29 protein-coding genes (1 of these 29 only partly in view) are annotated in these 57,671 nt (G+C 71.4%); 17 read left to right on the forward strand and 12 right to left on the reverse strand.

Features of this window, described 5'->3' with window-relative positions:
- The first annotated feature begins 33 nt into the window (after nt 1–33).
- Both G4D86_RS19345 and G4D86_RS19350 read left to right on the forward strand, forming a co-directional pair.
- A complete protein-coding gene (locus tag G4D86_RS19345) occupies nt 34–834 on the forward strand; it encodes a M14 family metallopeptidase (RefSeq protein WP_163995450.1) in 801 nt (266 codons plus the stop codon).
- Between the two features lie 62 nt (nt 835–896).
- Nucleotides 897–1,778 (forward strand): aldo/keto reductase, encoded by an 882-nt coding sequence (locus G4D86_RS19350; protein ID WP_163995451.1) that lies wholly within the window; start codon nt 897–899, stop codon nt 1,776–1,778.
- Between the two features lie 58 nt (nt 1,779–1,836).
- Here G4D86_RS19350 and G4D86_RS19355 read toward each other — a convergent pair whose 3' ends face one another.
- The 7 genes from G4D86_RS19355 to G4D86_RS19385 form a co-directional block, all read right to left on the reverse strand.
- Nucleotides 1,837–3,813 carry a glycoside hydrolase family 88 protein gene (locus G4D86_RS19355; protein WP_240360342.1) on the reverse strand — a complete coding sequence of 659 codons (1,977 nt, stop codon included), beginning with the start codon at nt 3,811–3,813 and terminating at the stop codon, nt 1,837–1,839.
- 249 nt (nt 3,814–4,062) lie between these two features.
- Complete coding sequence (locus G4D86_RS19360; RefSeq protein ID WP_163995452.1) at nt 4,063–5,256, reverse strand: substrate-binding domain-containing protein; 1,194 nt, start codon at nt 5,254–5,256, stop codon at nt 4,063–4,065.
- A complete protein-coding gene (locus G4D86_RS19365) occupies nt 5,253–6,062 on the reverse strand; it encodes a hypothetical protein (RefSeq protein ID WP_163995453.1) in 810 nt (269 codons plus the stop codon). The genes G4D86_RS19360 and G4D86_RS19365 overlap by 4 nt, the downstream gene beginning before the upstream one ends.
- Before the next feature lie 55 nt (nt 6,063–6,117).
- On the reverse strand, nt 6,118–7,818 hold the full coding sequence (locus G4D86_RS19370) for a VWA domain-containing protein (protein ID WP_163995454.1): 1,701 nt from the start codon (nt 7,816–7,818) through the stop codon (nt 6,118–6,120).
- Between the two features lie 133 nt (nt 7,819–7,951).
- Complete coding sequence (locus tag G4D86_RS19375; protein WP_163995455.1) at nt 7,952–8,668, reverse strand: hypothetical protein; 717 nt, start codon at nt 8,666–8,668, stop codon at nt 7,952–7,954.
- Nucleotides 8,665–9,075: a hypothetical protein gene (locus tag G4D86_RS19380; RefSeq protein WP_163995456.1), complete on the reverse strand. Its 411-nt coding sequence runs from the start codon at nt 9,073–9,075 to the stop codon at nt 8,665–8,667. Before G4D86_RS19380 ends, G4D86_RS19375 begins: the two co-directional genes overlap by 4 nt.
- Nucleotides 9,076–9,099: 24 nt before the next feature.
- A complete protein-coding gene (locus G4D86_RS19385) occupies nt 9,100–9,966 on the reverse strand; it encodes a WGR domain-containing protein (protein WP_163995457.1) in 867 nt (288 codons plus the stop codon).
- A gap of 281 nt (nt 9,967–10,247) precedes the next feature.
- Between G4D86_RS19385 and G4D86_RS19390 the strand changes: the two genes are divergently transcribed.
- The 5 genes from G4D86_RS19390 to G4D86_RS19410 all read left to right on the forward strand — a co-directional run bounded on the left by G4D86_RS19390 (nt 10,248) and on the right by G4D86_RS19410 (nt 16,051).
- Complete coding sequence (locus G4D86_RS19390) at nt 10,248–10,730, forward strand: RNA polymerase sigma factor (RefSeq protein ID WP_163995458.1); 483 nt, start codon at nt 10,248–10,250, stop codon at nt 10,728–10,730.
- On the forward strand, nt 10,727–11,503 hold the full coding sequence (locus tag G4D86_RS19395) for a DUF4384 domain-containing protein (protein WP_163995459.1): 777 nt from the start codon (nt 10,727–10,729) through the stop codon (nt 11,501–11,503). Before G4D86_RS19390 ends, G4D86_RS19395 begins: the two co-directional genes overlap by 4 nt.
- Nucleotides 11,500–13,041: a caspase family protein gene (locus G4D86_RS19400; protein ID WP_163995460.1), complete on the forward strand. Its 1,542-nt coding sequence runs from the start codon at nt 11,500–11,502 to the stop codon at nt 13,039–13,041. The genes G4D86_RS19395 and G4D86_RS19400 overlap by 4 nt, the downstream gene beginning before the upstream one ends.
- Before the next feature lie 99 nt (nt 13,042–13,140).
- Nucleotides 13,141–15,255, forward strand: a complete 2,115-nt coding sequence (locus tag G4D86_RS52150; protein ID WP_205519636.1) for a Kelch repeat-containing protein — start codon at nt 13,141–13,143, stop codon at nt 15,253–15,255.
- Nucleotides 15,256–15,541: 286 nt separating this feature from the next.
- Nucleotides 15,542–16,051, forward strand: a complete 510-nt coding sequence (locus G4D86_RS19410; RefSeq protein WP_163995461.1) for a DUF2378 family protein — start codon at nt 15,542–15,544, stop codon at nt 16,049–16,051.
- Nucleotides 16,052–16,205: 154 nt separating this feature from the next.
- On the opposite strand, the gene G4D86_RS19415 is transcribed toward G4D86_RS19410, so the two are convergent.
- Nucleotides 16,206–17,363 carry an FAD-dependent oxidoreductase gene (locus G4D86_RS19415; protein WP_163995462.1) on the reverse strand — a complete coding sequence of 386 codons (1,158 nt, stop codon included), beginning with the start codon at nt 17,361–17,363 and terminating at the stop codon, nt 16,206–16,208.
- A 153-nt stretch (nt 17,364–17,516) separates the two neighbouring features.
- Here G4D86_RS19415 and G4D86_RS19420 point away from each other — a divergent pair, with 153 nt between their 5' ends.
- The 4 genes from G4D86_RS19420 (at nt 17,517) to G4D86_RS19435 (ending at nt 19,366) form a co-directional block, all read left to right on the forward strand.
- Nucleotides 17,517–17,849: a MarR family winged helix-turn-helix transcriptional regulator gene (locus G4D86_RS19420; protein WP_240360343.1), complete on the forward strand. Its 333-nt coding sequence runs from the start codon at nt 17,517–17,519 to the stop codon at nt 17,847–17,849.
- 61 nt (nt 17,850–17,910) lie between these two features.
- On the forward strand, nt 17,911–18,033 hold the full coding sequence (locus G4D86_RS52955) for a DUF481 domain-containing protein (RefSeq protein ID WP_240360344.1): 123 nt from the start codon (nt 17,911–17,913) through the stop codon (nt 18,031–18,033).
- A 17-nt stretch (nt 18,034–18,050) separates the two neighbouring features.
- Entirely contained in the window at nt 18,051–18,914 is an 864-nt protein-coding gene (gene proC / locus G4D86_RS19430; protein WP_163995464.1) for a pyrroline-5-carboxylate reductase, read from the forward strand.
- Nucleotides 18,915–19,165: 251 nt separating this feature from the next.
- Entirely contained in the window at nt 19,166–19,366 is a 201-nt protein-coding gene (locus tag G4D86_RS19435; RefSeq protein WP_163995465.1) for a hypothetical protein, read from the forward strand.
- 90 nt (nt 19,367–19,456) lie between these two features.
- On the opposite strand, the gene G4D86_RS19440 is transcribed toward G4D86_RS19435, so the two are convergent.
- From G4D86_RS19440 to G4D86_RS19455, 4 genes are all read right to left on the reverse strand, one after another.
- Nucleotides 19,457–20,365, reverse strand: a complete 909-nt coding sequence (locus tag G4D86_RS19440; protein WP_163995466.1) for a hypothetical protein — start codon at nt 20,363–20,365, stop codon at nt 19,457–19,459.
- 14 nt (nt 20,366–20,379) lie between these two features.
- The gene (locus tag G4D86_RS19445; protein ID WP_163995467.1) at nt 20,380–21,162 is read right to left on the reverse strand and encodes a hypothetical protein; all 783 of its coding nucleotides are present in this window, start codon (nt 21,160–21,162) and stop codon (nt 20,380–20,382) included.
- A 269-nt stretch (nt 21,163–21,431) separates the two neighbouring features.
- The gene (locus G4D86_RS19450) at nt 21,432–22,427 is read right to left on the reverse strand and encodes an NAD-dependent epimerase/dehydratase family protein (protein WP_163995468.1); all 996 of its coding nucleotides are present in this window, start codon (nt 22,425–22,427) and stop codon (nt 21,432–21,434) included.
- An 86-nt stretch (nt 22,428–22,513) separates the two neighbouring features.
- Complete coding sequence (locus tag G4D86_RS19455; protein ID WP_163995469.1) at nt 22,514–23,293, reverse strand: Gabija anti-defense Gad2 family protein; 780 nt, start codon at nt 23,291–23,293, stop codon at nt 22,514–22,516.
- Nucleotides 23,294–23,523: 230 nt separating this feature from the next.
- Here G4D86_RS19455 and G4D86_RS19460 point away from each other — a divergent pair, with 230 nt between their 5' ends.
- The 6 genes from G4D86_RS19460 to G4D86_RS19485 all read left to right on the forward strand — a co-directional run.
- The gene (locus G4D86_RS19460; protein ID WP_163995470.1) at nt 23,524–24,561 is read left to right on the forward strand and encodes a nucleotidyltransferase domain-containing protein; all 1,038 of its coding nucleotides are present in this window, start codon (nt 23,524–23,526) and stop codon (nt 24,559–24,561) included.
- A 68-nt stretch (nt 24,562–24,629) separates the two neighbouring features.
- Nucleotides 24,630–26,222 (forward strand): MBL fold metallo-hydrolase, encoded by a 1,593-nt coding sequence (locus G4D86_RS19465; protein ID WP_163995471.1) that lies wholly within the window; start codon nt 24,630–24,632, stop codon nt 26,220–26,222.
- A 324-nt stretch (nt 26,223–26,546) separates the two neighbouring features.
- A complete protein-coding gene (locus G4D86_RS19470) occupies nt 26,547–47,342 on the forward strand; it encodes a non-ribosomal peptide synthase/polyketide synthase (RefSeq protein ID WP_163995472.1) in 20,796 nt (6,931 codons plus the stop codon).
- Entirely contained in the window at nt 47,339–48,754 is a 1,416-nt protein-coding gene (locus tag G4D86_RS19475) for a cytochrome P450 (protein WP_163995473.1), read from the forward strand. The genes G4D86_RS19470 and G4D86_RS19475 overlap by 4 nt, the downstream gene beginning before the upstream one ends.
- Nucleotides 48,751–56,046, forward strand: coding sequence for an amino acid adenylation domain-containing protein (locus G4D86_RS19480; RefSeq protein WP_163995474.1), 7,296 nt, complete (start codon nt 48,751–48,753; stop codon nt 56,044–56,046). The genes G4D86_RS19475 and G4D86_RS19480 overlap by 4 nt, the downstream gene beginning before the upstream one ends.
- A gap of 13 nt (nt 56,047–56,059) precedes the next feature.
- On the forward strand, nt 56,060–57,671 hold the 5' portion of the coding sequence (locus G4D86_RS19485) for a cyclic peptide export ABC transporter (protein ID WP_163995475.1). The gene runs 44 nt beyond the window's last position; the window shows 1,612 of its 1,656 coding nt (coding positions 1–1,612); its start codon is at nt 56,060–56,062; its stop codon lies beyond the right edge, outside the window.

Here is a 57,671-nt window from a genome sequence, read left to right on the forward strand (position 1 = left end):
GCGGCAAGATGCGCCACGGCTAGTTTCAAGTCCGTGAACTACACCGACTACGCCCAGCGCATCCGCTCCTTCGTGACGCTCGCGGAGGTCGCCGAGTACGGCCGCGTCACGGAAGGCGGCCTCGAGTACCCGCTCTTCCGGCTCACCGTGCCGGGCGAACGTTGGCTGGTCATCACCTCCGGCTTCCATGGGGAGGAGCCCGCCGGCCCGCTGACGCTGGCCGAGCACTTCCCGGAGGTGGTGGCCTACGCGCGCGAGCGCGGCGTGGGGCTGCGCGTCTACCCGTGCATCAACCCCTCCGGCTTCGAGGACGGCACCCGCTACAACCGCAGCGGTGAGAAACCCAACAACGACTTCATGCGCTACGAGGTGACACCCGGCGAGTGGAAGGGCGAGCTGAACCGCCCGCAGCCCATCCTCCGTTGGGTGCTGTTCGACGGCGGCCCGAAGGAGACGCGCGCGGTGCGCTCGGACCTGGCGCGCTTCCCGCCGCCGCACGCCGCGCTCGACATCCACCAGGACAACTACCTGGGGGGTGAAGCGACGTACGCGTACACCTTCGGGAACAAGGCCGCCTATCGGCCCATCGTGGACGCGGCGGCGCGCCACGTCACCGTGGTGCGCAACCAGAAGGTGGACGAGGTCAACGTCACCGACGCGGACGGCCTCATCGAGTACCACGATGGCAGCGTCACCGACTGGTACATGCGCCAGGGCGTCCCCTACGCGGCGACGTTGGAGACCACGACGCCCGCGCCGCTGGCGAAGTGCCACGCCGTGAATCTCATCTGGATTCGCGGCTTCATCGACCTGGCGGCGCGCGGAGGCCGGTGACGCCGTGACATGCTGGGGACCTCATCTGGAGCGCGGCCCCGTGGGCCCCGCGAGGAGGTTCCATGGAGCGTCGCCCCCTGGGAAGGACGGGACTGCATGTGTCCGTGCTCGGCTTTGGCGCGGGGCACGTGGGCAGTCCAGACCTCGCGGAGACGGACGCCGCCGCGCTGCTGCACGGTGTGCTGGACTCGGGCATCAACCTCGTCGACACGGCGCCCGGCTATGGACTGTCGGAGGAGCGCATCGGCCGGCACCTGCACGGCCGCCGCTCCGAGTTCGTCCTCTCCACCAAGTGCGGTTACGGCGTGCCCGGCGTGGAGGACTGGACGCCCGAGTGCATCACCCGCGGCGTGGACCTGGCCCTCCAGCGGCTGCGCACCGACGTGCTCGACGTGGTGCACTTCCACTCGTGCCCCGTGGAGGTGCTCCAGCGGCCCGGGTTGATTGAGGCCCTGGTGCGCGCCGTGGAGGCGGGCAAGGTGCGCGCCGCCGCGTACTCCGGGGACAACGCCGCGCTGGAGTATGCGCTGGGCACGGGCGCCTTCACCGTGGTGCAGACCTCCGTCAATCTCTTCGACCAGCGCGCCATCGACCGGGGCGTGGCATGGGCCCGGGAGAAGGGCGTGGGTGTCATCGCCAAGCGGCCCCTGGGCAACACGCCCTGGCGCTTCCACGAGCGTCCCAGCGCGCATGACATCGGTGAGTACTGGCACCGGATGAGCACCATGGCACTGGACTCGCGCGGCCTGGACTGGAGCGAGCTGGCGCTGCGCTTCGCCGCCCACGTGCCCGGCGTGTCCACCTGCATCGTGGGCACGGGACGACTGGACAACCTGCGGCGCAACCTGCGCACGCTGGAGCAGGGCCCGCTGCCCGCGGACTTCGTCGACGCCATTCGCGACGCCTTCCGCCGGAATGACCACGGCTGGGACGGGATGATTTGAGACGGCGCAGCCTCCCTCCGCGCGCACATCGCGGAGGGAGGCCGGACTCAGCCCGGACTCAGCGCGACGCGCGCCTGCGCCGCAGGGCCAGGCCCGCGAGCGCGAGCAGGGCCAGCGGGAGGGCGGCCGCCCCCGTGACGCCGCAGCCACCGCTGGGCTCGTTCCTCACCACGGCGGGCACGCCCTCGTCCGGAGCCGGGACTGGCGGCGACGTGGCGTCCTCCACCACACCCGGAGGCCCGTCTCCCTCGCGCGGCGCCGCGGCGTCGCCGTCCTCCCGAGTCGCATCATCCCGCTCGGAGCTCCCCATGCGGTCCAGCAGCGAGGCCGTGAGCACCTCGACCTCGGGCTCGGGCGCAACCGCCGTCGCGGACGAGCCGGCGACCACCGTGTGCCGCAGCACGCGGAAGTCACTGTCCTCGATGACCGTCCGCACCGACGCCCGGCCGATGTCGTTGATGGCCGGGGCCCCGGTGCGGAAGACATAGCGGTCGGCAATCCGAATCTCGCTCCCTCCCGGCGGGCGGACCCAGACGCTGTAGCGCTGCGCCGGCAGGTCCACGAGGATGCGCACGTGGTACGTCTGCCCCGAGACGTACGGCACCCGCGTGAGCGTCGAGTAGCCGCCTCCGTTGCGCACGTCGAAGTAGCCATCCGTGTTCATGCGCACCGTCAGCGGCTGGCTTCCGTACCCGGCAATCTCCGTGGAGCTGTCCGCGTAGCCCACCGTGCCGTCCTGCGGGAAGGCGCGCGGATTGATGTCGAACTCGATGGTGCGCACGCCGGTGTTCGTGGTGCCGAGCAAATGCTGGCTCTGGAAGAAGGACGTCTTCGAGTACCAGGGGTACGGCGGCTTCGGGTTGAAGCGCAGCACCGCCTCCAGGAAGTAGTAGTCGCCGTAGATGAGCGTGGTGTTGATTTCCCGCCCCGCCGGGAAGTTCCCCACGCCGTGCAGCAGCAGACCCGGGCTGTTGGTGCCCTCCGCGAAGTACGCGGGCGACACCAGCGAGTCGAGCATGCGCAGCGCCGCGTCGCGGTAGCGCGTCCTGCGGGTGGCATCCGTCTCCAGGGCGCTCAGCTCCAGCAGCCCGGAGGCGACGATGGCCGCCGCGGACGAGTCCTTCGACATGCTGGGCGCGTTGAAGTCCCAGTTGGGCACCATGTCCGCCGGCAGCCGGGCCAGGTACCAGTCCGACACCTTCCGCGCCGCGTCCAGCATCCGCACGTCCCCCGTGTACCGGTACACCATGGTGTAGCCGTTGATGAGCCACGCATGGCCGCGCGCCCACGTGGAGCTGGCCGAGTATCCCTGGAAGGTGCCCTTCGAGCGGATGGCCCCCGTGGTGCGGCTGTAGTCCACGTAGTGGAACGAGCTGCCATCCGGCCGCACCGCGTCCTGCAGCGTCCGGAGCGCGTGGTTGACGGCCATCGTCCTCCACTCCGGGCGGCCGCCGTTCTGCGACGCCCACAGCAGCAGCTCCAGGTTCATCATCGTGTCGGTGACGAGCGGCACCTGCCAGGCGGAGTTCCAGTCGCAGCAGCTGATGATGCCCACCTGCGAGTTGTACCGGGACGCGAGCGACGCGGCGGCCGTGAGCAGGACGTCGCGGTAGTACGTGTCACCCGTGAGCCGGTACGCGTTGCCGAAGCTGAGGAAGAGCTTGAAGCCCAGGTCGTGCGTCTGCCGGTTCGTCTTCTGCAGCTCCAGCGCGCGCGTCCAGCGGTCCGCGCGGTCCCTCCACAGGGGCTCGCCGGCCACCTGGAACATGAACCACATGCTTCCGGGGAAGAAGCCCTGCGTCCACTCGATGAGGTCCGTGTTGGGCTCCCGGCTCCACGTCCCGTCCGACAGGCCCGCCTTGGGCGACCACGTCGAGTCCGGCATCTCCCGCGTGGTGTCCGCGAGCTGGCTGCGCGCGAAGCCAATCACCTTCACCGCGTCCGTGTCGCTGAAGGCCTCCGCCCGAGGCACCAGCGCCAGCATTCCCAGACACAGCACCGCGACAAATCGTTTCACATACGGACTGGATGTCATGCGTCCCCCTCCCATACGACCCCGGCAAGGTGACGGCGTACGCACGGTGCGGCCAGGGACACACCCTGACGAACCGTCCGGCTGCTCGGTCTACGAAGTGGCGGGCACCTGGATGGGGCGCATTCCAGGCCGATGTGAAGTCCGGCTCCGTGACTTCTTCCGGACTCCAGGGACGAGGGTCCCCGGGCCCGTGTCAGGGATTGTCACGATGTCGTCGGCCTGACAGCTGGCACTGGCCGCCTGGCCGGCCTACCGCGACGCGGCCACCACGCGGGACCACATGGTGAGCAGGTTACGGACGACGGGCCCTTCGGGCACCTCCGCGACTGGCGGCACGTCCACCTGGATGCCGTGCGACGCGAGCCGCGTGAAGGGGTTGCTCGCGTCCTGCGTCTTCAGCGGCACCGCCGGGTCCGCGGGCCGGAAGCCGAAGGTCAGCGCGCGCTCCTGCACGGGCCGGCTGCGCAGGTAGCGCAGCCACTCCAGCGCCGCCGCCTTCTGCTTCGGCGTCACCCAGTCCCCTTGCAGCACCGCCGCGGGGTGGTCGCTCCACAGCGTGAGGGCCGGGTAGTAGACCTTCAGGTTGCCCCAGCGGCCCTGCGCGTTGGCAATCTGCGAAATCGCCAGGTTCTCGTACACCACGGCGATGTCGTACTTGGACGGGCCGAAGCGAACCATGTCCGTCATGAAGGTGCCGGTGGACGTCTCGAAGCGGGTGACGCCCTTCTCGAGTTGCTTCATCCACTCCTGGTACTTCGGGTCCAGCAAGTCCCCCACCGTCAGCCCGCTGCGCTTGTTGTAGTACTCCAGCGTCGCCAGCAGCAGCGCCTGGAGGCCGGAGTTGGAGCGCGTCGGGTCCGTGTGGCCCAGCTTCACGAAGCCCCACTCCGGCTTGCCGCCAATGGCGGGCCAGCCCTGGTCGCTGGCCACCGCCTTGTGGATGGCCTTCCACGACACGGTCTTCCCCTCGTTGGCCTTCTGCAGCACCTCCGCCCGGTCCTCCCACACGACGAAGACGAGCGGCGTAATCACCAGCGGCTGCGGCGCGCCCTCGCCGTCGGTGGCGAAGAGCGGCCCGCGCGAGGGGTCGGTGGCCCAGTCCGACTCCAGCATGCGCAGCACCGCGCTGTCCGCGGGGCTCCACACGGTGGGCTTCTCGCGGCCGTCGAGGATGGCCTGCGCCGCGTCCAGCGAGCCCTTGCCCACGAGGTTGACCTTGATGTCCGGGTGCTCGCGCTGGAACGACGCCGCGGCGGACTCCACCCAGTCCTTCTTCTCCGTGCTGTAGAGGAAGGAGATTTCCGTCACCTCACCGCGCGCGGCCGGCTCGGAGCCCTGAGGGGCGGTGCCGCCCTGGGGCCCCACGCCTCGCTGGGAGGTCAGATAGAAGACCCCGCCGACCGCGGCGAGGAACCCGATGATGATGAGGACCTTGGGCTTCATGTGCCGACTCGCACCTCATGGAAGGACTTCAGGGTCTCCTCGAAGGCGCCGAGCTCTCCATTCATCCGGCCCAGCTCCTCGTTGAGGTCCCCGTACATGCTCTCCGTGGCCTGCGCATCCAGCGCGTGCAGGCGCATCACCTTCGCGGGCAGCCCCTGGTACGTGGCGGCGATGCGCGACAGGTTGGCGAGCACCCGCTCGCGCGCCGCGTCGATGTCCACCAGGGCCGACAGCTGCTCCTCGCGGGCCGCGCGGGCGCTCTCGTACTGGGCCCGCGCCTCCGCGTCGCGCGTGCCCGCCGCCTGCTGCGCGGCCAGGCGGAGCTGCTCGCGCACCGCCCCCGGGTCCACCTGGCCCAGGAAGCGCGCCAGCTCCTCGCCCCGCACCGCCAGCCGGGCCGCGCGCCCCTCCAGCTCGTGCAGCGAGGAGAGCACCAGCTCCAGGTGCGAGCGCACCGACTCCGGCGCCTCCTTCAGCGTGCGCTCCAACTGGGCGCGCGCGGCGGCGATGGCCCGCACCGCGTCGCGCACGCGGGCGTCTCGCAGCGAGTCCGCGTCGGGCAGGCGGGCGGAGACCTCCTCCTTCGAGTTTCCGCTGAGCGTCTCGCGCCAGAAGCCGGGCGTGGCCAGGTCCCACGCCACCAGCGCCGCGTAGGCCACACCGCCCAGCGCCAGCACGGGCCACGAGTGGAGCGCCGCCGCGCTCAGCGCCCCGGCCCCCGCCACCGTCAGGTTGACGGCGCCTGCCGCCGAGCGCGCCAGCACGCGGGGGAAGTGCCGCACCAGCGCGGACTCACGCTCGGCCATTGCGTTCCCTGTCTCGTGCGCCGCCGGCCATGTCCGTCCCGTGCCCTTGCCCGTCCTAGAAGAACGACGCCATGTCCCGGTACACCTGGACGATGTCCTCGACGCTGCCCTTCGCGCTGGAGCCCTTGCCCGCCTCCGCGATGCCGTCCAGCACCCCGCCCTCCGCGCCGTCGCCGTAGGCGATGGTGAAGACGCGCACCGCGGCGTCCTGCTCGTCGCTGGAGCCAAGGCCCTGCTTGAGCTGGGCGAGCGTGAGGGTGCTGCTCTCATCGCGCCCGTCCGTCATCACCATGACGGCGTGGATGCGGCCCGGGGACTGCCGCGCGCGGGCCAGCGCCGCCTTGTAGGCGGCGTCGGTGGCGCCGTACAGCGCGGTGCCTCCCGAGGCGATGGTGTTGTCGATGCGGCTGGCCAGCTCCGCGCGGCCCTGGGCGTCCAGCGCGAGGGGGCCCACCGGCTGATAGACGTTGTTGTCGAAGAACAGCAGCGTCACCTCGTCCCGGTCCGACAGCGTCTCCAGGAAGCGCTTCGCGCCGACCTTCGCCTCGGCGAGCGGGCGGCCCTGCATGCTGCCGGACTTGTCGAAGACGAAGATGACGTCGGTGGGCTTCTTCGTCTGGCGCCACACCGCGAGCAACTTCTCCAGCACGTCCGCCTCCGGCACCTCCAGCAGCGTCTGCGGCTGCTTCGGGTCCGCGCCATGCGCCGCGTCCACCGGCGCGCCAATGGACACGGCCGGGTCCGCCGGACGGAAGCCCAGCGCCAGCGCGCGCTCCTGCGCGGGGCGGCCCTTGAGGAAGCCCAGGAAGGCGTCCGCGGCCTCGCGCTCCTCGGGGCCCACCCACTCCGCGTCCAGCGTCGCGTAGGGGTGGTCCGACCAGAAGGTGCCCTCCACGGGGTAGATGGACACCAGCGGGAAGGGCGCATCCGTCTGCTTCCCGTACGACTCGATGACGAGGTTCTCGTAGAGCACCGCGGCGGAGATGTAGCCCGGGCCGCGCTGGAGCATCTTGTCCGCGAAGAAGCCGGTGGACTTGCCGTAGTGCACCACCGTGCCCTCAATCTGCTGGAGCAACTCCAGCGTCTTCGGCGACTCCACGTCCGCGGCGCGCAGCCCGCGCGTCTTGGCCGCGCCCGCGTACGCCTCGGCGAGCACCGACAGCAGGCCGGAGTTGGAGAACTCGGGGTGGGTGTGGCCCAGCTTGAAGCGGCCCCACTCGGCATGGCCGTAGGCGGACCAGCCCTGGGGGTTCGCGGCCACCTTCATCAGGTCCGCCCAACCAATGGGCTTGCCGGGCCAGCCGAGCGCCTCCGCCATGGGCTTCCACATGGCGATGACGATGGGGGACAGGAGCACCGGCTCGCCCGGCCCCACCACCGGCTGCGTGCGACCGGTGCCCTGCATCCACGCGCTGTTGAGCAGGGGCAGGTAGGCGCTGGAGGCGGGGCTGTAGACGTGGGCCTTCAGCCGGCCGGAGACGATTTCCTGCACCGCCTCGCCCGAGCCCATGGCCTTGCCCTCGACGCGGATGGGGCGGCCGGACTTCGTGGTGGCGCCGCTGGCCTCGAAGGCGCGCGCCTGCTCCTCCAGCCAGGTCTTCTTCTCGCTGCCGTAGGCGACGGTGAGCACCACCGCGTTGGCGGGCTTCGCGGCCGCACGGCCGGTGGAGCCCGTCTCACCCGACGAGCCACCACCACCGCACTTGCAGGCCGCCAGCAGTGCCAGCGCGAGACATCCCAGTTGAAGCTTCCACATCGGCGGGTTCTCCCCCTGCGGCGTCGGTCACCACTGTGAAACGTCCCGACGTCACACCACAAGGAGCCCCACCTCTAGCTCACCTCGTCTTTGCACCCCTGTCACAGCAACGTCACGAAAGGGGCCTGCCCGCTTATGGGGCGTAGGTGACCACGACGTGGTTGCCCGTCACCATGAGGCGGCGCGGCGCGGCACCGCTGGCCTGGAGCGTCATGTCGAACACCAGCGGCAGGCGCAGCGCCTTGTTGTTCATCTCGCTCTGGAGGCGGCTCTCCGCGCTGGAGTCGCGCTTCGCCTTGAGGCGGATGTCGGTGGCCTGGGCGCGGGCCAGCACCCGGGCGCCGTCCAGCGTGAGCTGCACCTCCAGGTCGGCGATGGCGCCCTTGGTGACGGCCTGCTCGAAGTCCTTCACCTGGCCCTTCGCGAAGGACGGCACGCTGCCGGTGTATTTGATTTTCTCGCCGCGCATGTGCGCCTTGCAGCGCAGCCGGTTGCGGGAGAGGAACTGGAAGTCCGTCACGCGCTCCACGACGATTTCGCCCTGGAGCTTGCTGTTGAAGTCGCGGCCGGGCATCCGGTACGGCACCATCTGCGTCGCCATCCGGTCCAGCGCCTCGGGCGTGAAGTAGAGCGAGAAGGCCCCGTTCGCCTTCGCCGGGGACTGCAGCTCCTCGAGGTACGCGGCGGAGGCCTGCACGGCATTGTCGGCGGCCTGCACCTCGCGGGTGAGCTGCCCGTTCTCGTCCTTCAGTGCCTTCATCCGGACGCGCGGGTCCGCGGCGCAGCCCCCGAGCAGCACGGCGGCGGTGAGCAGCCCCCACGCGGCGCACAGCTTCGTTCGCGCGCTCATTGCGGGGACACCTGGCAGTTGCCCGGGGACACCTTCCAGCCTCCGTTGGTGCGGGCGGCGGAGAAGCTCGGCGTCATCTGGAAGGCGCGGTGGCTCAGCTTCACCTTCGAGTGGACGGTGCCGGAGCGCGGCTGGCCCTTCGCGGGAGCGCTAGCGGGGGTGACGCCCGCGCAGTCCAGTCCGCGCAGCCCGGCGGCGGCCTCCGCCTGGGTGGTGGCGGCGAAGGACTGCTCGATTTCCGCCTGCTTGCGGCGCAGCTCCTCGCGCAGTGCCTGGTTGCGTGCTTCCAGCTCCTGCGCGGCGGAGTCCGTCGTGTTGCCTCCGCGCGTCGCGCCGCTCTCGGAGGCACAGCCTGCCGCCAGCAGCAGCAACGCCGCCAGCAGCCCTCGTGGGGTGGTGCTCGTCATGCACCCCACGGTAGCACCGCCGGCTCAGGCCTCCAGGCGGGCCAGTCGCTTGGACAGGTGCGCGTCGCTCCCGGCGTCCACGCCCTTCACCCAGGCCGCCAGCGAACCACCCGCGGAGGTCAGGTGTGACTCCACGTGGGGCCGCAGCTCCGCCCAGCGCTTCGCCCAGCCCTCCTCGGACAGGCCGCCAGTGAGGCCCGGGCGCTCGGCCAGCAACATGCCCAGGCGCAGCGCCAGCTCGGGCTCGCCCAGGGACGCGGCCTGCTGGGAGACGGCGGTGGCGGCGGGGGCGGCCGGTGCCGTGGCGCGCCGCCAGACCTCGGTGGCACGGATGAAGGCCGCCACGTCCACCGCGCCCAGCAGCGACAGCGCGTGCCGCAGCGGCAGGCGGCCCTCCTTCGGCGGCGCCACCACGCGCTCCATCAGCGCGGTGAAGGTGGCCCCGAGCTCCGGGTGCGCCGCCGGGTCCACGCCGCCGAGCGCGCGCAGGGTACGACGGGCGCGACGGGCACGGGACGTCACCTCCCAGCTGCGCCACCCGAGCCGGGCGCGCAGGGCGGCGAGCGCGTCGGCGGCGGCCTTCACGGCCTCGGGCGTGGGGCTGGCGCGCGGCACGCGGCGGGGCAGCGGGGCCTTCTCGGGCTTCGGAGGCGGCGGGGGCGCGGCGGGGGTGGCCGCGGCGCCGGCCGTCACCTCGACGTAGCCCTCGCGCTGCTTCTCGGCGACTTTCTTCTCGTACTCGCGGCGGGCGGAGGCCTCGTCGGGGAACGCCTTCTCCTTGCGCTGGCCCGCGGTGCCGATGCGGCCGAACGTGACGGTGAAGGTGCTGCCCTTGAGCTCCGGCTCCCAGAACTTGGAGCTGCTGCCCTCGACGAACTCGAACCTGCGCATGGCGCTCCCTCCTCGGGCGACGGCGTCCGGCTCACGCTAACCTGCTTCAGGGAAGTCCGGTAAGGCTCAGGCTCGGCATTGCGATTCGGGAGGTGGGCCGGGGGTGCCCCGGTACGTGGAGCGGGACTTCTCGAAGTACCTGGAGTGCGGCGTGCTGGCGCACGGCTTTGCACGGGTGCGGTGCGAGGGCTGCGCCGTGGGCCTTCATCCATTCGACTGGAGGATTTGCGCAATCCCAGGGGGCCCGGTGTTGATAGAGAACTGCCCCGCTGGGCACCACCATGGCCGACGAACGCATCCTCGAGCTGTACCGCACCTACGGACCCTTCCTGTACGCCCGGTGCCGGCAAATCCTCGGTGACGAGGCCTCCGCCGCGGACGCGGCCCAGGAGACCTTCCTGCGCCTCCAGCAGCGCCTGGACCGGGCTTCGGATACCCAGCAGGCCCTCGCGTGGATCTACCGCGTGGCCACCAACTACTGTCTCAACCAAGTGAGAGACCGCGGCCGCCGCGCGGAGTCGATGGGCGACCTTCCCGAGGTCCCGGGCCGCGATATGGAGCGGCTCCTCGAGGACCATGACCTCGCCCGCCGCCTCATCTCCACCGCGACTCCCAAGGTGGCGGAGGTGGCCTGGCTCCACCACGCAGACGGAATGACCCAGGACGAGGTCGCCCAGGTGCTGGGCATCTCGCGACGCACGGTCGTCAACCGCCTCGCGGACTTCCAGCGCCATGCCGAAGCCTTCACCGAGAGAGGCCCATGATGGACCCCACCTCCGCTCATCTCTCCCCATTCACCCTCGATGCCTTCGCGCTGAACGCGCTGCCCCCTGACCGGCATGCGGCGGCTGTGAAGCACCTGGAGACCTGTGCCACCTGCCGGGCCCGCGCGGAGGAGCTCGCATCCCTGCGCCAGCACTTCACGACCCACGTCGTGCCGCACACCGCGGCCGCGCTCCGGCGCGCTCCCGCCTGGCACACTGCGTGGCGCTGGGCACTCCCCGCGCTGGCCGCCGTCTCCGCCACCGTGCTGATGCTGGTGCACCCGGTGGCACCGCCGGTGGCACCGGAGGAGGAGCCCGAGTATGGCGTGAAGGGCGCTCCGGTGCTCCAGGTCTTCGCCCATCGCGGCGAGCGCACCTGGCAGGTGCAGGATGGCGAAGTCCTCGCGGCGGGAGACCAGGTGCGCTTCCGGGTCGGCTCCGGTGGCCTGCCCTATGTCCTGCTGGTGTCCGTGGATGGGACCGGCCAGGTGAGCGCGTACCATCCCTTCGGTGCGGACCAGAGCGCCTCCATTCCGCAACAAGAGCTGGTCGAGCTCCCGGGCAGCGTGGTGCTGGACCCCGCCCCCGGCCCCGAGCGCCTCTTCGTCCTCTTCTCCCGCAAGCCCCTCTCCTTCGCCGCCGTGAAGCCAGCCCTTCACGAGCTCGCGGCCGGCGGTGCCCAGGCCATTCGCGCCCGCACCCGGATTCCCATTGCCGTCGCTGCCCAGGACTCCTTCCTCTTCGAGAAGGCCCGGGAGAAAACCCCGCCGTGACTCCGCTCGCTCGCAACCTCCTGTGCGTCCTCGTCATCCTCACGGCCCGCGGGCCCGCCCACGCCGAAACGCTGCGGCTGGCCGTGCTGGTGGGCAACAATGGCGGCAGCGGCGAGCGTCCCTCCCTGCGCTACGCGGAGAAGGACGCCGCCAAGCTCGCCGGAGTCCTGACCGAGCTGGGAGATGTGGCGCCGGAGAACCTCCACCTCCTGCAGGGACGCAACCTGGCCTCGGTGCGAGACGCGCTGGCCCAGGTGGCACGGCGCGTGTCCGCCGCGCGCGCGACACCCGACACCCGCGTGGTGGTGCTCTTCTACTTCTCCGGACACTCGGATGGGGCCTCGCTGGAGCTCGGTCGCGAGCGGCTGCCCTACGCGGACCTGCGGCGCTGGCTGGCGGAGACGCAGGCCGACGTGCGGGTGGCCATCGTCGACAGCTGCCGCAGTGGCGCCCTGTTGCGGCTCAAGGGAGGGCGTCCGGGGCCGGGCTTCGAGCTGCAATTGACAGACGAGCTCCACAGCACGGGCCAGGCACTGCTCAGCTCCAGCGCGGAGAATGAGATGGCGCTCGAGTCTCGCGAGGTGGGCGGCTCCTTCTTCACCCACCATCTGGTCTCCGGGCTGCGCGGAGCGGCGGACGTGTCGGGGGATGGGCTGGTGACGCTGGCGGAGGCCTATCAGTACGCCTATGCCCATACCGTTTCCGCGACGGCCGACGTGCTCCTGGGCGGACAGCACCCCGTCTATGACTATCAGCTCACGGGCAAGGGCGATTTCGTGCTCACCCAGCTCACCCGCCCGGGCGCGGTCCTGGAGCTGCCACCGGACTTCCAGCGTGTGCTGCTGCGTCGGCCGGGCCAGGGGCTGGTGCTGGCGGAGCTCGGCCCGGGGGCGGTGCCGCGGCTGGCCATCCCTTCAGGTGATTACGAGCTCCGGATGTGGAGGGGCGGCCAACAACACAGCGCGACCGTGAGCGCGCCCGCGGGCCAGGTGCGGCGCGTGCGCTGGGAGGAGCTCGACCTGGTGGCCCCGAGCGACACCGTGGCCAGAGCCAAGGGCTCCGAGACACCTTCCGCCCCCGTGCTCCCGGCGCTGCGCATCGCCCTGGGTGGAGGCATTCGAGACGCCGCGGCCAGGGGCCTGGGCCCCTTGCAGGCGTTGCGCGCAGAGGGGAGCGGCATGGCTCCGACCGGGCCCACGGTGGCCCTGGAGCTGGCCCGCGGCGTCCGTCCCGAGGGCCGCGAGTTCGCAGCGGCCCTGGTCGTGGGCTACCAGTGGGGCGCCCGGCGTGGCGCCTTCGAGGCCTCCGCGGGCCCGGAGGCGGGCGTGCAGTTCTTGCGGCAATCCTCGGAGGGACAGGTGGGCTGGACGCTCGCGCCATCGCTGGGCCCCGCCGCCGCGCTCTCCTGGTGGCTGTTTCCCCGGGTGGCCCTGCACGTGGGTGGCAGGGTGCCGCTGGCCATCATGCGTCGGGACGAAAAGCCGACCCTCGGTCTCTTCCCTGGCATGGACCTGGGGCTGAGGGTGGGACTCAGGTGAGGACCCTCCCGGCGTCGCTGCGCAATCTCCTGCCCTCAGGGGTTCTTCTCGGCGAGACACGTTCATTGCCATGAGAGGGAAGCCGTGAGGCAACATTGGATGGGAATGCTGTGGGCGCTGGCGCTCGGGCTGCTGAGCGCATGCGGGCCCGGGGTGAAGGGCTGGCTGGGCCCCCAGCCACAGTTGGAAGCCGTGACCACGACGTTCGAAAACGTGGACGGCACGACGGTTCGGGTGCAGGTGAGAGGCTCGCGGTTCACCGACGCCTGCGCCGTGTATTGGAAGGACCGGGCACTGCCGACCACCTTCGTGAGCGCCGCGGAGCTGACCGCCGTGCTGTCGGTGACGACGGACATCTGGTCGGACGAAGTCGTAGATGAAGTCACCGTGCGGAGTGCGCAGGGAGCCTCGTCCTCGGCCAGGTCGCTGCCCTATCCCAGGCAGGAACTCCTCTCCATCAGCCCGGAGGCACTCCCAGCGAAGCCCGAGGGGCCTGTCCGTTTGACGGTGACGGGCCGCAACTTCGTCATCGGCACCCAGGCCGAGTTCGAGCAGAGCACCTATCCCACGACGGTCCGGAGCACCGACACGCTGGAGGTGGAGATCCCGGCCGCTGCACTGCAAGACCTCGGGAGCGCTTCGCTCCAGCTCAGTTCGCCCTGGCCCATCTGCGGAGGAGGCGGAGGCATCTGTGGATTCATCTTCAGCGACATCCATATCCTCCCGGTGGTTCCCTCCGGACTGTGCCAGGACGTCACCTGCAACCAGCCTCCGGCCTCCACCTGTCTCGACGCCACCACGGTGCAGCAGTACGTCTCGCCCGGCACCTGCGCTCCGTCCACCGGAACGTGCAACTACTCCCCTCAAACGGTGGCGTGCGCCGGCGAGTCGGTATGCCAGGCAGGGGCGTGCGTCAACCTGTGCCAGGACGTCACCTGCAACCAGCCTCCAGCCTCCACCTGTCTCGACGCCACCACGGTGCAGCAGTACGTCTCGCCCGGCACCTGCGCTCCGTCCACCGGAACGTGCAGCTACTCCCCCCAAACGGTGGCGTGCGCCGGCGAGTCGGTATGCCAGGCGGGGGCGTGCGTCAACCTGTGCCAGGACGTCACCTGCAACCAGCCTCCGGCCTCCACCTGTCTCGATGCCACCACGGTGCAGCAGTACGTCTCGCCCGGCACCTGCGCTCCGTCCACCGGAACGTGCAGCTACTCCCCCCAAACGGTGGCGTGCGCCGGCGGGCACACCTGCGTGAACGGAAGCTGTGCGACGAACAGCCCGCCATGGAGCCAGGCCCACCCGTCCACCGTCCCCTCCATACGCAGAGGCTCCGCGATGGTCTACGACCCGGCCCGTCAGCGCGTCGTCCTCTTCGGGGGGTTCGACGTGCAGCTTGCTCAGCCCCTCAACGACACCTGGGAGTGGGACGGCACGAATTGGGAGCAGAAAGCTCCCGCCGCGGCTCCCAGGTCACGCGCCTACCACGCGCTGGCGTACGACTCGACCCGTCAGCGCGTTGTCCTCTTCGGAGGGTCTCGAGAGAGCGACCTGTTGGACGACACCTGGGAGTGGGACGGCACGAACTGGGTGCAGGCATCTCCCAGCAATCCTCCGTACGCACGCGACCGCCACGCGCTGGCGTACGACTCGGCCCGTCAGCGCGTTGTCCTCTTCGGGGGGCAGAGGTTCAGCGTCCCGGTGGGCGACACCTGGGAGTGGGACGGCACGAGCTGGGTTCAGATATTTCCCGCCACTGCGCCTGGCGCTCGCCAGGGCCACGCCCTGGCGTACGACTCAGCCCGTCAGCGCGTTGTCCTCTTCGGAGGGTCGGAGAGAAAGAGCGTCAGCGAGTTCGTCGTGCTCAACGACACCTGGGAGTGGGACGGCACGAACTGGGCGCGGAAAGCTCCCGCTGCTGCTCCTGGCGTTCGCACGGGCCACGCCCTGGCGTACGACTCGGCCCGTCAACGTGTCGTCCTCTTCGGAGGGTCAGGGACGGAAAGATACTGGGACGACACCTGGGAGTGGGACGGCACGAATTGGGAGCAGAAAGCTCCCGCCGCTGCTCCTGGCGCGCGCAGGAACCCCGCGCTGGCGTACGACTCGGCCCGTCAGCGCGTCGTCCTCTTCGGGGGAATGGAGAGGAAGAGCGCCAACGTGTACGTCGATCTCAACGACACCTGGGAGTGGGCCCCCCAAGGCTCCTCTGACTGAAGTTTGAGCAGAGGCCCACGTGGTGTCACCGAATGGCACCACGCGGGCCTGCGCTGAAGCAGATTCGCTCTGACTGGCGGCGAGCATGCCGGTTAACGCTTCTTCATACACGCGCAACACCAGGGACAGCCGGGGACGGCAGTCTCCCGCTCATTCCTGGAGCGCGAAGGCGCTCCCGACCGAAAGAGCGACCTCATGACACTGGCAACGATGCGGGCCCCCTGCCGCGAGCCCATGGTGTTCGGCTACGCGCTGGACACCCCTGCTGGCGACAGCAGCGCCGCTGATGCCCCTCACCCTCAAAGCCCTGGAGCGGCAGGGCGTCTTCGCCAGCCGCCCCCTGTACGCGGCCTACCCCTGCTCGGTGTGGCCGGCCACCATCCGCATGCTGGCGGGCACCACCCTGCCCCACCTGGAGCGCGACGAGGCGGAGTACGCCCTGGGCCACGCCTTCGCCGCACGATTCATCCAGGCGCGCATGGGCACGGTGCTCCAGGGCTTCGCCCAGGTGGTGGGCACCGAGCAGATGCTGCTGCGCCTGTCTCGCACGCTGCGCTCCACCAACAACTTCCTCGACGTCTCCGTGCGTCCCCACGGCGACGAGGGCGGCTGGGAGCTGCGGCTGCACCCGGTGCTCGAATTCACCCACCACCCGCGCCGCCTGGCGGACCCACCCCACTTCGCGCGGGGCCTGCTCACCTACGCCTTCCAGCACGGCGGAGCCCCCACCGCGCGGCTGACCCTCGCCGACCACGACGAGGGCCGCGCCCTCACCACCTTCCACGTGGGCCTGTAGGGCCCGACGCGCGCGGACGGGTCGACTCCGCGACTCGCTGGCTCGAGTGGGTCCTGACCATGGGAGGCGCGCTCCCCGCCACGAGCAGCGCCGTCCCGGACACGGTGCGGACCCTCCAGCCGTGGAGGCCCACCATGGGGCACGGGCTTCCGGCTCAGGGATGGGCAGCGTCCACCATCCGCTGGATTTCCTCGAAGTGCCCGAGCACGTGCGCGAGCGCGTGCTCCGACACGAAGTCGAGCCCCTCCATCGCGCCCGCCGCTGCTTCGGCGGCCCGCGCGAACATGCGCGCCTCGTAGGCCGCCACCGCGCGACTCCAGTCGGAATCCTCGACGAGCCCCAGCGCCAATTCCGCCGCATCCAGCATGGCCATGTTCACGCCCTCGCCGGAGAATGGCGGCATGACATGCGCCGCGTCTCCCAGCAGCGTCACGCCCGGCCGGTGCGTCCACCGGTGCCCCACCGGGAGCGCGATGATGGGTCGCGGGACGATGGTGTCATTGCACACGTCGATGAACCGGAGCAGCGAAGGCGACCACCCGGCGAAGCGCGCCTTGAGCGTCTCGCGAGCACGCCTGGGGGAGGACAGGTCCACCCCGCCCTGCTGGAGCCAGTCCTCGGCCACGCGGAACATGAGGTAGACGCGGACGTGCGCGTTGCTGCTGCGCTGCGCGATGAGGCTCAGGCAGTCGCCGACCACGGAAACCTTGCCACGAGGGATGAGTGCGGCGATGTCGGGATGCCGCGCGTCCACATCGTCGATGCTCAGCTCGACGAACAACACCCCCGTGTAGCGAGGCTCCTCATCCGACACGAGCGGTCGCACCCTGGACCGCGCACCGTCCGCGCCCACCACGAGGTCGAACTCCCCGAGCGAGCCGCGGGCACCCACGACGCGATGGCGCCCATCCGGCAAGGGCTCCACCGCGCGCACCTTGCTTCCCCACCGAATCGTCTCCGGCGGCAGGCTGTCGAGCAGGAGCGTGCGCAGGTGCTCGCGGTCAATCTCGGGCCGGTCACCGTCCAGGTCTCCGCCCAGGGAGAAGCGCAGCGTCCCCTGGTCGTCGTAGAGCGCGTCGCCCTGGTCCTCGTAGCGCGCGAGCGCCTTGAACCCCGCTTCGAGCCCGGCGTGGCGCAGCGCGACCAGGGCCGAGTCCGCGTGCAGGTCCAGCGAGCCGCCCTGCGGGCGCGACAGCCGGTGCTCGTCCAGCTCGAACACCGTGGAGCCGATGCCCCGCGTCGCCAGGATTCGCGCGAGCGTCAGCCCTCCCGGCCCTCCACCCACGATTCCAATGCGCTTTCCAGTTTGCATAGGCCCCTTACTAATAATAAATAGGTACCTATGCAATCGGATCGAAAGCCACGCGCCTGGAACCCCGAAGCCACGTCGGCGTATTGGATCAACCGAGCGTCGCGGCTGCTCATGCGCCTCCATGAGGCACGCCTGCGCCCGCTGGGTTTCGGCATGAGCCAGCTTCCCGTGCTGATCGCGCTCGAGGACGGAGGAGCGCTGTCGCAGAAGACACTCGCGGAGTTGGCGCGCGTGGAGCAGCCGACGATGGCGGAGATGCTCGCGCGCATGGAGCGCGACGGCGTCATCCGGCGCGAACCCAACCCGGAGGACAAGCGAGGGAGCCTCACCTCGCTCACCTCCCAGTCCCGCGCCCGGATTGCCGAGGCGAAAGCGGCGCTGCTGCGAGGAGAGGACGAGGCGACCGCGGGCTTCACACAGCAGGAGAAGGCACTCCTGCGCGAGTTCCTGCAGCGCGTCGTCCGGAACCTTGAAGCAGAGGGTTGACGCCATCCCGACAGGGTCTCCACCGGGCAGGGCATTGGCGGAAACCGGCTGGAGCCTTCCCGTGACGCCCCACCCGCGCGTCACGGTGGGCCTGGGCTTCAATCTCACCTATGACAGCGCCCCGCCCGCGACGGTGCCGACACCGGACACGCAGCTGCGGACCACCGTCGGAGTGAAGTTCTAGCGAGGAACATCTCCACCATGATGACCCCACCTGTCCCCACGCCCATCGCCCTCCTCGGCGGCGGCAAGCTGGCCGAGGCCCTCATCCGGGGCCTGCTCCGCTCCGGCCAGGTGCGCCCGTCCGACCTGCGCGTCACCGTGCGCCGGACCGAGCGCGGCGAGGAGCTGCGCTCCCGCCACGGCGTGCACGTCCTCACCGACAACGCCCAGGCGGTGCGCGGCGCGGCGGTGGTCCTGCTCTCGGTACGCCAGGCCCAGATGGCGGAGCTGATGGCGGTCATCGCCCCCGCGCTGGAGGAGGGCCAGGTCGTCGTGTCGCTGGCCGCGGACGTGCAGCTGGAGCAGCTGGAAGCGGCGCTGCCATCCCGGGTCGCCGTCCTGCGCGCCATGCCCAACACCCCCGTGGGCGTGGGCGAGGGCGTGACGCCGCTCACCGAGGGCACCCGGGGAACGGAAGCCGCGAGGAGGGCGGCGGAGGCGCTGTTCGCGGCGACGGGCCGGGCGCTGTGGGTCTCCGAGGCCGAGCTCACGGTCTGCACGGGCGTGTCCGGCACGGGGCCCGCGTATGTGTTCCGCTTCGTGGAGGCGCTGGCCCGGGCCGCGCGGGACCACGGGATGGAGGCCTCGGAGGCGGAGGCGCTGGCGCGGGGCACGCTCATCGGCGCGGCGAAGCTGCTGGCCGAACCGGGCGCCACCACGGCGAAGCTCATCGCCGAGGTGGCGACCCCGGGTGGCATCACCGAGGCGGGCCTCGTCGCGCTGGAGACCCATGGCCTCTCCCGCGCCGTGGGCGAGGCCGTGTCCGTCGCCATCCAGCGCGCGAAGGAGCGCGCGGACGCCTCCGCCCGTCACGCCAGCGCCGTCACCACCGCGCCGAAGTGACGCCGAGGCTCCCCGCAGCGGCGAGGCCGAGCGAGGAGGAGGCACCCGCGGCAGCGGCAGCAGGGGTGGGCACGCGCAGGAGGCGTCAGCGCGCACCGAGGCTTGTTCACCCATGTGGACGTGGGTCACGATCGGGTCCTCGTCGTAGACGACCACGAGTCGATGCACCTCGGGGCCGAGCGCCTTTACCTTGTCGAGGCCGCGCTGCACGATGCCGATCCGCCCTATACGTGCCACGCCCTCTGCTCCCGATGCCCCCTTCGACCTTCTCCTTCGTTGGTCACTCGCTGCTCCGGCTCGAGGGCCACGAGCTCGGGCCCGTCGACTTCGGCGCCGACGCCGAGGTCCCCTGCGTGCACGTCACGGCGGGAGCCGGCACCCTCCTCTCGATGGCCGGCCAGGAGGTGTGGACCTCCCGGGACGGCGTGGCGTGGACGGCGTTGGTCGGATGACCTGCGGCCACGTCGCCTGCCCGAGCCCGGACAGAGGAGGAGGCACCAGCGGCAGCGGCAGCAGGGGTGGGCGAGCTCACGTGCCTTTCGCTACAGCTCGTCCTTGTCCATCTTCACCCAGACCCCCGCCTGGTATTTCTCCCAGTAGCCCTTCGTCTTGTCGAAGCGCTGCAGGTTGCGGATGGGAGTCCCTCCGGGCGGCTGAATCTGCACCTCGCCCGCCATCTTGCAGTCGCGCAGCCCGAGCAACGGGGACTGCGGGTTCAACTGGAACCGGTAGACGACGTTGCCGAAGCCGCTGGCGACGGCATAGTCGAGCGCGACGGAGACGAACTGGCTGGGTGGCTCGTCGCTGCTGGAGGTGGCGAGCATCTGCAGCGACAGGCTCGTGGCGTCACGCTGGGAGGTATTCACCTGGGGTCCATAGGACGCCCAGAACTCGGCGGGAGTCCCCGTCCAGCGACTCAGGCGCCGCTCCGACTTGGAGGTCAGCTGCCCCGCGGTGAGCTTGGCCTCCTCTCCGCCGATGGTCGCCGCCCGGTAGCCCCACGTGTCGGGGTCGGTGACGTCGACGCGGGTGGCCCAGCCGTCCCCACCGCTGAAGCTGGAGAGCTTCGTCCGGGTCGTCGTCCCCAGGTCGCTCCGGGCGAGCGTCTGACTGACGAGGGTGTCGATGTCCGCCTTGCCGCGGCAGCCAGCCGCCAGCGCCTGGTTCACGGTGACGACCTGGGGTGGAGGCGTCGCCGTCGCCCTGCAGACCTGCGTTTCGACGACCTCGCCCGTCAGCCACAGGAAGGCGTACTCCGTCTTCAGTTGGTTGCCGGCGTGGCAGAAGTGCGGGTCTCGGCTGCACCAGGGAATGCAGAAGGGACAGTAGCCTTTGGCAATCCAGTTGCAACTACCTCCGCAGGGGCTCTGGCCGTCGTCGCCGCAGGCCCACGCGTTGGCCGGCAGCAGCGCCAGCACCATCAATGACAGGAGTCCGATGAGCTTGCTCATGGCGTCTCCCACTCCTACAGGCACTTCGCGGGCTGGCCCGCGGCCACCACCTGGCCACCGGGGCCCGGGGTGAAGGTGAAATGCCTGTCGGGGTCGATGTTGATGTCCAGCCGGGTGCCGGTGTTGTAATAAAATTCCCAGGCTTGGTTATCGAAGCGAATCTCCGCCCGCCACACGGGGTTGGCGCAACCCGAGGTGTTGCCGCGGGGGTCGATGCTGAGGATGCCGTAGTCGTTGATGAGGATGCCGGCCATGGTCATGGCCTTGAGGGCGCCGGAGTTGGAGGAGCCGAAGGTGGGCACGTGAAAGCTGAACATCACGTGCTTGTCCGTGTTGTTGGTGACCGTGCCCAGCTCCCACTGGCCCTGTGCGGGAGGCGGCACGTACAATTCGTCCCACGTCATGGTGAAGGTTCCATTGGCCTGGCCATTGAACGAGACCGTCTTGTTCGTCGCGTTCACCGTCATCTGCCAGAGGTAGCGTGCGCCCGACTTGTCCCAGCGCTTGATGGACTTGCCGTTGGAGTCATAGGCAATCACAGCCATGCCCACCCGGTTGTCGATGTAGCTGAACGCCCAGTAGACGTAGCCGTTGCGCAACAGCACCGGGCATGTCGGGCTGGACTCGAAGGTGTTCGGCCCCGTGAAGCAGACGCGCTTGAGGTCGGAGGGAATGGCCAGGACGCTCGTCGCGGGCTCCGCGCCCACCACGGGCGAGGCCTGGGCCCAGGCGGGCGAGGCCTGGAGAACGGGCAGCAGCAGTGACAGCGCCAGCACGAGATTGAAGTGCGGTTTCATCAGCGTCTCTCGAATGTGTGAGTGGTTGCCTTGGGTGGTGCGCCGCTGCCCGACGCAAGCGGTGTGCCACGAAGGACTCCCAGGTGTTGGCGCGAAATCCTGGCGCACGGAACGTGCTCCCGGGACGCGCCCGCGTGCGCGGCGGACGCGGCGCACGCCTGTACCGCACCGGATGGATGAGACACCCGGTTGGCCTGCAAGGACTTACTTCAGATGGCCTGGCGCACCGCTTCGCCGCGCGCCCGCACGGACTGACGCTGCCGCTGCGCTCACAGCGTGCTCGGCGCCTTCGCCTTGTAATCCGCACGCATCTCGCGCAGTCCCTCTTCGCGCGTCATCCGGCCCTCGTAGCCCAATTCCTGGCGGGCCTTCGCGTCGCTCACCGTCACCTCGCGCCCCACCAGCAACAGCTCGGCGCGGGTGAGGGGCGGCCGGCTGCTCAGGTGCAGCGCGCCCCACAGGAAGTCGCCCACGGTGGCCATCGTCGCCGCCAGGCCATACGGCACCGTGCGCGTGCCCGCGTCCACGTGCTGCGTCTGCAGCATCTCGGTGATGAAGTCGCGGAACACCACCGGCTCGCCGTCGGTGAGGAAGTACGCCTGGCCTCCGCGGCCCTTCTCCGCCGCCAGCAACATGCCCTCCACGCAGTTGGACACGTGGCAGGTGGAGGACAGGTAGCGCCCGCCGCTGAACCATGCGAAGCGCTTCGCCTTCACCGCGTCGATGATTTCCGGCAGCAGCGAGGTGTCGCCCTTCCCCCAGATGAAGCGCGGGCGCACCGCCACGGTGACGAAGTCCGCGGAGCTGACGCTCAGCACCCGCTTCTCCGCCTCGGCCTTGGTGGAGGGGTAGTTGCCGATGGGCCGCTCCGGAATCGGCCAGGTCTCGTTCACCTGCACGAGCGGCGTGCCGTCCACCAGCACCGCCTCCGTGCTGACGTGGACCAGCCGCTTCACGCCCGCCGCGCGCGCCGCCTCCAGCACCCGCTCCGTGCCACGCACGTTGGCCTCGTAGAACTCCTCGCGAGGCCCCCACCCCTTCACGTACGCCGCCGCGTGGAAGACGGTGTCGCAGCCCTCCATGCCGGCCTTCAGCTTGTCCGCGTCGGACAGGTCTCCCTCGAAGGGCTCGGCGCCGGACTCGGTCACCGCCGCCACGGAGGACGGCGAGCGCGCCAGCGCACGCACCGAGTCCCCGCGCGCCTTCAGCGCCGCGATGAGGTTCCTGCCCACGAAGCCCGAACCGCCGGTGACGAACGCCCGCATGGACCGCTCCCTGTCATGAAGTCCCGGCGCTCCTAGCACCACCCGAGTCCAACGGGGTAGCCGACGGCTGGACGCGCCGTTGCACCCTACCGGGCACTCTGCCGTCGCCCGAACGCCTCCGCGAACCACGCGCCGTACACCGTCCCCACGGTCGACACATAGGGCCGGAACCCCCGGAGGCCGTACTTGATCAGGCGCAGGGCGGTGCGATGCGGGCGGGCCATCTCGACCACGCGCACGCGGCGGTCGAGGAAGTCCCCCCAGGAGTGCGGCCCCGCATACAGGTGGCGGTCGTCCAGGGTGAACTGGCAGATGCTGAGGTCGGTGAAGGCCATCTGGTTGCGCAGCGGGACGCCCTCGCGGAAGAGCGACGGGAGGTGCACCAGTTGGAGCGTATGTCCCTCGGGCGAGTGGAACTGCAGCACGTACATCTCGCTGCCGTCCGAGAAGCGCCGGAGCCGGGGCAGCTCCTGCCCGGGCGTGACGCGGTTTTCGTCGCTGACACATCGGGCGTGCGCATCGCGGCCGAGCGCCGTTCCCACCAGCCACTGCCCCAGGTTGGCGTACGCCCTCCCCCTGCATGGCTTGTAGCCGCTCTCCAGCATGCGCCGCGCCGTCCGCTCGAAGGCAGCGACCGAAGCGCAGAACAAATCGTAGTCACCGCTGTCCCGCCCGCCGCGCATCTCCCCGCTGAGCCACCTGAGCACTCGGCCGCCGAGCAACCAGGTGTCCTCCGCCAGGAGGTGGGCGTGGGGCATCTCCCCCAACCCGAGGATGCGGCGCACCTCGGAGATGGGAATGGGCGCTCCCGCCTCGAGCAGGGGACGCAGTTCCTTCTCCTCGGTGGACGTGAGTTGACGGGCCATGAGCGGACGGGACAATACCATGCCGCGGAGACCCCAAGCCGGCCCCAGGTGGCCTCCGCCAGCGGAGGACGGACTGGCCGTGTGGCGTCCTTCGTGACAGCCATCACCGTGGCCTTGCGGCCCTTGGTGCCGCCCGGCGATGCTAGGCCCCCCGCAAGGACTTCCTTCGGATGGCCTGACTCTCGCGCCCCGACTCCAACACCGCACATTCCGACGAAGGACCCCGATCCATGATGGAAGTAGAAGACGTGACGCTGGTGGGCATGACGGAGGACATGGACGTCAATGCCACCCTCTACGGTTTCGTCGGGCTGGCGCAGATGGCCTTCCCGGGCCGCGTCCTCTCGTACTTCATGGTGGGCAGCCAGGCCACGAGCGAGGCCGTGGGGGCCAGCGACATCGACGTCGTCATGGTCTTCAAGGACCGGTTCCACGAGAGGGAGCAGGAGCGCTTCGAGCACTTCCGCCGCTACGTCGGCCCGCTGTGCCGGATGCCGCTGGACGTCACCGCGACGGAGGAAGCGCGGCTGCTCGAGGATGGGGAGGTGAACCTCAAGGAGTCCTCCCTGCTGCTGATGGGCGAGGACATCCGGGAGCGCATCCCCCTGATGCCCAAGGACAAGTGGCTGCGCTACTGCATGCACCGTCCCTTCATCTTCATGGAGCGCAGCCGCGCGCACGCCGACGATGAGCCGCTTCGCCATCCGTTCTCCTTCCCGGACGCCCAGGGCGAGTTCTACGGCTACGACCACCGCGAGCACGTGGAGGCGGACGGCACCCGGCACCGCAGCATCAAGGAACTCGTCACGCTCGCCTGCCGACTGGCCACGGCGCTGGTGTCACTGCAGGCGGGGGCCTACACCTTCTCCAAGCGCTCGGCCATCGAGGCCCACCGGCAGCTCATCAACGACGAGTGGACGTCGCTGTTCGAGGAGATCTACGCGTGCCGCACGCGCGGGGGCTACCGGGTGCCCGCCGAGCCGAAGGAGCGCGAGCACCTGCGCGCGCTGTGCGCCCGCATGCTGGAGGCGGAGAACCACTTCCTGGGCCTCTACAAGGACTACCTGCTGGCCGAGCTGCGGCGCGGCGAGATGCGCGACCGGGTGATGGCCGCCCGGCGGCTGGGGCTCATCCTCTACGCCGGAGACGAGGTCCTCACCGCGCTGCGTGAGCAGGCGGCCACGGCCGAGGAACCCCTGCGCGAGGAGGCCCGGGAGGCCATCTCCCGCCTCGAGAAACACGGCGCCCCCGTGCGCCCCGCGGCCTGAGCCGAATCACCTCTTGATATGGACCGCAGGCCGGTCCCCACACCCCAGCCGTTCCGAGAGAAACACCGATGTCCGAGCCGACGCTGTACCTGAAGCAGAACGTCATCACCGAGCCGCTGTACAACCAGTGGTACGCGTGGTGGTACCTGGTGTCCCCGATGACGGCGCCACTCTTCGTGGCCAACCTCCATGTGAAGATCATGGAGTCGTTCGTGGCCAACCCGGCCATCCACGTGGCGGCCCTCAAGAGCCCGGCGCTCCGCGGCGGCCCCTACCTCAACTACGGCGTGGACCGGGTGGAGGGCGTCAAGGCGCTGCTGGAGCGCACCCTGCGCGAGGAGGCCCTGTCGCTCAAGTACGCCCAGGCGATGCTGGACCTGGACAAGCTGCTGGCCAGCGCGGAGGGCTTCTCGCTGGAGGAGCTGTACCCGCGGGTGCCGGACCTGCTGCGCGGCTACGTGGAGCTGACGTACGACCTGAACAACCGCGCCTCACCGCGCTTCTTCGAGTCGCTGCTCTACCTCAGCCCCTTCCACCGCGAGTCCTCGCAGAGCCTGTCCATGCGGCTCATCCACGGCGACGCGCGCCCGTATGTGTTCAGCACGCCGCGGCTGGACACGGACGACGGCAGCCTTATCGTCAAGACGCCCTTCCGCAACGAGGCGATTGATCAGCTCTTCGCCATGCGGCGCACGCCCGGGCCGGTGGGGCCGGTGCGCGAGGCGCTGGGCGTCGAGGCCAAGGACCACGAGACGTTCTCCACCTTCTTCACGGACCAGCCGCCGCGCCCGGCCCCCAGATATGACGGCGAGGGCGTGCGCATCCGCTACTTCGGCCACGCGTGCGTGCTCATCGAGACGCGCGAGGTCAGCATCCTGACGGACCCCGTCATCAGCTACGACTTCCCCTCGGAGCTGCCGCGCTACACCTACGCGGACCTGCCCGAGCACATCGACTACGTCCTCATCACCCACGGACATGCCGACCACCTGATGTTCGAGCCGCTGCTCCAGCTGCGCCACCGCATCGGCACCCTCGTGGTGCCGGCCAGCAGCGGCGGCGGGCTGGTGGACCCCTCGCTCAAGCTGATGTTGCAGAACACCGGCTTCCGCAACGTGGTGGCCCTCAGCGAGATGGAGACCCTGCCGCTGCCGGGCGGACGGCTCATCGGCCTGCCCTTCATTGGCGAGCACGGCGACCTGAACATCCAGGCGAAGATTGCCCACCTCGTCCAGCTCGGGGGCAAGTCGCTGCTGATGGCCGCGGACTCCAACGCGCTCGAGCCGCACCTGTACGAGCACCTCCACCGGGCGGTGGGCAACATCGACGTGATGTTCCTGGGCATGGAGTCCGAGGGCGGCCCGCTCAGCTGGATGTACGGCCCGCTGCTGCCCACCCCGCTGTCGCGCAAGATGGACCAGTCCCGGCGGCTCAACGGCTCCAACGCCGTGCGGGCCATCGAAATCGTCCAGCGGCTCAAGCCCCAGCAGGTCTTCATCTACGCCATGGGTCAGGAACCCTGGCTGGGCCATGTGATGGTGATGGGCTACCACGAGAACTCGCCGCAGCTCGTCGAGTCTCGCAAGCTCATGGAGTACTGCCGCGGCCAGGGCATCACCACCGGCCTGCCGTACGGCCAGGCGGAGTTCTTCCTGCGCTGAAGGACCTCGGCGTGCGCGCCGGGCTCGCGTCCAGCCGCTGCGGGTACCACTCCTGCGAAGTGCGAATTCGAGCCCTCCTTGCGGATGAAACCGCATGGGGGGTCGATGCCGTATTTGCGGGGCAGCTCCGCCTTTTCTCTTCCTGAGAAAAGCTGAAAGCGCGCCCCGTGCAGCTCGACGGCAGGCAGCCAACCTTGCACCGAGCTAGCAAATTTTTCAGGTATTGCTGGAAACAATACATTCGTTTAAATCAACAGACATCTTCGTGCCGTCGCGCCGCCCGTTCCAGGCGGGGCCGGCACCGTCGTCTCGAGGCCCCCCGACATGAAGCCGTCCGTCGCTGCTACCCAAGCGAATACGCTGCTGGAGTTGCTTGAGCAGCGTGCAGAGTCGCGCCGTGAGGCTCCGCTCTTCACCTTCGTCGAGGACGCGCCAGGGGACGAGACGGTCCTCAGCAACGCGGAATTGTTGCGGCGTGCGCAGCGCATCGGTGCGGCGCTGCAGCAGGTGGCGGCGGCCGGCGAGCGCGCGGTGCTGCTCTACCCGCCGGGGCTGGAGTACGTGGCGGGCTTCTTCGGCTGTCTGGCCGCGGGCGTGGTGGCGGTGCCGGCCTATCCGCCAGATCCCACCCGGCTCGAGCGCACGCTGCCGCGCCTGCGCGCCATCATCCAGGACGCCCAGGCCACGGTGGTGCTCACCACCTCGTTCATCCTCTCCATGGGGGAGATGCTCTTCGAGACGGCGCCGGACCTGAAGGCGCTGCGCTGGATGGCCACGGACGAGCTGCCGGAGGGGACGGAGGCGGGCTGGAAGCGGCCGGAGCAGGGGCGCGACTCGCTGGCCTTCCTCCAGTACACGTCAGGGTCCACGGGCACGCCCAAGGGCGTGGAGCTCAGCCATGGCAACCTGCTGCACAACCTGAAGCTCATCCACGGCGCGTTCCGGATGCACGAGGGCAGCTCGGGCGTCATCTGGCTGCCGCCGTACCATGACATGGGGCTCATCGGCGGAATCCTCGGCACGGTGTACGGGGGCTTCTCCACCTCGCTCATGTCGCCGATGACGTTCCTGCGCCGCCCGCTGCGCTGGGTGGAGGAGCTGTCTCGCATCGGGGGCACCATCAGCGGCGGGCCCAACTTCGCCTTCGACCTGTGCGTGCGCAAGACGACCGAGGCCGAGCGGCAGGCGCTGGACCTGAGCCGCTGGGAGGTGGCGTTCTGCGGCGCCGAGCCCATCCGCCCCGAGACGCTCGAGCGCTTCGCCCAGGCCTTCGCATGCAGCGGCTTCCGCCGCGAGGCCTTCTACCCGTGCTACGGCCTGGCCGAGGCCACGCTCATCGTCTCGGGCGGAGACGTGGGCGTGCCCACCGTGCTCCAGCCGCTGGACGTGGAGCGGCTGCGTGAGGGCCGCGTGGTGCCGGCGGAGCCCACGCATCCCAAGGCCCAGACGCTGGTGGGTTGCGGCGTGTCGCTGCAGGACCAGGAGGTGCTCGTCATCCACCCGGAGACGCACGCGCGCTCCGCGCCCGGTGAGGTGGGGGAGATCTGGGTGAAGGGCCCGAGCGTGGCCCGCGGCTACTGGGGCCGCCCCGAGGACACCGTGCGAGACTTCCACGCGCGGACGGCGGATGGCGCGGGGCCCTTCCTGCGCACCGGAGACCACGGCTTCCTGCGCGACGGCCAGCTCTTCGTCACCGGCCGGCTGAAGGACCTCATCATCATCCGCGGGCGCAACCACCACCCGCAGGACATCGAGCTGACGGCGGAGCAGGCGAGCCGCGCGCTGCGGGCCGGGTGCGGCGCGGCGTTCTCGGTGGAGGTGGAGGGCGAGGAGCGGCTGGTGCTGGTGTACGAGGCGGACACGCGCCAGCAGCTGGAGATGGACACGGTGGTGCGGGAGCTGCGCCAGCAGGTGGCGGAGGTTCACGAGCTGCAGCTCCACGCCCTGGCGCTCATCGAGCCCGGCAGCCTGCCCAAGACGTCCAGCGGGAAGATTCAGCGGCGCGCCACCCGCGCGGCGTTTCTGGCCGGAGAGCTGCGCCTCGTGGAGGCGTGGCAGGCGCGGCGGGACGCGGACGCCCCCGCCTCCGGGCAGCCGGCGCCTGCCACCGGGGAGGAAGCGGCCCGGCCCGAGACGCTCGAGGCGCTGGAGCAGTGGCTGCGCACGCGGCTGGCCCAGCGGCTGAAGGTGGCCCCGGAGGAGCTGAAGCGGGACGAGCCGCTCACGCGCTACGGCGTGGACTCGCTGACCGCGGTGGAGGTCACGTACGAGGTGGAGAAGGGGCTGGGCGTGGCCCTGCCCATGGAGGCGCTGCTGAGCGGGCCCTCCCTGGCCGAGCTGGCGCGGCGGCTGTGGCAGGGCGCGCGCACGGACGTGCTGGTGCCGCGGACGGCGGAGGCTCGCGCGCGGCCGCTGCCGCTGTCCTTCGCCCAGCAGCGGCTGTGGTTCCTGGAGCAGCTCGAGCCGGGCAGCCCGCGCTACAACCTCCCCGCCGCCGTGCGGCTGGAGGGCACGCTGGATGCCGCGGCCCTGGAGCGCTGCTTCGCCGAGGTGGTGCGGCGCCACGAGGTGCTGCGCACCACCTTCCTCGCCGGGCAGGAGCAGCCCGTGCAGCACGTGCGGGATGAAGGCACGGTGACGCAGGCGCGCGTGGACCTGAGCGCCCTGCCCGCCCCGGAGCGCGAGGCCGAGGTGCTGCGCCTGGCATACCAGGAGGCGCTGCGCCCCTTCGACCTCGCCCACGGCCCGCTGCTGCGCACCACGCTGCTGCGGCTCTCCGACAGCGAGCACGTGCTGGTGCTGTGCATGCACCACATCGTCTCCGACGGCACATCCATGGGCGTGCTGGTGCGCGAGGTGGCCGGCCTCTACGAGGCCTTCTCGCAGGGCCGGCCCTCACCGCTGCCCGCGCTGCCCGTGCAGTACGCGGACTACACCCTCTGGCAGCGCCAGCGGCTCCAGGGCGAGGTGCTGGACGCCCAGCTCGCGTACTGGAAGCAGCAGCTCGCCGGAGCGCCCGCCCAGCTCGAGCTGCCCACCGACAGGGCCCGTCCGCCCGTGCAGGACTCGCGCGGCGCCAGCCACCCGGTGCGCGTGTCGCGCGAGCAGTGGGAGCGGCTCCAGGCGCTCGCGCTGCGCGAGGGCGTCACGCCCTTCATGCTGCTGCTGGCCGCGTTCCAGACGCTGCTGCACCGCTACTCCGGCCAGGACGACATCAGCATCGGCTCGCCCATCGCCGGCCGCGGCCTCGCCGAGACGCAGGGCCTCATCGGCTTCTTCGTCAACAACCTGGTGCTGCGCACGCAGCTGGGCGGCAACCCCGCCTTCCGCGAGCTGCTCGCGCGGGTGCGTGAGGTGACGCTGGGCGCCTACGCCCACCAGGAGGTGCCCTTCGAGAAGCTGGTGGAGACGCTGCAGCCCGTGCGCGACATGAGCCGCAGCCCCCTCTTCCAGGTGATGCTCATCCTCCACCCGGATCCGCTGCCGGGCTTCCGCCTGCCCGGACTGGCGCTGCGCGGCGTGGAGCTGGAGAGCCACAGCGCCAAGTATGACTTCACCCTGCAGCTCGCGGAGTCGGAGCAGGGACTCGCGGGCTCGCTGGAGTACGCCACCAGCCTGTACGACGCCGCCACCGCGGCCCGTCTGGTGGAGCACCTGGGCGTGTTGCTGGACGGGGTGCTCGCCCACCCCGAGGCGCCCCTGTCCGAGCTGCCCCTGCTGCCCGAGGCCGAGCGCCGCCAGGTGGTGGAGGTGTGGAACCGCGCCCTGCCCGCCCCCGTCGTGGACGTGGCCCTGCACCAGCTCTTCGAGCGCCAGGTGGAGCGCACCCCGGACGCCACCGTGCTCGTCGCGGGCACGCGGCGCCTCACGTACCGCGAGCTCGAGCAGCGCGCCAACCAGCTCGCCTGGCACCTGCGCTCGCTGGGCGTGGGCCCCGGTGTCCCCGTGGCCCTCTGCCTGGAGCGCACCGAGCTGCTCCCGGTGGCCCTCTTCGCCATCCTCAAGGCCGGCGGCGCGTACATGCCGCTGGACCCCACGTACCCCACCCAGCGGCTGGCCTTCACCCTCGAGGACTCGCGCAGCCCGCTGCTGCTCACCCAGCACTCGCTGGTGCCGCTGGCCCGCGAGCTCAACGCCCCCACCCTCGTGCTGCTCGACGAGCCCGCGGCGTTCGAGCAACACCCCGCCACGCGTCCGCCCTGCCTCAACGGGACGGGGGACCTGGCGTACATCCTCTACACCTCCGGCTCCACCGGCCGCCCCAAGGGCGTGGCGCTCGAGCACCGCAGCGCGGTGGCCTTCGTGCGCTGGGCGCTCGACACCTTCACCCCGGCGCAGCTCGCCGGCGTGCTGGCCTCCACCTCCGTCTGCTTCGACCTGTCCGTCTTCGAGCTGTTCGTGCCTCCGGCGTGCGGCGGCTGCGTCTACCTGGCCGACAACGCCCTGGCCCTGCCGTCGCTACCCGCCGTCTCCGAGGTGACGCTCATCAACACCGTGCCCTCGGCCATGGCCGAGCTGGTGCGCCAGCGCGCCGTGCCCCACACGGTGCACACCGTCAACCTGTGCGGCGAGCCCCTCACCGCGCCGCTGGCCCAGGGCATCCACGCCGCCGCCGCGGTGAAGGTGCTCTACAACCTCTACGGCCCCACCGAGGACACCACCTACTCCACCTGGACGGCTGTCGCGCCCGGCGAGACGGCGACGCCGCACATCGGCCGCCCGCTGCCCGGCACCCAGGCCTACGTGCTCGACGCGCGGCTGCGGCCGGTGCCCATCGGCGTGCCCGGGGAGCTGTACCTGGGCGGCCTGGGCCTGGCCCGTGGCTACTTCGGCCGCCCCGACCTCACCGCCGAGCGCTTCGTGCCGGATGCGTTCTCCCCCACGCCGGGCGCGCGCCTCTACCGCACCGGTGACCGGGTGTACTGGCGCGCCGATGGCCAGCTCGAGTTCCTGGGCCGCATCGACTTCCAGGTGAAGCTGCGCGGCTTCCGCATCGAGCTGGGCGAGGTGGAGTCCGTGCTCCTCCAGCACCCCTCCGTGCGGTCCGTCGTGGCCATGGCACGCGAGGACGTGCCGGGCGACAAGCGCCTCGTGGTCTACGTGGTGCCCCAGGACGGGCAGGTGCTGGACGTGGCCGCCCTGCGCTCCTTCCTCAAGGAGAAGCTGCCCGAGTACATGGTGCCCTCGGCCTTCGTGCCGATGGCGGCCTTCCCGCAGACGCCCAACGGCAAGGTGGACCGCAAGCAACTGCCCGTGCCCGAGGGCTCCGGACTCGTCCCGAGCCACGAGTACACGCCGCCGCGCACCGCCACCGAGGAGCTGCTGGCCACCCTCTGGGCTCAGGTGCTGCAAGTGCCGCGCGTGGGCCGCCAGGACGACTTCTTCTCCCTGGGTGGCCACTCGCTGCTGGCCACCCAGGTGGCCTCGCGCATCCGCTCCGCCTTCGGCGTGGAGCTGCCCCTGCGCGCCCTCTTCGAGGCCCCCACCCTCGAGGCACTCGCCACGCGCCTGGACGCCGCCCGCCAGGGCCAGGCCTCCGGTCTGCCGGCCCCGCGCCGCATGGAGCGCTCGGGCCCGCCGCCCCTGTCCTTCGCCCAGCAGCGGCTGTGGTTCCTCGACCAGCTCACCCCGGGCACCGCCACCTACAACATGCCCGCCGCCGTGCGGCTGCAGGGTCCCCTGGACGCCCCGGCCCTCCAGCGGAGCTTCGATGAGCTGGTGCGCCGCCACGAGCCGCTGCGCACCTCCTTCCGCTCCGAGGGGAGCCAGCCCGTCCAGGTCATCGCGCCCGCGGCCCCTCGGCCCCTCGCCGTGGTGGACCTGACGGAGCTGCCCGAGGAGCAGCGCGAGGCCGAGGCCCTCCGCCTCGCCCGCGAGGAAGCGCAAGCCCCCTTCGAGCTGTCCACCGGTCCGCTGCTGCGCACCACGCTGCTGCGGCTCTCCGGCACCGAGCACGTGCTGCTGCTCAACATGCACCACTCCGTCTCCGACGGCTGGTCCCTGGGCGTGCTGGTGCGGGAGCTGGCGGCCCTCTACGAGGCCTTCCGCCAGGGCCAGGCCTCGCCCCTGCCCGAGCTGCCCCTGCAGTACGCGGACTACGCCCTCTGGCAGCGCGAGTGGCTCCAGGGCGAGGTGCTCGACGCCCAGCTCGCGTACTGGAAGCAGCAGCTCGCCGGGGCGTCCATGGCCCTGGAGCTGCCCGGCGACAGGCCCCGCCCCGCGGTGCTCTCCTCGCGCGGTGCCAGCGTCCCCGTGGTGCTGCCACGGGAGCTGATGGAGTCCGTGAAGGCCCTCTGCCAGCGCGAGGGCGTCACGCCCTTCATGGTGCTGCTGGCCTCCTTCCAGACGCTGCTCGCGCGCTACTCCGGCCAGGACGACATCAGCGTTGGCACGCCCATCGCCAACCGCCGCCACGCCGGGCTCGAGGGCCTCATCGGCTTCTTCGCCAACACCCTCGTGCTGCGCTCGCGCCTCTCCGCGGGCGGCTCCTTCCGCGCGCTGCTGGCCCAGGTGCGCGAGACGACGCTCGGCGCCTACGAGCACCAGGACGTGCCCTTCGAGAAGCTGGTGGACGAGCTCCAGCCCGTGCGCGACCTCAGCCGCACCCCGCTCTTCCAGGTCATGTTCTCCCTGCAGGACGCGCTCGTTCCCACCCTGCGCGAGGCGGCACTGTCCCTGACGCCCCTCCCGGTGGACACCGGCGTGGCCAAGTTCGAGCTCACCCTGGACGTGGGCTTCCTCGCCGATGGCGGGCTCGCGGGCGGCCTGGCGTACAACACCGACCTGTTCGACGAGAGCACCGCCACGCGCCTGGTGCAGCACCTGCGGGTGCTGCTGGAGGCCGTGGTGGCCCGGCCCGAGGCCCCGCTCGACAGCCTCTCGCTGCTCACCACTGAGGAGCGCCACCTGCTCCTCGGTGAATGGAGCGGCGGCGCGCCCTCCGGCCTCACCCACGACACCCTCGCCCACGAAATCGTGGCCGCGGTGGCCTCGCGCACTCCGGACGCGCTGGCCGTGGTGTGCGGCTCACGCTCGCTCACCTATGGCGAGCTGTCGCGCCAGTCCCGTCAGCTCGCGCACCACCTGCGCTCGCTGGGCGTGGGCCCCGAGGTGCGCGTCGCCCTGTGCATGGAGCGCTCGACCGACCTGGTCGTGGCGCTGCTCGCCATCCTCGAGGCCGGCGGCGCCTACGTGCCGCTGGACCCGGCCTACCCGCGCGAGCGGCTGGCCCTGCTGCTGGAGGACTCGCGGCCCCGCGCCGTCGTGACTCGCGGCGCCCTGCTCGACCTCTTCCCGTCCGCCGCGTGCCCCGTGGTGTGCGTGGACACCGACGCGGAGGCCATCGCCGCGTGCGCCGCCGGGCCGCTTGCCCCCGCGCAGTCGCCCGACACCGCCGCCTACGTCATCTACACCTCCGGCTCCACCGGCCGGCCCAAGGGCGTGGTGGTCAGCCACCGCAACCTCGTGCACTCCACGCGGGCGCGCAACGCGCACTACGGCGCTCCGCCCTCGGCCTACCTGCTGCTGTCCTCCATCGCCTTCGACAGCTCCGTGGCGGGTGTCTTCTGGAGCCTGTGCGAGGGTGGCACCCTGGTGCTGCCCGAGGGTGACACGCAGCAGGACCTGCACGCCCTCACGGCGCTCATCGCCCGCGAGCGCGTCTCGCACCTGCTCACCGTGCCGTCCTTCTACCGGGTGCTGTTGGAGCAGGCCCGGCCCGGAGAGCTGGGCACGCTGCGCGCGGCCATCGTCGCTGGTGAGTCGTGCCCGGCCGAGCTGGTGGAGCACCACCACGCCCTGCTGCCCGAGGCCGGGCTGCACAACGAGTACGGCCCCACCGAGGGCAGCGTGTGGGCCACCGTGCACCGCTTCGCCGCCAGCGGCCCGTCGTCGCCCCGCGTGTCCATCGGCCGCCCCATCCGCGATGTCCGCGTGTACGTGCTGGACGAGGCGCTGCGGCCCGTGCCCGTGGGCGTGCCCGGCCACCTCCACATCGGCGGCGCCGGCATCACCCGCGGCTACCTGGACGCGCCCGAGCTCACCGCCGAGCGCTTCATCCCGGACCTCTTCAGCGCCCGGCCCGGACAGCGCCTCTACCGCACGGGCGACCGGGTGCGCTTCCTGGCCGATGGCTCGCTCGACTTCCTGGGCCGCATCGACTCCCAGGTGAAGCTGCGCGGCTTCCGCATCGAGCTGGGTGAGGTGGAGTCCGCCCTGCTGCGCCACCCCGCGGTGCGCGAGGCGGCGGCCGTGGTGCGCGAGGACGCTCCGGGCGACAAGCGCCTGGTGGCCTACGTCGTGGCGCGCGAGGGCCAGTCCGTGGAGTCCTCCGCGCTGCGCTCGCTGCTGAAGGAGACGCTGCCCGAGTACATGGTGCCCTCGGCCTTCGTCCCGCTGGAGGCCCTGCCCCTCAACCCCAACGGCAAGCTGGACCGGAAGGCGCTGCCCGCCCCCGCCGCCACGCACCTGGCCTCTGGCCGTGCCTTCGTGGCGCCGCGCAACGACGTGGAGGAGCGGCTGGCCTCCATCTGGAGCGCCCTGCTCGGCGTGCCCCGCGTGGGCGTGCACGACAACTTCTTCGAGCTGGGCGGCGACTCCATCATCAGCCTCCAGGTGGTGGCCCGCGCCCGTCAGGCCGGACTGCTCCTGTCCGCGAGGGAGCTCTTCCAGCACCAGACCATCGCCGGGCTCGCCCCGATGGCGCGGACGGCCGCTCCCGTGGAGGCCGCCTCGCAGGGCCCCGTCTCCGGCCCTGTGCCCCTCACCCCCATCCAGCTCCACCTGCTGCATCACGACGCGGAGCACGCCCACCACTTCAACCAGTCCGTGCTGCTGCGGGCCCGCCAGCCCCTCCAGGCCCCGCTGCTGCGGCAGGCCCTCCAGGCCCTCGTCGCGCACCACGACGCGCTCCGCCTGCACCTGACGCGGGACGGCGACACGTGGCACCAGGAGCACGCCGCCCCCGAGCAGCTCTCCGTGCCGCTGCACGTGCACGACCTCTCCGCGCTGCCCGCCCATGAGCGGCCCGCGGCCCTGAGGGACGAGGCCTCGCGCCTGCAAGCCTCCTTCCGTCTCTCCGAGGCGCCGCTGCTGCGCGCCGCCCTCTTCCTCTCCGGCGAGGGCCAGCCCCAGCAGCTCTTCCTCTGCCTCCACCACCTCGTCGTCGACGCCGTCTCCTGGCGCGTGCTGATGGAGGACCTCGAGTCCGTCTACCAGCAGCTGGCCCAGGGTCGGCCGGTGGCGCTGCCGCCCAAGAGCACCTCCTTCCAGGCGTGGGCGCGGCACCTGGAGTCCATCGCCCGCTCCGAAGCGCTCGCCGCCGAGGCGCCGCTGTGGATGGAGCCCGCCCAGCGGCAACTCCCCGGACTGCCGCTCGACACCTTCGGCATCAACACCCGCGCCTCCGAGCGTGCCGTCTCCGTCCAGCTCGAGCAGGACGAGACGCGCCTGCTGCTGCAGGAGACGCCCGCCGCCTGGCGCGCCCGCCTCGATGACGTCCTGCTGACGGCGCTCGCGCAGACGCTCGGCGAGTGGACCGGACACGCCGAGATGCTCGTGGACCTCGAGGGCCATGGCCGCCAGGAGCAGCTCGCCGAAGGCGTGGACCTCTCGCGCACCGTGGGCTGGTTCACCTCCGTGGCCCCCGTGCTGCTGCGGGTGCCCGCCCAGGGCACTCCGGGCGAGGGCCTGCGCTCCGTGCGCGACTCGCTGCGCCGCCTGCCACACCACGGCATCGGCTTCGGGCTCCTTCAGTGGATGGGCCCGGACGCCATCGCCCGGCCCCTGCGCGCGCTGCCCGCCGCCCCCGTCCTCTTCAACTACCTGGGCCAGCTCGACACGTCCGCCGCCGCCAGCGCCCTCTTCATCCTCACCGACGAGGACACCGGCCCCCACGCCGCGCCCGCGGGCACGCGCGACCACCTGCTGGAGGTGATTGGCTCTGTCCTCGGCGGGCGCCTGCGCCTGGCCTTCCGCTACAGCGAGCACCTGCACTCGGCCGCCACCATCGAGCGGCTCGCGGGGCGCTTCCTCCAGCACCTGCGCACCCTCATCTCCTCGCGCCACTCCGAGGACGCCCGCCGCCTCTCCCCGGGCGACTTCCCCCTGGCCCGCATCACGCCCTCCGCCCTCCAGTCGCTGCTGGCCGTCACCGGCCCGGAGCTCGAGGACCTCTACCCCGTCTCCCCGCTGCAGCACGGCCTGCTCTTCCACTGGATGCTGTCGCCCGGCTCCGACGTGTACCTGGAGCAGATGGCCTGGACGATGGAGGGACGGCTGGACCTGGAGTCCTTCCGCGCGGCGTGGCAGGCCAGCCTGGATGGCCACCCCATCCTGCGCACCAGCTTCCACTGGGAGGGGCTGGAGTTCCCCCTCCAGGCCGTGCACCCGCGCGCCACGCTGCCCTTCGAGACGCTCGACTGGCGTGGCGTGCCCGCCGCCGAGCAGCAGGCCCGCTTCCAGCAACTCCTCGAGGAGGACCGGCGGCGCGGGTTCGATCCACGCCGGGCGCCCCTCATGCGCCTCACGGCCGTGCGCCTGGGCGAGCACACCCACCGCTTCCTCTGGAACCACCACCACCTGCTGCTGGATGGCTGGAGCCTCGGCCTCATCTTCCAGGACGTGCTGGCCCACTACGAGGCCGCCCTCTCCGGCGGCGCGGCCCGGCTCGACTCGCGCCCGCCCTTCCGCGACTACATCGCCTGGCTGGAGCGGCGCGAGGCGTCCGCCGACGAGAGCTTCTGGCGCTCCGCGCTCGCCGGCTTCACCGCGCCCACGCCCCTACCGGGCGACACCCATGCCGCCCCCCCCGCGGGGCAGACGCCTACCCTGCACTCCCACGAGCAGGAGCTGGGCGCCGAGGCCACCGCCGCCCTGATGGCCTTCTCGCGCCAGCACCAGGTCACCCTCAACACGCTGGTGCTCGCCGCGTGGGCCATCGTCCTCTCGCGCTACAGCGGCCAGCGCGAGGTGGTCTTCGGCACCACCGTCTCCGGCCGTCCTCCCGAGCTGCCCGGCTCGGGCGCCATGGTGGGCGTCTTCATCAACTCGCTCCCCACCCGCGTCCGGCTGCCCTCGGACGCCTCGCCGCTGCTGCCCTGGCTCCAGTCCTTCCAGGAGCAGCTCGCCGAGCTGCGCCAGCACGACTTCGCCTCCCTGGTGGACATCCAGTCCTGGAGCCAGGTGCCCCGCGGCACCCCGCTCTTCGAGTCGCTGCTCGTCGTGGAGAACTTCCCCCTCGACGCGGCCCTGCTGAAGCACAAGGCCTCGCTGGACATCCGCGACGTGCTGACGCACGAGCGCGCCAACTACCCGCTCGCCCTCGCCGTCGTCCCCGGCGAGCGCCTGCGGCTGGGCCTGTCCCATGACGAGCCGCGCCTGCGCCGCGACGACATGCGGCGGCTGCTCGCGCACTGGCGCACCGCGCTCGAGGGCCTGGTGGCCCACCCGCGCGCAACGCTGGGTGCGCTCTCCCTGCTGTCCGACGCCGAGCGCCAGCAGATTCTGGGCGCGTGGAGCCGCACGCCGGGCAACCAGACAGAGCAGCTCGCCCACCACCTCTTCGAGGAGCAGGTGCGCCGCGCGCCCAACGCCCCCGCGGTGAGTGCCGGTTCCGAGACGCTCACCTACGGCGAGCTCAACGAGCGCGCCAACCAGCTCGCGCGCCACCTGCGCCGGGTGGGCGTGGGCCCCGAGGTGCGAGTCACCGTGTTCCTCGAGCGCTCCGTGGAGCGCGTGGTGGCCATGCTGGCCATCCTCAAGGCCGGCGGCGCCTGGCTGGCGTTGGACCCCACGCTGCCCGAGGAGCGCCTCGCGTACATCACCTCGGATGCGCTGACCCCGGTGCTCCTCACGCACTCGTCGCTGGAGCACCTGCTCGACAGGCGCGGCTACGTCTTCCTCATGGACGAGCACTGGGAGCGCGTGGAGCGCGAGTCCGAAGAGGACCTGGACACCCACGTGGTGGCCAGCAGCCTCGCGTACATCATCTACACCTCGGGCAGCACCGGCCGGCCCAAGGGCACGCTGCTCACGCACGGCGGCCTGGCCAACACCGCGCGGCAGGTGGCCGTGGCCCACGGCTACCGGCCCGACAGCCGGGTGCTCCAGTTCGCCAGCGTCGGCTTCGACGCCTCCGTGTGCGAGGTGTTCTCCACGCTGGTGGCCGGGGCGTGCCTGTGCATCGCGAGCCAGGAGCAGCTCATGCCCAGCGAGCCCCTGCGCTCGCTGCTGGAGGCGCAGTCCATCACCGCGGTGACGCTGACGCCGTCGGTGCTGGCGCAGCTGGAGCCGGAGGGCCTGGCGAAGCTGGAGACCGTCATCTCCGCGGGCGAGGCGTGCACGCCGGAGCTGGCGCGGCGCTGGTCGTCCGGGCGGACGCTGCTCAACGCCTACGGCCCGACGGAAGTCACCATCTGCGCCACCGTGAGCGGGCCGGTGCGGCCCGAGCAGCTCGGCATTGGCCGGGCCCTGCCCAACGTGCAGGTGTACGTGCTGGACGAGGCGCTGCGGCCGGTGCCCGTGGGCGTGGCCGGAGAGCTGTACGTGGGCGGCTCGGGCGTGGCCCGTGGCTACCTGGGTCAGCCGGCGCTGACGGCGGAGCGCTTCGTCCCCCATCCCTTCAGCACGGAGCCGGGAGCCCGGCTCTACCGCACCGGAGACGAGGTGCGGTGGATGGCGGACGGGGAGCTGGAGTTCCTCGGCCGGCGCGACGAGCAGGTGAAGCTGCGCGGCTTCCGCATCGAGCTGGGCGAAATCGAGTCCGTGCTCTGCGAGCACCCGGCGGTGGCGCAGGCCGTGGTGGCGCTGCGCGAAGACGCGCCGGGTGACAAGCGGCTGGTGGCCTACGTGGTGCCGCGCTCCGGCGAGCAGGTGGAGCCGCAGGCGCTGCGCGCCGCCCTGCTGTCGCGGCTGCCCGACTACATGGTGCCCGCGGCCTTCGTCCCCCTGGAGTCGCTGCCGCTGACGACGAGCGGCAAGGTGGACCGCAAGGCCCTGGCCGCCCTGGAGGGCGCGCACACCGCGGCGGCGTCCGAGTACGTGGCCCCGCGCACGGATACCGAGCGGCGGCTGGCCGCCATCTGGAGCGAGCTGCTGGCCGTGGAGCAGGTGGGGCTGCACGACGAGTTCATGGCCCTCGGCGGCCACTCGCTGCTGGCCACCCAGGTCATGGCCCGCATCCGCGCCGGCTTCGGCGTGGAGCTGCCCCTGCGCGTCCTCTTCGAGGCCGCCACCCTGGAGAAGCTGGCCGCGCAGCTCGAGGCCGCCATCGCCAGTGGCTCGCCGGGGCCACGACTGCCGCCCCTCGAGCGCGCCTCGCGCGAGCAGCCGCTGCCGCTGTCCTTCGCCCAGCAGCGGCTGTGGTTCCTCGAGCAGCTCGAGCCCGGTCGCTCCACCTACAACATGCCCGCGGCCATCCGCGTGGAGGGCCCGCTCGACGTGGCGGCCCTGGAGCGCTGCCTCGAGGAGCTGGTGCGCCGCCATGAGGTGCTGCGCACCACCTACCGCACCCAGGGAGGTGAGGCCGTCCAGGTCATCGGCGCGCCCACGGCCCGGACCCTGAACCGGGTGGACCTCAGCGCGCTGCCCGCCGCCACGCGCGAGGCCGAGGCCCTGCGCATGGTCCGCGAGGAGAGCGAGCGGCCCTTCGACCTGGCCACGGGCCCGCTGCTGCTCACCACCCTGCTGAAGCTGACGGACACCGAGCACCTGCTGGTGGTCGTCATGCACCACATCGTCTCGGACGGGTGGACCATCACCGTGCTCATCCGCGAGATGAGCGCCCTGTACGCGGCCTTCGTCCAGGGACAGCCCTCTCCGCTGCCCGAGCTGCCGGTGCAGTACGCCGACTACGCGGTGTGGCAGCGCCAGTGGCTGGTGGGCGAGGAGCTGGAGCGCCAGCTCGCGTATTGGCAGCAGCAGCTCGCCGGCGCCCCGCCGGTGCTGGAGCTGCCCACCGACAGGCCCCGTCCCCCGGTCCAGTCGTTCCGCGGCACCTCCTTCCCGCTGGCCTTCTCCCAGGAGCTGTCCACCGGGCTCAAGGCGCTCGCCCAGCGCGAGGGCGTCACCCCCTTCATGCTCGTGCTGGCCGTGTTCCAGGTGCTGCTGCACCGCTACTCCGGCCAGGACGATGTCAGCGTCGGCTCGCCCATCGCCGGCCGCCGCCTCGCGGAGCTCGAGGGACTCGCCGGCTTCTTCGTCAACTCGCTCGTCCTGCGCACCCGCATGGAGGGCAACCCCTCCTTCCGCGAGCTGCTGCGCCAGGTCCGTGAGACGACGCTGGGAGCCTACGCCCACCAGGACATCCCATTCGAGAAGCTGGTGGAGCAGTTCCAGCCCGAGCGCAACCTCAGCCACACCCCCCTCTTCCAGGTGTGGTTCATGCTGGGCGAGCCCCGGCTGGCGGACTTCCGCACCGGGGACCTGAGGATGCACGTGCTGGACGGCGCCAGCACCGTGGCCAAGTTCGACCTGGCGCTCTTCCTCACGGACTACCCCGAGGGGATTGCCGGCACCTTCGACTACAACACCGACCTCTTCGACGAGAGCACCCTGGTGCGCATGACCGGGCACCTGAGGATGCTGCTGGAGGGCGTGGTGGCCTCGCTGGACACCCGCGTGTCCGAGCTGCCCCTGCAGACCGAGAGCGAGCGCCAGCAGGTGCTCGTCGAGTGGAACCAGGCCCGGCGCGAGCTGCCCGAGCCCGCGCTCGTCCACCGCCTCTTCGAGGAGCAGGTCCGCCGCAATCCCAACGCCCCCGCGGTGAGCTTCGGTGCCGAGACGCTCAGCTACGGCGAGCTCAACGCCCGCGCCAACCAGCTCGCGCGCCACCTGCGCCGGCTGGGCGTGGGCCCCGAGCTGCTCGTGGCCCTGTGCCTGGAGCGCTCGCCCGAGCTCATCGTGGCCATGCTCGCCACCGTCAAGGCCGGCGGCGCCTGGCTGGCGTTGGACCCCACCCTGCCCGAGGAGCGCCTCGCGTACATCACCTCGGATGCGCTGGCCCCGGTGCTCCTCACGCACTCGTCGCTGGAGCACCTGCTCGACCGGCGTGGCTTCGTCTTCCTCATGGACGAGCACTGGGAGCGCGTGGAGCGTGAGTCCGAGGAGGACCTGGACACCACGCTCACCGCGGACAACCTCGCCTACGTCATCTACACCTCGGGCAGCACCGGCCGTCCCAAGGGCACGCTGCTGCAGCAGCGGGGCCTGACCAACACCGCCCTGCAGACCCTGGACTTCATGGACCTGGGGCCGGGCCGTCGGCTGCTCCAGTTCTTCTCCATCAGCTTCGATGCCTCGGTGTCGGAGGTCTTCCCCGCGCTGCTGTCCGGGGCGTGCCTCGTCATGGCCTCGCGCGAGGAGCTGATGCCCGGGGCCCCGCTGCTCAAGGTGGTGCAGGAGCAGTCCATCACCACGATGAAGCTCACCCCGTCGGTGCTGGCGCAGCTGGAGCCCGAGAGCCTGCGAGGCGTCCAGACGCTCGTCTCCGCCGGAGAGGCGTGCACGCCCGAGCTCGTCGCGCGCTGGAAGCCGGGGCGGCGCTTCGTCAACGCCTATGGCCCCACGGAGACCACCGTGTGCGCCGCCGTCAACACGGACGTGGACCCCCGGCACGTCACCCTGGGCCGCCCCTTCCACAACGTGAAGACGTACGTGCTGGACGCGGGCCTCAGGCCCGTCCCCGTGGGCGTGCCCGGCGAGCTCTACATCGGCGGCGTGGGCCTGGCCCGTGGCTACCACGGCCGCCCCGAGCTCACCGCCGAGCGCTTCGTGCCGAATCCATTCTCCGCCGAGCCGGGGGCCCGCCTCTACCGCACGGGTGACAAGGTGCGCTGGCTGGTCCAAGGCGAGCTCGAGTACCTGGGCCGCGTCGACTTCCAGGTGAAGCTGCGCGGCTTCCGCATCGAGCCGGGTGAGGTGGAGTCCGTGCTGCTCCAGCACCCCCTGGTGCGCGAGGCCGTGGTGGTGGTGCGCGAGGACGTGCCCGGCCGCAAGCGACTGGTGGCCTACGTGGTGGCGCGCGAGGGCCAGGAGGCCGACACCTCCGCCCTGCGCTCCGCCCTGGCGGGCAAGTTGCCCGAGTACATGGTGCCGGCCGCCATCGTCTCGCTGGAGGCCCTGCCCCTCAACTCCAGCGGCAAGGTGGACAGGAAGGCCCTGCCCGCGCCGGAAGCCACGGCCGGCGAGGGGCAGTCCACCCACGTCGCCCCTCGCGACGACATCGAGCAGCGCCTGGCCGACATCTGGGCGCAGGTGCTCGGCATCCCGAAGGTGGGCGTGCACGACAACTTCTTCACCCTCGGAGGCGACTCCATCATCAGCCTCCAGGTGGTGGCCCGCGCCCGTCAGGCCGGCCTCGTGCTCGCCCCGAGGGACCTCTTCCAGCACCAGACGGTGGCCCAGCTGGCGCAGGTGGTGAAGACCGCCTCCGCGTCCACCGCGGAGCAGGGCCCCATCACCGGCCCGGTGCCCCTCACCCCCATCCAGCGCTACCTGCTGGACCACGACGCGGAGCACGCCCACCACTTCAACCAGTCCGTGCTGCTGGCCACCCGCTCGCCGCTGGAGGCCTCGCGGTTGGAGGACACGCTGCGCCACCTGCTCGGCCACCACGACGCCCTGCGCCTGCGCCTGCGTCAGGTGGACGGCGAGTGGCGGCAGGACAACATGGGGCCGGAGGAGCTCTCCTTCCAGCTCCTCCAGGTGGACCTCTCCTCGCTCCCCGCCGACCAGCGCGCCGCGGCGCTCGAGGCCGAGGCCACCCGCCTCCAGGCCAGCTTCGTCCTGTCGGAGCCGCCCCTGCTGCGCGCCGCCCTCTTCCACCTCGGAGAGGGACAGCAGCGCCTGCTGCTCGCCGTCCATCACCTGTCGGTGGACGCCGTCTCCTGGCGCGTGCTGCTGGAGGACCTGGAGTCCACCTACCTCCAGCTGGAGCAGGGCCAGCGGGTGACGCTCCCGGCCCGGAGCACCTCCTTCCAGGCCTGGGCCCGCCGCCTGGAGTCCCATGCCCGCTCGCCGGCCCTGGAGGCCGAGGCGCCTCTCTGGCTGGACGAGGCCCGCCAGCACGTGGCGCCCCTGCCCACCGACGCCACCGGCCCCAATACCCGCGCCTCCGAGCACTCCGTCTCCGTCTCCCTGGAGACCGAGGAGACGAAGCTGCTGCTGCAGGAGGTCCCCTCCGCCTGGCGCGCGCACATCACCGAGGTGCTGCTGACGGCGCTCGCCCAGTCCCTGACCGAGTGGACCGGACAGTCCCACGTCCTCGTCGACCTGGAGGGCCACGGCCGCGAGGAGCTCTTCCCGGACGTGGACCTCAGCCGCACCGTCGGCTGGTTCACCAGCCTGACGCCGGTGCTGCTGCCGGTGCCCTCCGGGAGCTCCACGGGAGACGGCCTGCGCGCCGTGCGTGACTCGCTGCGCCGCCTGCCCCACCACGGCCTCGGCGCCGGTCTGCTGCGATGGATGGGGCCCGACGAGACGGCCCGACGACTGCAAGCGCTCCCCGCCGCGCAGGTGGCCTTCAACTACCTGGGGCAGCTCGATGCCACCGTGGCCTCGAGCCGCTTCTTCTCGCTGGCGGACGAGCCCATTGGCCCCCTCACCGCCCCCTCCGGCACGCGCTTCCACCCGCTGGAGGTGAATGGCTCCGTCCTCGGCGGGTGCCTGCGGGTGTCCTTCGGCTACAGCACCCACCTGCACTCGGCCGCCACCATCGACCGGCTCGCGCGGCGCTTCCTCCACCACCTGCGCACGCTCATCTCCGCGCGCCACTCCGAGGACGCCCGCCGCTTCACCCCGAGCGACTTCCCCCTGGCCCCGCTCACCCAGCCGGCGCTCGACGCGCTGCTGCAGCGGACCGGGCCGGACGTCCAGGACATCTACCCGCTCTCCCCCATGCAGCAGGGCATGCTCTTCCACGCACTGCTGGCTCCCGAGTCGGGCGCGTACTTCGAGCAGCTCTCGTGGACGGTGCGCGGCGGCCTGGACCTGAAGGCCTTCCTCCAGGCGTGGGAGACGTGCCTCGGGCGCCACCCCATCCTCCGCTCCTCCTTCCACTGGGAAGCGCTGGAGACGCCGCTCCAGGTGGTGCACGCGCACGCGGCGCTGCCCTTCGAGATGCTGGACTGGCGCGAGCTGACGGCGTCCGCGCAGCAGGCCCGCTTCGAGCAACTGCTGGGCGAGGAGAAGCAGCGCGGCTTCGACCTGAACCGCGCCCCGCTCACGCGCCTGACGGCGGCGCGGCTGACCGGGGACACCTGGCGCTTCCTCTGGAGCCACCACCACCTGCTGGTGGACGGCTGGAGCCTCGGCGTGCTCATCGGCGAGGTGTTCTCCCTCTACGACACGCTGCGCGCCGGCGGCTCGCCGCCGCCCGTGTCCCCGCCTCCCTTCCGCGACTACATCGCCTGGCTGCAGCGGCGCGACACCCAGGCGGACACCGCCTGGTGGCGCTCGTACCTGGAGGGCTTCTCCGCGCCCACGCCGCTGCCCGCCGACACGCGCGCCGCGCCGCTCGCGGGAGTGTCCCCCACCCCGCACACGCTGGAGCTGGAGCTGTCCCGCGAGGCCACCGCGGCGCTCCAGGCCTTCGCCCGCCAGCACCAGCTCACCTCGCACACGCTCGCGCTGGCCGCCTGGGCCCTCGTCCTCTCACGCTACAGCGGCGAGCAGGACGTGCTCTTCGGCAACACCGTCGCCGGCAGGCCCGCGGAGCTTCCCGGCGCCGAGTCCATGGTGGGCCTCTTCATCAACTCGCTGCCCACCCGCGTGCGGATTCCTTCCGCCACCTCGCCCCTGCTGCCCTGGCTCCAGGCGCTGCAGGCCACCCAGCTCGAGCAGCGCCAGTACGAGCACACCCCGCTCGTCCACATCCAGTCCGCCAGCACCCTGCCCCGCGGCACGCCGCTCTTCGAGTCGCTCGTCGTCTTCGAGAACTACCCGCTCGACACCTCCGTGCTGTCGTCCCCCTCGCTGAAGGTGGAGGACGTGCAGGGCTTCGAGGCCACCAACTACCCGCTCACGCTGTCCGTGCTCCCGGGCGAGGCGCTGCGCCTGCGCGCCGTCTACGATTCGCCCCGCTTCGAGCGCGGCGGCATGGAGCGGGTGCTGGGCCACTGGCGCAGGGCGCTCGAGGGACTGGCGGCTTCCGGCACCCGGTGCCTGGAAGACGTCACGCTGCACTCCGAGGCCGAGCGCCGCCAGGTGGTGGTGGAGTGGAACCAGACGCGCACCGACTTCCCGGGCGAGTCCTGCATCCACCACCTCTTCGAGCAGCAGGTGGCCCTGCGCCCCGAGGCCATCGCCCTGGAGTTCGGTGAGCAGCGCCTCACCTACCGGGAGCTGGACGCCCGCGCCAACCAGCTCGCGCACCTGCTGCGCGCGCACGGCGTCGGGCCGGATGACCTCGTCGCGCTCTGCCTGGAGCGCTCCGTGGAGCTCATCGTCTCGCTCCTCGCCATCCTCAAGGCGGGCGGGGCCTACCTGCCGCTGGACGCCTCCTACCCGGCGGAGCGCCTGGCCTTCATGCTGGAGGATGCGCCCCCCCGGCTGCTGCTCACCTCGCGCGCGCTGAGCACCCAGCTCCCCGTCTCCGCGCAGCTCCCCTGCATGATGGTGGAGGAGCTGGCGCTGGAGGGCCAGCCCACCACGGCACCGGACTCGGGCGTCGGCTCGCGCAACCTGGCCTACGTGGACTTCACCTCGGGCAGCACCGGCCGGCCCAAGGGCGTCGCCATCGAGCACCGCTCCGTCATGCGGCTGTTCCACGGCAGCCACTACGCCCACCTGGGCCCCGAGGAGACGTTCCTCCTCATCGCCCCCATCTCCTTCGACGCCTCCACGCTCGAGGTGTGGGGTCCGCTGCTCTTCGGCGGACGCCTCGTCGTCTTCCCGCCCCAGTCCCCCAGCGACCTGGAGCTGCTCACCCAGGTGCTCACGCGGCACCAGGTGACGACGCTCCACCTCACCGCGGGCCTCTTCTCGCAGATGGTGGACCTGAAGCTGGAGGGCCTGAAGGGCGTGCGCCAGTTGCTCACCGGCGGCGACGTGGTCTCCGCGCCGCACGTGCGCCGGGTGCTGGAGGAGCTGCGCATCCCCATCACCGCCTGCTACGGCCCCACCGAGAGCACGCTCTTCACCTCCTGCTTCCGGATGACGCGGTCCGAGCAGGTGGGGAGCGCCGTGCCCATCGGCTCGCCCATCGCCAACACACAGGTGTATCTGCTGGACGCCGCCTTCCAGCCAGTGCCCGTGGGCGTGCCCGGGGAGCTGTACATCGGCGGCGAGGGCCTGGCGCGCGGCTACCTGTCGCGTCCGGACCTCACGGCCGAGCGCTTCGTCCCCGATACCTTCTCCAGCGAGCCCGGCGCCCGCCTCTACCGCACTGGAGACCTGGCGCGCTGGAGGCCGGACGGGGTGCTGGAGTTCCTCGGCCGCCTGGACAACCAGGTGAAGGTGCGCGGCTACCGCATCGAGCTGGCCGAGGTGGAAGCGACGCTGCTGCGCCACGCCTCGGTGCGCGAGGCCGTGGCGGTGGTGCGCGAGGACGCGCCCGGCGACAAGCGCCTGGTGGTCTACGCCGTGCCGGCTCCCGGCCAGCGGCTCGACATCGCCGCGCTGCGCGCCTTCCTGCAGGGGCACCTGCCCGAGTACATGGTGCCCTCGGCGATTGTGGAGCTGGAGGCCCTCCCGCTCACGGCCAACGCCAAGGTGGACAGGAAGGCCCTCCCCGCTCCGGAGGGCTCGCGCTCGCAGGCGGCCACGTACGTCGCCCCGCGCGACGAGATGGAGCAGGAGGTCGCCCGACTCTGGAGCGAGGTGCTCGGGGTGGAGCGCGTGGGCGTCCACGACGACTTCCTGTCGCTGGGCGGCCACTCGCTGCTGGCCACGCGGCTCGTCTCGCGCGTGCGGCAGGCCTTCCAGGTGGAGCTGCCCCTCAAGGACTTCTTCGCGGCGCCCACCGTGGAGAAGCTCTCCCTGCGTCTGCTCGAGGCCATGGCCCAGGTCCCGGGCGACGAGCTGGCCACGATGATGGCCGAGCTCGAGAAGATGGACGGCGACGAGGTCCAACAGCTCCTGGCCTCGGAGCCGTCCGACACCGGCAAGGCGGAGTCACAGGAATGACGATGAATGCTCCGAAGAAAGCCGTGCTGCCGCCCGGCCACCATGGCCACTGGCTGCTGCGCCTCAACGAGCAGGTGAAGGACCCCCTCGGCGCGCTCGTCCGCACCCAGCAGAAGTACGGGGACATCGCCTACTTCAACACGCAGCAGGGCCCGCTCTACATGCTGGCCCACCCGGACCATGTGCAGCGCGTGCTCGCGGACAACGCGCGCAACTACCCCGCGCCGGAGAAGCGGCCCAGCCGGCTGATGGGCAATGGCATCTTCCAGAGCAGCGGCGCCGTCTGGCTCCGCCAGCGCCGCATGGTGCAGCCCGCCTTCCATCGCTCGCGGCTGGCCCGCATGGTGGAGGACATGGTGCGCGGCACCGAGGCACTGGCCGAGCGCTGGGAACAGCCCGCCCGGACCGGCGAGCCCGTGGAGCTGCTGGAGCAGATGCGCCTGTTGGTGCCCACCCTGCTCGGCGCCTCGCTGTTCTCGCGCGGTGTGTACGAGCGCGATGCGGGGCTCCAGGCGAGCGTGGCGTTCCTTTCCCACAAGTCGCATGCCAAGGCCCGCGACTCGCTCTGGAAGCTCGCGCTGCGGCGGCTGGGGTATCCCCGCTCGCGGCGCCAGCAGTTCGACGCCGCCACGGATGCACTCAACGCCTCGCTCCATGGCCTCATCGCCGAGCGCCGCAAGGCCCCATCCGCCGGGGACGACATCCTGGGCATGCTGATCGAGGCCCGGGACACGCAGGGCGAGCCCATGACGGACACCGAGGTCCGCGACGAGCTGGTGTCCCTGCTCGTCGGCGGCCACGAGGCCACGTCGGTGGCGCTCACCTGGACCTGGTACACGCTGATGAGCCACCCGGAGGTGGAGCAGCGCGTGCGTGAGGAGCTGGCCTCGGTGCTGGGGGGAAGTCCCTCGGCCAACGGCGAGCAACTCCAGGCCCTGCGCTACACGCGCGCGGTGGTGGAGGAGACGTTGCGCCTCTACCCGCCCGCCTGGCAGCTCATGCGCCGCGCGCAGGAGGACGACGAGATTGCCGGCTTCACCGTCCGCGCCGGCAGCCTGGTGCTGATACCCACGTGGCTGCTGCACCGCCACGCCTCGTTCTGGAAGGACCCCGAGCGGTTCGACCCCGAGCGCTTCCTCCCCGAGCAGAAGGAGCAGCGACACCGCCATGCCTGGATGCCGTTCGGCGGCGGCCAGCGGATGTGCGTCGGCAATGGCTACACGCTGACGCTCATCGTGGCGGTGCTCGCCACGCTGCTGCCGCGCTTCCAGGCCCGACTCGTCCCCGGCCACCCCGTCACGCCCGTGGCCAGCAACACCTACCGTCCCCGTTTCGGCCTCAAGGCCACCCTCCATCCAGCGCCCTCCGTGGCGCGTGACTCCTCTCCGTCCCCGAAGGCCGTCTCGTCATGAGCGACAGCGACATCCTCAAGCGTCTGGCCAGTCTCCCCCCCGAGAAGCGCAACCTGCTCCTCAAGCAGCTCCGCGCCAGGCAGCAGAGCTCACCCCAGTCCGCGTCCGCGCTCCCGTCCCTCTCGCCCCAGCCCCGCGGCGACGGCCCCCTGCCGCTGTCCTTCGCGCAGCAGCGCCTATGGTTCCTCGAGCAGCTCGAGCCGGGGACTGCGCTCTACAACCTGCCCTCGGCCCTGCGCCTGGAGGGCCCGCTGGACACCGGCGCGCTGGAGCGCGCCTTCACCGAGCTGGTGCGCCGCCACGAATCCCTGCGCACCACCTTCCAGGCCCACCAGGAGACGCCCACCCAGACTGTCTCGGCCCCCACCCCCGTCACCCTGACGCGCGTGGACCTGAGCGCGCTGCCCGCCGCGGAGCGCGAGGCCGAAGCCCTCCGGCTCTTCAAGGAGGAGGTGCTCCGGCCCTTCGAGCTCTCCCAGGGCCCGCTGCTGCGCACCACGCTGCTGCGGCTGTCCGCCACCGAGCACGTGCTGGTGCTCGTCATGCACCACATCATCTCCGATGGCTGGTCCATGAACGTGCTGGTGCAGGAGATGGCCGCCCTCTACGCCGCCTTCTCCCAGGGCAAGCCCTCTCCCCTGCCCGCGCTGCCCGTGCAGTACGCGGACTACACCCTCTGGCAGCGCCAGTGGTTGCAGGGCGATGAGCTGGCGCGGCAGCTGTCCTGGTGGAAGCAGCAGCTGGAGGGAATGCCGGGCCTGCTGGAGCTGCCCGTTGACCGCCCCCGTCCGCCGATGCGGGCGTTCCGCGGCGCCAGCGTCTCCTTCGAGCTGCCCCGGGAGCTGTCCGAGTCGGTCCAGGCGCTCTGCCAGCGCGAGGGCGTCACCCCGTACATGCTCCTGCTGGCCGCCTGGCAGGTGGTGCTGCACCGCACCTCCGGCCAGGATGACCTGGCCGTCGGCTCGCCCATCGCCGGCCGCCGCTTCGTCGAGGCGGAGGGCCTCATCGGCTTCTTCGTCAACACCCTGGTGCTGCGCGCGCGCCTCTCCGCCCAGCTCACCTTCCGCGAGCTGCTGGCCCGGGTGCGCACCACCATCCTGGAAGCCCAGACGCACCAGGACCTGCCCTTCGAGAAGCTGGTGGAGGAGCTCCACCCGGAGCGGGACCTCAGCCACAGCCCGCTCTTCCAGGTGTGGTTCGTGCTGGACCAACCCCAGCCCCAGTCCATGGGGGCCCAGGGCCTGACGCTGCGCCCGCTGGCGGCCGAGAGCCACGTGGCGAAGTTCGACCTGGCCCTGTCCATGGTGCAGAGCCCGGAGGCGCTGATCGGCAGCCTCGAGTACAACACCGACCTGTTCGACGAGAGCACCGCGTCGCGGCTGGTGGGCAACCTGCGCGTGCTGCTGGAAGGCATCTGCGCCCGCCCCGAGGCCCGCCTGTCCGAGCTGCCGCTGCTCGCCCCGACCGAGCGCCAGCGGCTGCTCGCGCAAGGGAGCCCGGCCCCGCGGGAGCTGCCCGAGCCCGCGCTCGTCCACCGCCTCTTCGAAGCCCAGGTGCGCCGCACCCCCGACGCCGTGGCCCTGCGCTTCGGCGGTGAGACGCTCACGTATGCCGAGCTCAACGCCCGCGCCAACCAGCTCGCCCGGCACCTGCGCCGGCTCGGCGTCGGTCCCGAGGTGCTCGTCGCCATCTGCCTGGAGCGCTCGACCGGGCTCATCGTGGCCATGCTCGCCACCCTCAAGGCCGGCGGCGCCTGGCTGCCCCTGGACCCCGGCCTTCCTCCCGAGCGCCTGGAGCTCATCACCTCGGACGCCTTCGCACCGGTGACGCTCACCGACTCGGAGCGCGAGCTGCTGCTGGAGCGGCGCGGTGCCGTCATCCTCCTGGACGAGCAGGCGGAGCGCGTGGAGCGCGAGTCCACCGAGGACCTGGAGGCCTGGGGCGACGAGGGCCAGCTCGCCTACATCATCTACACCTCGGGCAGCACCGGCCGTCCCAAGGGCACCCTGCTGCACCACCGCGGACTGGCCAACACGGCGCTGCAGACGATTGACGCCATGGGCCTTGGCCCCGGCAGCCGTGTGCTGCAGTTCTTCTCCGCGGCCTTCGACGCCTCGGTGTGGGAAATCTTCCCGCCCCTGCTCGCCGGAGCGGAGCTGTGCCTCGCCCCCCGCGAGGAGCTGATGCCGGGCACGCCGCTGCTGAAGGTGCTGCGCGAGCAGGCCATCACCGCCGCCACCCTCACGCCGTCGGTGCTGGCCCAGCTGGAGCCCGAGGGGTTGGAGACGCTGAAGACGGTGGTGTCCGCGGGTGAGGCCTGCACGCCGGAGCTGGTGGCGCGCTGGCAGCCGGGCCGGCGCTTCATCAATGCCTATGGCCCCACGGAGACCACCATCTGCGCCACGCTGACGGACGCGGTGGACGCGCGGCGCATCACCATCGGCCGTCCCTTCCACAACGTGCGGGTGGCCGTGCTGGACACGCACCTGCGGCCGGTGCCGGTGGGTGTGGCGGGCGAGCTGTGCGTCGGCGGCGTGGGTGTGGCCCGCGGCTACCTGGGCCGCCCCGAGCTCACCGCCGAGCGCTTCGTGCCGGATGCCGACGGCGCGCCGGGAGCCCGCCTCTACCGCACCGGTGACAAGGTGCGCTGGCTCGCCGACGGCCAGATCGAGTACCTGGGCCGCGCCGACTTCCAGGTGAAGGTGCGTGGCTACCGCATCGAACCGGGTGAAGTGGAGGCCGTGCTGCTGGGACACCCGGCCGTGCGCGAGGCCGTGGTTGTCGCGCGCGAGGGCGCGTCCGGCAACAAGCGGCTCGTCGCCTATGGAGTGGTGCGCGAGGGCCAGACGGCCGACGCCACCGCGCTGCGCACCTGGCTCAAGGGGAAGCTGCCCGAGTACATGGTGCCCTCGGCCTTCGTGCCCCTGGAGGCCCTGCCCCTCACCTCCAGCGGCAAGGTGGACCGCGACGCCCTGCCGGAGCCCGGCTCGGAGCACCAGCCCGCGAGCGCGAGCCAGGTGGCCCCGCGCACGCCCCTGGAGACGACCCTGGCCGCCATGTGGACGGAGCTGCTGGAGCTCGAGCGCGTGGGCGTGCACGACAACTTCTTCGAGCTGGGCGGCCACTCGCTGCTGGCCACCCAGGTGGCCTCGCGCCTGCGCGCCACCTTCGGCGTGGAGCTGCCCCTGCGCACGCTCTTCGAGGCCCCCACCCTGGAGGCGCTCGCCGCCCGGGTCGAGGCCGCGCTCGGCAACGCCGCCTCCTCCACTCGCGTCCCGGCCCCGCGGCGCGCGGAGCGGACGGGCTCGATTCCCCTCTCCTTCGCCCAGCAGCGCCTGTGGTTCCTGGACCAGCTCGAGCCCGGCACCGCCTACTACAACATCCCCGCGGGACTGCGCCTGGAGGGAGCGCTCGACGTCGGGGCGCTGCAGCGCGCCTTCGACGAGCTGCTGCGCCGCCACGAATCGCTGCGCACCACCTTCCACGCCGAGCAGGGCGAGCCCGTCCAGGTCATCTCCCCCGCCCCCTCGATGCCGCTGGCGGTGGTGGACCTGTGCGACGTGCCCGCGCCGGAGCGCGAGGCCGAGGCGCTGCGCCTGGCCACCCAGGAGGCGCGGCGGCCCTTCAACCTGTCCACCGGCCCGCTCTTGCGCGCCACCGTGCTGCGGCTCGAGGAGCAGCGGCACGCGTTGCTGCTCACCATGCACCACATCATCTCGGATGGCTGGTCCATGGGCGTGCTGGTGCGGGAGATGGCGGCCCTCTACGAGGCCTTCCGCCAGGAGCGGCCCTCGCCGCTGCCGGAGCTCGGCCTGCAGTACGCGGACTACGCCATCTGGCAGCGCCAGTGGCTGCGCGGCGAGGTGCTGGAGGCGCGGCTGGAGTGGTGGCGCAAGCAGCTCGAGGACGCCCCTTCCGTGCTGGAGCTGCCCACGGACAGGCCCCGGCCGGCCGTGCGCACCTACCGCGGCGCCACCCACCTGTCGCTGCTGCCCGCGCCCCTGGCCCAGGCGCTGGAGTCGCTCTCCCAGCGCGAGGGCGCCACGCTCTTCATGACGCTGATGGCCGCCTTCCAGGCGCTGCTGCACCGCTACAGCGGGCAGACGGACATCGTGGTGGGCACGGACGTGGCCAACCGGGACCACGCGGAGACGGAGTCCCTCATCGGCTTCTTCGTCAACCAGCTCGTCCTGCGCCTGCGCCTGGAGGGCAACCCCACCTTCCGCCAGCTCCTGGCGCAGACGCGGCAGGTGTCGCTGGACGCCTACGCGCAGCAGGACCTGCCCTTCGAGGACCTGGTGCGGGCGATCAACCCCGAGCGCAGCATGGCGCACGCGCCGCTCTTCCAGGTGAAGCTGGTGCTGCAGAACACGACCCGCTCCGTGGTCGAGCTGCCCGGGCTGCGGCTGGAGTCGGACGCGGTGGACCCGGCCACCGCGAAGCTGGACCTGACGGTGCTGGTGAGCCCCTCCCCCGAGGGACTGTACTGCGCGTGGATGTACAGCATGGACCTCTTCGACGCTCCGACGATGGAGCGCATGGCGCTGCACTTCCAGCGGGTGCTGGAGGCGGTGGTGGCCATGGGCGGTGAGCAGCGGCTCTCCACGCTGCCGCTGCTGTCGGAGGCGGAGCGCCACCGGCTGCTGGTGGAGTGGAACGAGACGGCGGCGCCCCTCCCGTCGCGCTGCTTCCACGAGCGGTTCGCGGAGCAGGCGGCGCGCGCGCCGGACGCGGTGGCGGTGGTGGCCGCGGACGGGCAGCTCACCTACGGAGAGCTGGACCGCAAGGCCAACCAGCTCGCGCACTACCTGCTGGCCCTGGGGGTGATGCCCGAGACGCGGGTGGGCCTGTTCGTCGAGCGCTCGGTGCAGGCGCTGGTGGGCCTGCTGGGCATCCTCAAGGCGGGCGGCGCCTACGTGGCGTTGGACCCGTCCCAGACGCATGCCCAGGAGCGGATGCGGCACGTGCTGAGCGACGCGAAGGCGCAGCTCATCGTGACCCAGGAGTCGCTGATGGACGACCTGCCCGCGCAGGGCGGGTTCCTCGTCAGCCTGGACGCGGGGGACGGAATGCTGGAGGCGCAGCCGGAGGAGGCGCCGGCCATCCGCGTGGAGCCGGGCCACCTCGCCTACGTGCTCTACACCTCGGGCAGCACGGGGCAGCCCAAGGGCGTGTGCATCGAGCATCGGCATCTGGCCAGCTACGTGGAGGGTGTCACCCGCCGGCTGGAGCTGGCGCCGGGAATGAGCTTCGCCTCGGTGTCCACGCTGGCGGCGGACCTGGGGCACACCGCCATCTTCCCCACGCTGAGCTCGGGAGGCGCGCTGCACCTGGTGGACAAGGATACGGCGGCGGACCCGGGGCGGATGCGGGACTACGGCGCGCGGCACGCGGTGGGCGGCCTGAAGATCGTCCCCACGCACCTGGGCGCGCTGCTGTCGGCCCCGGGAGCGGAGAAGCTGCTGCCGCGCCAGCGGCTGGTGCTGGGCGGAGACGTGTCGGACTGGGCGCTGGTGGAGCAGGTGCACGCGCTGTCGCCCACGTGCGAGGTGTTCAACCACTACGGCCCCACGGAGACGACGGTGGGCGTGCTGTGCGGCCGGGTGGAGCGCGGGGTGCGCGCGCCCGGCGCACAGTCGGTGCCGCTGGGCCGGCCGCTGGACAACGTGCGGGTGTACGTGCTCGACGGGAACGGGCAGCCGGTACCGGTGGGCGTGCCGGGCGAGCTCTCCATTGGCGGCGCCAGCGTGGCCCGCGGCTACCTGGGCCGGGCGGACCTGACGGCGGAGCGCTTCGTTCCGGATGCCTTCAGTCCAGAGCCGGGCGCGAGGCTGTACCGCTCGGGAGACAAGGTGCGCTGGCTCGCGGATGGGCGCATCGAGTTCCTGGGCCGGGTGGACCACCAGCTGAAGATTCGCGGGTACCGCGTGGAGCTGGGCGAGGTGGAGGCGGCGCTGGGAGCCCACCCCTCGGTGCGCGAGTGCGTGGTGGTGGCGCGCGAGGAGCAGCCGGGCGACAAGCGGCTGGTGGCGTACGCCGTGGCCCGCGAGGGGCAGGCGCTGGAGGAGCCGGTGCTGGCCCGCTTCATGGAGAAGCGGCTGCCGGAGTACATGGTGCCCTCCATCTTCGTGGTGCTGAAGGCGCTGCCGCTCACCTCCAACGGCAAGGTGGACCGCAAGGCGCTGCCGGCTCCCGTACGGGCCCGGGAGGGCGCGGACCACGTGGCGCCGCGCACCGCCACCGAGCTGCGGCTGGCCGCCATCTGGGAGGAGCTGCTCAAGCTGCAACGCGTGGGCGCTCGGGATGACTTCTTCGACCTGGGCGGCCACTCGCTGATGGCCACGCAGGTGGTGGCGCGCGTTCACGGAACCTTCGGCGTGGAGCTGGCCGTCATCGACCTCTTCGAGGCGCCCACCCTGGAAGGGCTGGCGGCACGCATCGACGCGGGCGCACCGTCGCAGTCGGCCCTGGTGCCGCTGCGGCGCGGGGGCTCGCGGACACCCTTCTTCTGCGTGCACCCGGTGGGCGGCGGCGTACTGGCCTACCTGGAGCTGTCGCGGCGGATGCACCCGGAGCAGCCCTTCTACGGCCTGCAGGCTCCCACGGGGCAGGAGTCGCACGACACGCTGGAGGCGATGGCCACGCGCTACGTGGACGCCATCCAGGAGGTGCAGCCGCACGGGCCGTACCTGCTGGGCGGCTGGTCCATGGGCGGACGCGTCGCCTACGAGATGGCCCGCCAGCTCCAGCAGCGCGGAGAGACGGTGGCGCTGCTGGCCATCATCGACGCCCGGAGCCGCGAGGACGGGCCGCGGCTGGAGGATGCGGAGACCCGCGCCAGGGAGGTGTTCCTGTTCGCCGATCACCTGTCGCGCCTGTCCGGGCTGAACCCCGAGGCCGCCGGGCTGCTGGGGCAGATGGACGCGGAGGAGCTGAAGGCGCTCCTGGAAGACACGCCGGGAGCGGGGGCGAGCCTGCCACCTCGAGCGCTCGCCGAGCTGCGCGCGCTGTGGCGGGTCTTCTCCCTCAACCTGCGCGCCTCACACGCGTACCTGCCCGGGCACTACCCGGGCCCGCTCGTCCTGCTGCGCGCGGCGGAGGGGCCGCGGGAGGGCCTGGAGGAGGACCTGGGCTGGGGCGCCCTGGCCTCGGGAGTGGAAGTGCACGAGGTGCCCGGAGACCACTTCAGCCTCATCGCCCCACCCCATGTGGAGCAGGTGGCGGAGCGGCTGCGGGATTTGTTGGAGCGAGCGCGAGAGGGGAATCCCTCCTCCGCGTCCAGTGCGGCCTGAGCAAGGGGAACCCATGACACTCATCCAGTTCTTCTTGCGTGTTTCGAAGCGCAGCCTCGTGCTGCCGGTCCTCTGCGGCGTGCTCTCCGGCGCCGCCAGCGCGGGGCTCATCTCCCTCATCAACTCCCTGCTGGAGCGCTCCGTCCCCGCCACCGGCGCCACGGCCCTGCGCTTCATCGGCATCGGGCTGGTGGCGCTGGTCGCCCGGGTCGCCTCGCAGCTCTTCCTGAACAATCTCCAGCAGGAGATGCTCCAGAAGATGCGCATGCAGCTGGCCCACCAAATCATCTCCACCCCGCTCCGCCGGTTGGAGGAGTTCGGAGGACATCGGCTGCTCGCGGTGCTGACGGATGACGTGAACACCATCAGCAACAGCCTGCTATGCATCCCCCACATCCTCATCAACTCCGCCATCCTCGTCGGCTGCCTGCTCTACCTGGCCTGGCTGTCGCCGACGGTCCTGCTGGCGCTGCTCGCCTTCATGGCGGTGGGCTTCGTGTCGTACCGGCTGCCCATGTCGCGGGCGCTCCGCTTCATCCGCGCCTCCCGGGACAAGCAGGACGGGCTGTACAAGCTCTTCGAGGCCATCATCCACGGCATCAAGGAGCTCAAGCTGCACCCGGGCCGGCGCGAGGCCTTCCTGGACAAGAACCTCACGGGGCTCACCAGCGAGCTGCGGCGGCTCAACGTCCTGGGCTTCAGCCTCTTCTCCGCCGCGAGCAGCTGGGGGATGTTCCTGTTCTTCGCCTTCATCGGGCTGATGCTCTTCGTCCTTCCCGTGTACGGGCCACAGGGCGGCGCGGGTCTGCTGGTGAGCTACACCCTCACCGTGCTGTACCTGCAACAGCCCCTGGATGCGCTCATGACCAACGTGCCCTTCCTGAGCCGCGGCCAGGTGGCACTGCGCAAGGTGGAGCAGCTCTCCGGCCTGGTCGAGGGCCTGTCGGAGTCCGCTCGCGCCCTCCCCGCGCCGAGGGCCTCCTTCACCCGCCTGGAGCTGCGCGGCGTCACCCACTCGTACCACCGGGAGCGCGAGGACAGCAGCTTCACCCTGGGGCCCATCTCCCTGACGTTGGAGAAGGGCGAGCTCGTCTTCCTGGTGGGAGGCAATGGCAGCGGCAAGACGACGCTCGCCAAGCTGGTCACCGGGCTCTACTCGCCGGAGTCCGGCGAGGTGCGGCTCGATGGTGTCCCCATCACGGTGGACAACCGTGAGGAGCACCGCCAGTGCTTCTCGACGGTGTTCTCCGACTACTACCTCTTCGACTCCCTGCTGGGACTCGCGCCCGCCGGCCTGGTCCCCAGGGCCCGGCAGTACCTCGAGCGGCTCCACCTGAACCACAAGGTGCAGCTCGGCGACGACGGCTCCCTCTCCACCACCGAGCTGTCCCAGGGCCAGCGCAAGCGGCTGGCGCTGCTCACCGCCTGGCTGGAGGACCGCCCCATCTACGTCTTCGACGAGTGGGGCGCGGACCAGGACCCCATCTTCAAGACGGTCTTCTACGAGGAGCTCCTGCCGGAGATGAAACGCGCTGGCAAGACGGTGCTCGTCATCAGCCATGACGACCGGTACTTCCACGTCGCGGACCGGCTGCTGCACCTCGACTCCGGCAAGCTGCGGTCCG

It is taken from the genome of Pyxidicoccus caerfyrddinensis (genome assembly GCF_010894405.1).
Lineage (GTDB): Bacteria > Myxococcota > Myxococcia > Myxococcales > Myxococcaceae > Myxococcus > Myxococcus caerfyrddinensis.

What these genes read in the sequence shown, in the direction of transcription:
- G4D86_RS19380 (WP_163995456.1), bottom strand. Translation starts at nt 9,075, where the DNA reads ATGACGAGCACCACCCCACGAGGGCTGCTGGCGGCGTTGCTGCTGCTG.
- G4D86_RS19470 (WP_163995472.1), top strand. Translation starts at nt 26,547, where the DNA reads ATGAAGCCGTCCGTCGCTGCTACCCAAGCGAATACGCTGCTGGAGTTG.
- G4D86_RS19460 (WP_163995470.1), top strand. Translation starts at nt 23,524, where the DNA reads ATGATGGAAGTAGAAGACGTGACGCTGGTGGGCATGACGGAGGACATG.
- G4D86_RS19370 (WP_163995454.1), bottom strand. Translation starts at nt 7,818, where the DNA reads ATGTGGAAGCTTCAACTGGGATGTCTCGCGCTGGCACTGCTGGCGGCC.
- G4D86_RS19455 (WP_163995469.1), bottom strand. Translation starts at nt 23,293, where the DNA reads ATGGCCCGTCAACTCACGTCCACCGAGGAGAAGGAACTGCGTCCCCTG.
- G4D86_RS19375 (WP_163995455.1), bottom strand. Translation starts at nt 8,668, where the DNA reads ATGAGCGCGCGAACGAAGCTGTGCGCCGCGTGGGGGCTGCTCACCGCC.
- G4D86_RS19365 (WP_163995453.1), bottom strand. Translation starts at nt 6,062, where the DNA reads ATGGCCGAGCGTGAGTCCGCGCTGGTGCGGCACTTCCCCCGCGTGCTG.
- G4D86_RS19475 (WP_163995473.1), top strand. Translation starts at nt 47,339, where the DNA reads ATGACGATGAATGCTCCGAAGAAAGCCGTGCTGCCGCCCGGCCACCAT.
- G4D86_RS19360 (WP_163995452.1), bottom strand. Translation starts at nt 5,256, where the DNA reads ATGAAGCCCAAGGTCCTCATCATCATCGGGTTCCTCGCCGCGGTCGGC.
- G4D86_RS19445 (WP_163995467.1), bottom strand. Translation starts at nt 21,162, where the DNA reads ATGAAACCGCACTTCAATCTCGTGCTGGCGCTGTCACTGCTGCTGCCC.
- G4D86_RS19385 (WP_163995457.1), bottom strand. Translation starts at nt 9,966, where the DNA reads ATGCGCAGGTTCGAGTTCGTCGAGGGCAGCAGCTCCAAGTTCTGGGAG.
- G4D86_RS19465 (WP_163995471.1), top strand. Translation starts at nt 24,630, where the DNA reads ATGTCCGAGCCGACGCTGTACCTGAAGCAGAACGTCATCACCGAGCCG.
- G4D86_RS19435 (WP_163995465.1), top strand. Translation starts at nt 19,166, where the DNA reads ATGCCCCCTTCGACCTTCTCCTTCGTTGGTCACTCGCTGCTCCGGCTC.
- G4D86_RS19410 (WP_163995461.1), top strand. Translation starts at nt 15,542, where the DNA reads ATGCCCCTCACCCTCAAAGCCCTGGAGCGGCAGGGCGTCTTCGCCAGC.
- G4D86_RS19395 (WP_163995459.1), top strand. Translation starts at nt 10,727, where the DNA reads ATGATGGACCCCACCTCCGCTCATCTCTCCCCATTCACCCTCGATGCC.
- G4D86_RS19415 (WP_163995462.1), bottom strand. Translation starts at nt 17,363, where the DNA reads ATGCAAACTGGAAAGCGCATTGGAATCGTGGGTGGAGGGCCGGGAGGG.
- G4D86_RS52150 (WP_205519636.1), top strand. Translation starts at nt 13,141, where the DNA reads ATGGGAATGCTGTGGGCGCTGGCGCTCGGGCTGCTGAGCGCATGCGGG.
- G4D86_RS19450 (WP_163995468.1), bottom strand. Translation starts at nt 22,427, where the DNA reads ATGCGGGCGTTCGTCACCGGCGGTTCGGGCTTCGTGGGCAGGAACCTC.
- G4D86_RS19420 (WP_240360343.1), top strand. Translation starts at nt 17,517, where the DNA reads ATGAGCCAGCTTCCCGTGCTGATCGCGCTCGAGGACGGAGGAGCGCTG.
- G4D86_RS19350 (WP_163995451.1), top strand. Translation starts at nt 897, where the DNA reads ATGGAGCGTCGCCCCCTGGGAAGGACGGGACTGCATGTGTCCGTGCTC.
- G4D86_RS19480 (WP_163995474.1), top strand. Translation starts at nt 48,751, where the DNA reads ATGAGCGACAGCGACATCCTCAAGCGTCTGGCCAGTCTCCCCCCCGAG.
- proC (WP_163995464.1), top strand. Translation starts at nt 18,051, where the DNA reads ATGATGACCCCACCTGTCCCCACGCCCATCGCCCTCCTCGGCGGCGGC.
- G4D86_RS19440 (WP_163995466.1), bottom strand. Translation starts at nt 20,365, where the DNA reads ATGAGCAAGCTCATCGGACTCCTGTCATTGATGGTGCTGGCGCTGCTG.
- G4D86_RS19390 (WP_163995458.1), top strand. Translation starts at nt 10,248, where the DNA reads ATGGCCGACGAACGCATCCTCGAGCTGTACCGCACCTACGGACCCTTC.
- G4D86_RS19355 (WP_240360342.1), bottom strand. Translation starts at nt 3,813, where the DNA reads ATGACATCCAGTCCGTATGTGAAACGATTTGTCGCGGTGCTGTGTCTG.